This is a genomic window from Streptomyces sp. NPDC002130 (assembly GCF_040296465.1).
In the GTDB taxonomy this organism is placed as follows: Bacteria; Actinomycetota; Actinomycetes; order Streptomycetales; family Streptomycetaceae; genus Streptomyces.
In genome coordinates this window covers 1-43,027 of the sequence record NZ_JBEOXI010000044.1, presented here as the reverse complement: position 1 = coordinate 43,027, position 43,027 = coordinate 1, and the positions used below count along the sequence as shown (strand labels likewise).

Below are 43,027 nucleotides of genomic sequence, written 5' to 3'. Positions count from 1 at the left end.
GGCGATGTCGTGTCTGACATCCGCCGAGAACAGCTGATCATCCGGGTTCTGCAGAACCAACTGCACATTCTGACGGTGAGTACGCAGCCCTGCCCTGCCGTACTTGATAGGGGTGTGGTCAAGACTGACCGTCCCGCGCGAGGGCCGCAGCGATCCGGCCAGTATTCGGAGCAGCGTTGTCTTTCCCGATCCGTTGGCACCCAGCAGTGCCACGCGTGAGCGCGGTGCCATCTCGATATCGACGTCGATCAGCGTATCGCTCGCACCGTGATAGGCGAACGCCACATGTTCGGCGCTCAGCGATCTATGGCTCATGCCATCTCCCACGAAACTGTTAGTGCGACAACACCAATAAGAACGGATACCGAGCCGAAGATGAATTGTCGGCTCACCGGCTGCCGATACAGAACCGGCATACCGATACCCTGGTCGCGACCCGCCAATCCGGTCTCCAGCCGTTGTGCCTGAGTCCAAGACCGGATCAGCACGGCCGCGGTCAGGAGGCCCACTGAGTTGAGTGATCGTCGAAATACCGCATAGCCCAGTCGCGCGACCTGCGCCTGCCGGATCGTTGCCAGCGACTCCACCAGCACGAACACCATGCGATACATGATTCCGATGACGTCAACACAGGCCGCCGGGAGCCCCGCCCGCCGTAGCGCCGTCGTCAACGTGGTCATCGGTGTCGTGGAGGCAAAGACGAGCATCGCCAGTGATGCCGTCATCGCACGCAGTGCGAGTTCAGCTGCACCCAAAGCCGTGTGCGCAGTCATTGATATCGTCAGAGCGCCGAAATCGATCGATACCGCAGTCGACAGCGCCGCGATCGCAATAAATGCCGCAGGTCCTCGGGCGGTACGGAGCACGTGCGCAAACGGAACCCCGGCTCGTCGCGCGGCGATCAGGGTCACCACGATCAACAGTGGCGCCGCCGGAACCGGGGCAAGCACCACCGCACATCCGACGATCCCGCCGAAGAGAATGACCTTCTCTGCGACCGGCCGGCGGCGCCACGTCGACCTCCACGCAACGCTATCGATCGCGGCGGTGCCAGCACTCATGTCCGGTCACCCTCGCCAGCGCTCGCGGCCATAGCGTCGACGTCACCGGCCAGTGCGATCGCCTCACGTTCGGAGCGCCTACGCTGCCACATCGCCCCGAGCGCAAAGCCGAACACTCCCGCACCGAGCGCAGCCTGCAGCGCGAACAGTCCTGATTCGATCTCACCGGACCCGGGGGTGAAGACCGGCGAGAACCATGGCTTGTAGTCGGAATGGTTCTCCTCGATTCATCCGAACGGCTCTCCTCGAAGCCTGTGATGCCACCAGCTGCCACCTCTGCGTCGGGGATCACGCAACGCGAACGGATCTGGGAGGGTTCGGCGCCACAGCTCCGCGTCAAACGCAGCAAGAAGTGCCTCGAGTTCTCGGCGCGCCGGGAGGGGCAGTAATACCACCACCCGCTCCAGCAATTCCCTGGCCTCAGTCACGTCTTCCAGGCTGTCCGAAGGGCACGGACACACAGCGTAAGAGATCTCGAGATACCGGCCTGGCCGGGCGAGGAACCGCCGGCACCAGTACAGGGCCGTCTCAGTAGCGCCGGGCCATACTTCTTCAGCGTCTGTCTCCCGCTCAGCCCGGTGCACAGCAGCGGACGTCCGCGGCGACAACCGGTCGATCCGGTACGGCTGGTGCAATGCGTAGAGCTTGGGGTGAGGGGCACGCATGGCGCCCGGCCGCCTACGCGGCATGACCCTTTCGGGCAGCGATCGTCATACCGGCATCTTGCCACGGCGGGGCCTTCCGCTGCGCTTAAGGCCCAGGCGGGCCCCCTGCGCTCCCCCGCCCGGTGTCCTCGGTGCGTCCTTCGAAGTCTCGTCGTACCGCTGCACCTTGGTCTTCGATCAGCCCACCCTCATCAGGGAAGTCCAGGACCGTGCCGCAGTGACTGCACAGCTTCCCGTCTTCAGCCGGCGTGCCGCATGCCTTGCAGAACCGGTTGCCCTTCTCGCTTTCAGTCTCCTGCGTCATGACTCTCCCGGGAACGAAATGGACGTGTTGGCTTTGGATGCGGAGTACCCGTGGCATCGAAGTTGATTCACTCACGTTGGCTGCCTCATTTTGACTCTGCGATAGACTCTGGATTTAGATGGCTCCAGCGTTGTGAGATCTGTGCTGCTGCGACATAGCCTGTGCGTGTCTCGGATCACGGGCGTGTATCGCAGTCTCGGTCGAGCCACCCGAGGTCCAACGCCTGTCGTCTGCAGGCTGGTTGTTTAGGTGGCGTCGGAGAACGGTCGTCTAGCTCCCAGAAGAGAGTAGATCGGAATGGCTGTGCAGGAACTCCGTCCCCATCAGCGAGAAGCCATGGACGCCGTACTCCGGGCGCTCGAATTTCCTGCACGATCCACTGTGCCCGAGCCGGGTCTGCGCACTCAGGTGATCATGGCCACCGGGACCGGCAAGACCCTCGTCGCCGTACGCAGTGCCGAGGAGCTGCGTGCCGGCCGTGTGCTGGTCCTCGTGCCGTCGCTGGACCTGCTCGCCCAGACCGAAACCGCGTGGCGCGAGGGCGGCCGCACCGGCCCGACGGTCGGGGTCTCGTCTCTGCGCGGCGAGGAGGCTGCCTTCCCCAACACCACCGACGTGGACGAGCTGGTCGACTGGGTGCGGCCCCTCGACAAGATCACCGTGTTCGCCACCTACGCCTCCCTCGGCCTCGGCACGCTCGAGCGCGCACACCAGGCCGGCCTTCCGGGGTGGGACCTGATCGTGGTCGACGAGGCGCACCGGACCTCGGGGCGGTTGGGCAAGCCGTGGGCGGTCGTCCACGACAACACCCGCATCCCCGCCCTGCGCCGGCTGTACATGACCGCCACGCCCCGGCTGTGGCAGCTCGACGAGGACCAGGAGCAGCAGAGTGCGCCGGGTGAGCTGGTGGCCTCCATGGAGGACGATCCGGCCGGCGTGTTCGGGGCGCGCTGCTACACGCTGACGCTGTCGGAGGCCATCGACAGGGGAATCTGTGCCCCTTACCAGGTCGTGTGCGTGGACGTCACCGACACCGCGCTCCAGGCCGCGCAGCTCCTGGGCGTGGAGGGCCGCTCGGCAGAGGTGCGCGGGGCGCGGCTCGCCGCTCTGCAGACCGCCCTGCTCAAGGCGTCGTCGGAGGAAGGCTTCCGACGTACCCTCGTCTTCCACCACGTCGTCAAGGAGGCCGAGGCGTTCGCGGCCGGCCTGCCCGACGTCGCCGCACAGCTGCACGCTGCCGACCCGGAGCTGTACCCGCGCACGATCTGGGCGAACTGGCTGTGCGGCGAGCACAAGCCTGGCCACCGCCGGCGGGTCCTCGAGGAGTTCGCGGCTGGAATCGCCAGGGACGGCACGGTTGTGGAGAAGGGCTTTCTGGGCTCGGTGAAGGTCCTGGGCGAAGGCGTCGACACCAAGAACTGCGACTCCGTCTACTGGGCAGACGTGCGCGGCTCGATGCCCGACCTCGTCCAAGCCGTGGGCCGCGCGCTGCGCATGCAGCCAGGCGAGGGGAAGATCGCCTCGCTCGTGGTGCCGGTACTGCTCGGGCCGGGCGAGACAGCGGACAACATGCTCACCTCCCGGGCGTACGGCGGGTTGGCAAAGCTGCTGGAGGCCCTCAGGGCGCACGACGCCCGGGTGGTGGAGCAGCTCGCCGAGCAGCAGGCACGGAGCCGTGTCCGGGGCGTGCAGAGCCGCTCGGGCGGCGAGGAAGGCGAGGGAGCCGCGAGCGACCGAAGCAACCGACTGTCGGTACCGGCCCGGGAACTACTCAAGTTCAGCACCCCACGTGATCCGGCGCAGCTGGCCGCCTTCATCAAACTCCGCGTCCTCAACCCCGAACACGCCCACTTTCGACGCGGCATCGAGGCCGCCGCCATCTACCAGCGGCTGCACGGCGACCTGAAGGTCCCCTTCACGTACCGCGTGCCCGGCCGCGAAGACCAGGAGGCTGAAGCCGAGGCGTGGCCGGCCGCGCTCGCCGGGTTCCCACTGGGGCAGTGGATCGCCGACGCCAGGCGCTTCTACGCCTGCGGGGACATGGACGAGGACCGCGTCGCGCAGCTGGAGAGGCTGGGCATGGTCTGGTCGCACTTCGACGTCGCGTGGGAGGAAGGTCTCGCGGCGGCGCGCGGGTGGGCGGCCGAGGCGGGCCACCTCCTGGCGCCGCTGGGCGCCACCTACCAGGGCTACCGGGTGGGCATCTGGCTGAAGAACGCGCGGGCCGCCGCCCGCAAGGCTGCCGAGATCGAACAGCGGCGCGTCGAGGGCCTACCCGTGGGGTCTTCGGCCGGGGCGCTGTCGGACGAGCGGCGGGAGCAGCTGGAGGAGATCGATCCGTCGTGGTGCCCGGTCTGGCCCGTGGAATGGCAACGCGCCTTCCACCTCGTCCGGCTCCACCTGGACGCCGGCGGCGCGCTACCCATGTCACCGGGTGACGTCGTGCGCCAAGGCGAGGACCTGGGGCGGTGGGTGCGTGCCCAGCGGCTGGGGTGGGACAAGCTCACCACCGTCCAGCAGTGGATGAGCGAACACATCCTCGGCATCCAACCCGCCACCGAGGACGAGAAACCCAAGCCACGCACGAGCCAGGCCGACAAATGGGCCCTCAACTACACCGCCGCCAAACAGTACTACCAGCGCGAAGGACACCTACGCGTCCCCCGCAAACACACCGAACGCATCACCATCGGCGGCAACGGAGACAGCGACAGCGGCGAGGACCAAGAGGAGCGGGAGCTTCGGCTTGGGGCATGGATCGGGAATCAGCGCAGCCGGGCCGCGACGCTGACGCCGGAACGGATCGAGGCACTGTCCGCGATCGGCATGCGGTGGTCCTGATGGTGGGCGTCGTCGTCACCGCGGCCGCCGCGCTCGCGGCGGGCTATCTGCTCGGACGGCTGCGCCCGTGGCAGCGGCTGGGCGACTGGGCGGCCGATCGGGTCCGCTTCACCGGGACGGGGGCCCGGGGCGGCGCCGGGCGGCAGGGCTGGTGACCGTGCCAGTCGGTCTGTACTCCGCGACCGAGGACCAAACCGTCCACTTCCACCAGCTCCAGCGCGGCACTGCCGACCAGATCCGCAATCGCAGGGTGAACGAGCGGACCGGTGACGAGGTCGGCACGGCCCTGCCCGAGCCCATGCTCAGCACCCCCACCCCCCACCCCGACCTCCGGCCCGGCTGGGCCGCCGAAGTGAAGTGGGACGGCTTCCGGGCCCTGGTCTCCGCCGACGCAGGGAAGGTGGTGCTGCGCTCCCGGCGCGGCACCCGAGATGAGCCCCGCGTTCCCGGAGATCGTGGCCGGCGCGGTGCAGATGCCGGACGCGACCGCCCTGGACGGCGAACTCGTCGTGTGGGTGTCAGCAACGGCCGGCAGTTGCGCCGCCCGGTTTTCGGCCGGGCGATCTACAGGATCATGCAGGTGGTGGTGGCGTGGGCGATGAGTTTGCCCTGTTCGTCGAGGACCTTTCCCTCGGCGGTGGCGGTGCGGCGGCCGGTGTGGATGACGGTGCCTTCGGCGGTGAGGGTTTGGCCGTTGGTGCGGGCGGCGCGGATGTAGTTGACCTTGAGTTCGAGGGTGGTGTACCTGGTGCCCGCCGGGAGGGTTGTGTGGACGGCGCAGCCCATGGCGGAGTCGAGGAGGGTGGCGGCGATGCCGCCGTGGACGGTGCCGAGGGGGTTGGCGAAGTCGGGGCGGGTGTCGAGGGAGATGACGATGCGGCCGTGGTCGACCTCGTCGAAGCGCATGCCGAGCAGGCGGCCGATGGAGGGGCTGTCGGTGGGCCGTTCGGTCTGCACCCAGCGCATCAGTTCCAGGCCGGTCATGGCGGCGAAGTCGGTGGTCGTCACGGTCGTTCTCCTTGCATGGTGCTGGGGGTGCCGCCGCCGTGAGAGGCGGTGTGTTCGTCAGGTGGGGAGGGCTCGATGCGGGCGGGCACGTGCTTGTGCCAGGGGGTGCCGGCGATGGGGTCGCGCCAGGTGAGGTCGGTGAGGGTGTTCAGGGCGACGCCGGTGCGTTCGGTGTCGCCCTCCTCGGTGGGCAGGTCTAGGCCGAAGCCGTTGGGCAGGGCGGCGTGCCCTGGCTGCAGGCGGTCGTCGATCTCGACGACTGCCTGAGCGGTGCCGCGATTCGTGGTGATTCGGGCGAGGGCTCTGTCGGACAGCCCGAGTTGTTCGGCGTCGTGCGAGCTGACCCGCAGGGTGCCCTGTTGGTCGCGCTTGCGCCAGGTGTTGTCGCGGAAGATCGTGTTCGCGGTGAAGGCCCGGCGCTGGCCGGCGACCAGGACGATGGGGAAGTCCTCGGTGGTGTGGACGGCCGGGGTGGTGTCCAGGTCGGCGAGGAGGCCGAGGAGTTCGGGGATGGGCAGCGGGATGCGGTGGCCGGGATGGGGCACGTAGTTCCAGGCGTCGTCGTACTCGTCCTCGGTGAACGTAATTCCGGAGCGACCATCCAGCATGGCATCGAACAGTGTGTCGGCGTTTTGGTGTCCGGCCCGGCGCATGGCGGCGGGGTACTCCTTGGCGATGCGCTGCGCGAGCGCCCACAACACCGCGGCGGACCGGGCGCCTGCGGGCAGGGTAGGACCGAGGGTCTCGTACAGCAGGTACGGAGCCATGGCGAAGGTGCTTTTGTCGATGGCGGCCAGAGCGGCGAAGGCGACCTTGTATGCGGTGCGGCCCAGGTGGGCAGCCGTGCGCAGCGCGGTCAGCCTGCCGCCGGGGACGGCGTTCAGTTCGCGGATGAGGCGGGCGTAGATCTCGGGTTCGGGCAGAGTGGCGGGCAGCGGGTCGAGTACGGGGGCGCGCAGGTGGAAGGTGTTGTGGGGGAACTCGAAGGTGAAGAACGTCGCTTCCCACTTCTCGAACTGGGAGGCGGCTGGCAGCACGTAGTCGGCCTGGCGCCCGGTCTCGGTCAGGGCGATGTCGATGACGACGACCAGGTCGAGCGCTGCAAGTGCCTGGGCGAAGGCGGCGGAGTCGGCCAGGGAGTGCGCCGGGTTGGACGACTCGATGATGATCGCCCGGAACCGGTCGGGGTGGTCGGTGAGGATCTCCTCGGCGATGACGTTGCAGGGAACCAGGCCCCCGGGCATCCGCGCGCCGGTGACGGGGGTGCGGCGCGGGCTGGTGTTGTAGCGGGCCAGCGGAGCGATCCACGAGTGCGGCTGCATGGCGCCGGGCTTGGCGAAGTTCCCGGTCAGCAGCCAGGTCAGCTTGTTGAGGTAGGACACCAGCGTGCTGTTGGGTCCCTGCTGCACGCCCAGGTCTTCGTACGTCGCGACGCTGGAGGCGGTGCCGATCCTGCGTGCCGTCTGGCGCAGCAGGTCCTCGTCCACGCCGCAGGTCTGCGCGCAGCGGGCGACGTCCACCTCTTTGAGCTGCTTGATTACCGTGTCGGCGCCGGTGGTGCGGGTGGTGAGGAAGGCGTGGTCGAGGAGGTCTTCCTGGGCCAGGATGCCGAGGAGGCCGGCCAGACACCAGGCGTCAGTGCCGGGCCTCACCTGGAGGTGGATGTCGGCGAGGTCGGCGGTCTCGGTACGCACCGGGTCGATGACGATCATGGTGCGGGTGGGGTCCTTGGCAATGTCCTTGAGTACGGTGCGGGCGCGCGGGACGCCGTGGGACTGCCAGGGGTTCTTGCCAAGGAACAGGGAGACTTCGGCGTTCTGGAAGTCTCCGGTGGTGTGTCCGCCGGTGAGGTGGGCGTCGACGAAGCCCTCGCCGGTCTTCTCCTGGGCGAGCGGGTTGGAGCGGTAGCGGGCGCCGAGGGCGCGTAGCAGGGCGCCGCTGTAGGCGCCGCCGAGGTGGTTGCCCTGTCCTCCGCCGCCGTAGAAGAAGATCGATTCGCCGCCGTGGGTGTCGCGTACGGTCTTCAGGCGGGTAGCGATTTCGCGGATGGCGGTGTCCCAGTCGATGGGGGTGAAGGTGCCGTCCGCCTCCCGGCGCAGCGGGGTCGTCAGCCGGGTGCCGCCGTTTTGGTAGTGGTCCAGACGCAGGGCCTTGTTGCAGGTGTAGCCGGCGGTGGCGACGTGCTCTTTGTCGCCGCGGATCTTGGTGAAGCGGCGGCCGTCGGTCTGGATCTGGATGCCGCAGTTGTTCTCGCACAGGATGCACGCGCTCTTGTGCCAGGCGGTGTCGGCTGTCATCGGCCCTGTCTCCTCATGCGGTGGACGGCGGGTGCGGCCCGCGCCCCAGGGGGAAGCGCCCGGGGCGCGGCTTGGTGGGGATAGTGAGGCGCTGGCTCAGCCGAGCGGGTTGGTGGTGTCGCGCAGGGTGGCCAGGGCCGGGGCGTACATGCGGGCCTTGATGGTGCCGAGGGTGTCGCCGGCCTTGTTCACCTGTGCCTGGGCGATCTCGATGGCGGTGGAGCGCACGGCGTCCTCGGCGACGGCCTGGTCGACGATGCCGGCGGCCGCGGCGGCGGTGCCGCCGTAGCGGCGGGCGGTGAGCATGGCCTCGTGCGCGGTCTGCGGTGCCAGCCGGGACTGGATGAGTGCGGCCATGCCGGGGGTGAAGGGGATGTTGATGTCCGCTTCGGGCAGGCACCAGTAGCCGCGGTCGGCGCGCATGACCCGGAAGTCGTGGGCGAGGGAGAACATCGCACCGGCGGCGAAGGTGTGCCCCTGCAGCGCGGCCACGGTGATGACCGGCAGCGACAGCATCCGCGCGAACAGCTCATGGACGGAGACGACGTACTTCTGGTGCTGGTCGGCGTGGGCGAACAGCCAGTCCAGATCGAGCCCGTTGGAGTAGAACTTTCCGGTGGCGGCGGTGACCAGGGCGCGAGGGCCTTCCGCCTTCTCCACCTCGTCGAGGGCGGCGCTGACGGCGGTGAGCCAGTCGGGGTGGAAGCGGTTCTCACCGTCTCCGAGGTCGAGGACGAAGACGTTGTTCTGACGGTCGAGCGAGGGCATGGCGACTCCTTCGAGGCATGCAGGTGAAGCGGCTGGGCGGCTGCGGGCTATGGCCGGGGACCGGATCCGGCACCGGGGCGGTCGCGCAGGGCGTAGAGGAGCAGGTCATGGATCTCGGCGGCGGCGGCCTCGATCGGGGCGGTGCTCTGCTCGGCCCGGCACATGATCACCGCGCCTTCGACCGCGGCGATGATGAAGGCACCGAGCCGGCGGCTGCGTTCCTCGCCCAGGCCGTTTCTCAGGAGGAGGGCCGCAAGGGCCTCCTGCCAGCGGGCGAAGACCGCGGCGGCGGAACGGGCAAGCTGGGGCGCATCATCATTGGTCTCCACAGCCACCGCCACGATCGGGCAGCCGGCCCGAAAGCCGCTCTCCACGAGCCGGTCACGCCACAACAGGAAGAACGCGTCGACGGCCGCCACCGGATCATCCGCCTGCATGGCGGCGTCGATCAGCCCCGCGATGAAGTCCCCCGCCAGTGCCACCGCTTCGTCGATGAGCTGCGCCCGCCCGCCAGGGAAGTGGTGATACACCGAGCCCCGAGGAGCTCCGCTGTGAGCGAGCACCCGGTCGATGCTGGTTGCGCTCGCGCCGTACTCCCGCAGCAGAGCGGCAGCACTGAGGATCATCCGGTCACGGCTGTCACTCCTGCGCGGACTCACCTGCCCAGCACCTCCCCACGACGTCGCCCTTCCTCCACGAACGGATGGGCTACCTGTCGGTAACTTATGGGGTATGGCATAGAACATGCAAGGGGGGTGCGGGCGGTCATTGAATCTGCAGCGATGGCACCGCTTGAGATGCGCGCCAGCTAGGGCGGTGATCCATAAGACGCTCGGCTTAACACGCTGGACTGGACAGAGAATCCGCCGGGTGGGGCAGCAGGGAGACGCTGGACGTGACGCCGGTGGAACCGGAGCTGGTGGTGGAAGTCATTGTCGACGTCGCCCGCGACGCGTCCGGCCGGTGGCGACATCCCGCACGCCGGCACCGCGCCCGCACCGACCTCTCCCCCTCGACGTCCCCCACCCGACGTCGCCGCCGCACTGAGAGGAGTTGGGGGTGTCACCTACGTTGCCGGGTGTCCTGCTTGCGGAAGAAGCGGGGCGGGCGGTCACCCGGACAGGTGGCCGCCCAAGCGCGCTGTTACAAGCTGAGGTAGAAGCGCAGGGTCGTGCCGTCGTCGCCGGTGTGTACGCGCACCAGGTCGGTCACGTAGTGGACCAGCATCAGGCCCCGGCCGCCCAGTTGGTCGCGCTGCGGCGGGCGGCGGCCGGCCAGCGGATCGGTCAGCCGGCCCGCATCGCGGACCTCACACACCAGCTGCCCCTGCTCGGCCCAGATGGCGAGTGTCCCGCGGCCTCCGCCGTGGACCACGCTGTTGGTCGTCAGTTCCGCGACCGCCAGCTCCACATCCATCAGCCGGTCCCCGGGCAGGCCCAGCCGCGTCGCCTGAGCGAGAGCGAACTGGCGGACCGCCGGAAGGTCATCAGCACCGTAGGAGAAGGCCGCGGCGTCCGGTGCAGGCACAAGCGCCTGGTTGTACCGGTCGACGACCGCCTGCCAGTCGTAGGTGTCGCTGACCGACTCACGGCCCTCCCCGCTGATGAGGGTCGGGTGGGTAACCCGCGCATCGGCGATCACCTGCGGATCCAGCCGCACCTCGTCGTAGGGGCACAGGATCGTCACCGCCCGGCCCTCGAACGCAGCGTTGATCAGCGCCTCGTGCTGCGCGCACGCCGGGTACTCCACCACGCTGCGCCCGGCCCAGATCGGCTCGCCGATGATCCGCACACGCCCCATCGGGTGGGCGTCGGCGAATCCGCGCAGCACCTTGGGGATGATCCGCCCAGGGTTGCGGCCGGCCTCGGTCATGTCCAGGAACAGGATGCCCTCGGCGTCCCCGCCCAGACCCGCCTTGATCAGCTCCAGGTTGGGGCCGGGCACCGCCACGGCCATCGGCTCGCCGTTGGTCAGGCCCTCGCGCAGGAAGGCCACCGTCTGCCGCGTGTACTCCTGCTCGGTGCGGTAGAACAGGGCAGGGTGCACGAACGCCTCGTGGGTGGTCACCGTGCTCATCACAGAGCCACCTCGATCCGGTCCAGGCCCGGCCAGAACATCTCCAAAACCCGCGGCAGCTGCGGCGGGGGATTCTCGACCACAAATCTGCCGTCGGGCAGGTTCATGGCGGTGACCGCCAGCGCGGTCACCCCGGCCACGTCGACGAACGCCACATCCGACAGCTCCACGTACGACACGCCCGCATGCCGTCGGGCCAGCTTGGACAGGGCCTGCTCCCACGACGGACGCGTGAGGACGCTGATCTCACCACGGGCACGTATCCCAGGACGACCGCCGGGCAACGGGCTCACCTCCAACGCGGCACTCCCGGGCACCGCCGGGGGCCCGCCCGCCACATGTGGGGCATCCACGCTCGGACTCCTTCACATCAAGCCGCCTGCCGCCGTCCCGGCACGGGCAGAGGAAAAGTCCCGCCCGACGGGGCAGTGTATCCAGACGGCTGAACGCCGGGTTCTGTAAGTGGGAGCCGGCAACGTTCAATCGGCGGCGCTCGGGGACCGCGGATCCCGAAAATGTCGGTGAGAAACAGCACCGTTCCCGGGGTGACTGGACGCTGGCGTCGGCAGCAACCGGCCCCGGGTTTGAGCGTCACGGGTGAGGGGACGCGCGATCGATCGTTTCCTCAGGCAAGTGCTGGCTGATGCCTTCGACGGTGCGGTGCTGGCAGGCCGGGCAAAGCGTATGGTGCCCCGCGGAGGTGACGACGGTTCCCCACTCAGGAGAGATCGACAACGACACCAGCCAGAAACTCCGCCAGGCCCTGGACGCCACCGGAGCTCCCCGCCCCGCATCGTGGTCGATCTGAGCCGGGTCACCTTCATGGACTCCACCGGCATGAACATCTTCATCGCCGCCCACCGCACCCTCACCGAGGCCGGCGGCTGGATACGCCTGGCCGCACCCACCGAAGCCGTGATGCGCACCCTGCAGATCGTCGGCGTCGACGCCGTCATCGACTGCCGCGACACCCTCCGCCAAGCCCTCAGCAACTGACCTATCCCCCATACCGGCCGTGCGCTGCCCGACCGGCTCAACGCTGAGGGTGATCGCTCTTGGGCAGGTAGAGAGGACTGAGCCGGCGCCAGTATCCGTGCACGAGATTTTCGGCCTCCTGCACCGCCCCCTGAGCACATGGCCCGTCCGTCGGCAGACGTTGCTCGGCTTGGGCCACGGTGGATCCCCTCCGGGCCTCCCTCAGCGCCGTCCAGCGCGAGGCACGGCGGGAAACGGCAGCAGCGCGCGGCCTGCCGCTTCGGCCCGCCAAGCACCAACGCGCGAGCAATATCGCGGCCACCACCGACAATGCGCTCGCCGCATAAACCTCATGACCGGCCACTGGCTCCTCCTGCCGGACACCCGCATGGACCGTGCCGGGTTCAGGTGCCCCGGTATCGCATCGGCAACGTCACCGCTGGGCTAAGAAACCCTCACACGCCGTCACCAGGTGGTGGAGGTTTCAGCGGCACGCTCGCCGGCCTGCTCGCCCCCTGCATCCTGCGCCGCCCTCCCCCGACCTCTCCCCCTCCGACGTCCCCCCACCTGACGCGCGCTGACGGCGGCGCGGCGCGGCGGCCCCGGCCGACGCGCAACCGGCTGAGCGCGCCCCGATCCCCGTTGCGGCCGCGCCGCCCATCCCGCCCGTCCCTTACTCCTTCACTCCAGCCAAGGGACATGGGCAGAGCGGCCGCAACGGGGATGTCAGCGGGCCGACCACGGCGAAACCGCGTGGTGACCTGCACGGATGCGAGGACGCTCCTGCGGGGCGCGCAACAGTAGCGGCAACCCTTGACGCAACATACAGCGCAACCGACGGGCGCAACCCCTTGGCGCAACCTCGTGCTGCTGGTCGACCGGGGCGCGCCCGGTCACGCGGCCCGGACGGCTCCGTGGGCGCGGGCCGGCTGCCGCAGCTCGGACCGTGCCGCCGGCACCGAGGGGACGGTCTCCCAGTAGGGGTGCCACCACAGCCGTGCGGCCGTTACACCTCGTTGGGCCGTATCTCCCCCGGGTCGGGCCCCGGGCGCGTACGGCGATTCTCACCCGGGGCCCGCTGACGTCGGTGAGGCGGCCAGCCCACAACGGTCAAGTGCCGTCGATGTGCTCGAGCAGCGTTCGGGCTTCGACGGTGCGGCGGTGGTCTGGGCCGAAGGAGGCCAGGCAGGCATCATGAGCGGCTGCAGCCTGGCGACGGGCATGGGGAGCGCGTCGCAACCCCAACAGGGCCGTAGCGAAGACCAGTTCGACGGCGCCCGTATCTGGATGGCGCTGGTCATCGGGCAGAGCGCGGTACAGCTTGTCGGCCCGCTGCACCTCGGTGAGGGCCTCTTCGTAGCGGGCTTGGCCGTTGAGGCTGCGAGCCAGGCCGAGTCGCAGGACGAGGGACACCCGGTCACGTACGCGATGGGCGGCCAGGGCCTCGCGGGCGAGTGCTTCGGCCTCGTGGTGGCGCCCCTGCGCATTGAGGGCGAAGACCAGCCCATTGCGGGCGGCCGCTGCCAGGAATGACATTTCCGGGCCGGTACCGCGGCCCGCGGCCTCGGCGACGGCCGCACATTCTGCCTCGCACTCGGCGTACTGACCGAGCGAGATCATCTGCTGGGCGCGGTCCGAGCGCAGCTTCATGGTCAGCCAGTGATCGGCTCCAAATATCCTGCTGAAGGCAGGCAGCGCTTCGTCGTAGGTGGCGAGTGCCTCTGCGTTGCGGCCTTGGGCGCCCGTCGCGAGCGCGGCGATGTTCAGCGCCACAGCTGCGTACTCGTCGTCGCGTGGCCGCGATCGCGCCACGGCACGGGCTTCGGCCTCCGCCTCCGCGTAACGCCCCGCTTCGTAAAGGGCTTTGCCCTCCGCCACAGGCGTTCCCGTCATTCGATGCGCGTCGCTTCGGCCACGCCGCCGTAAAAATCTCATGACCGGGAGCATACGAATACTGCGCAGGCTGCTCGGCGACGATGCAGGGAGACGGTCGGCACCCTGGCGTCCTGGAGGTTCACGCGAGCCCGGCCACCGCGGCTGTCTCGCCGACGACGACCAGTGGTGGCTTTGTTCATGAGTTGGGGCTCGTACTTGTTGACGCCGACCACCCAAGGCGCGGGGACATCGGGCTCGCGCAGCGCATCGACCAGCCGGAGCACGGTGCTGCGGCTGACGGACACCCCGAGAACGCGGGCGGTGCGGGTTCCGGCCCGGCCCGCGAGGGCCAGGCCGACCGCGGCCAGCCTGGCGCGCAACCGCTCGGTCCGCTGACCGTACCTTCGTCAAGCCGAGTATCTGCTCGACGAAGGTACGGCGTGCGCAGCCCGAGTCCCCGCAGGTGAACCGGCGGGCCCTCAGGCTCGCTATGGGTCCCGTACCGGTTTCAGTCAGCGGTCAGGCTCGAGATCACGCCGTCGCGCGGCGCTCAGCCGGCAGCCGCTTGGGCTGGGGTGTCTCCAGCCGGACGGCTGGCAGGATCAGATCGCGGACGGGTGGTGCCAGCACCCCCGGCATCTCCAGGACCTGCCACTGGCAGTCAGGCACCAGCTCATCGAGCACTGTGTACATCTGGCGCATTCGGGAACGGTGATGCCGGCGTCAGTGGGACCCGGGTGGTGTGTGGGGTGGGCTTTGGTCACGCCGGGGCAGAAAGCCATGCGTGGGGAGCCGGGAAAGGCCGAGGCCGCCCCGTTTTGTGGTGCCGGTGCCGGGCCGTAGATGCCAGGAGCCACCCGGCGTGCCGCGCGGCGCCGCAAACAGCCGCAGCACCGCACGCAACAGGCGCCGACGGGCGGCTCGTCCCAAGCACCGCGGCATACCAACGATCACCGGAAATGCACCGCACGCAGTACAGATGACAGGACCTGATCATCCGGCCCGCTACCTGACAAACCTGCAGACCAGAACCCCGGCCCACGGCCAGCGCACAGACTCGCCACGGCTACCGAGGCACCAGCGACCGCCTGATCACAGCCACACACCAAACTGATCAGCCCGGGCCAGAACACCCACTCCTGATCAGAAACACTGCTCCTGGACAGCAACGTCGGCCACAGCGCGGGGAGGGCAGCCGGCATCCCCAAGACCTTCCTGCACCGCTACCTGAAGGGATAGCGGTGCAGGGAGCCGGGGTGACCGTCGTATACGCGCTATCGGTCCGTTCCCAGAGTCGTTGGGGCCCGAAGCCACCGTGCTCGCGGATGGCTCGATTCGGCTATGCGTCGCGCCTGTGCAGCAGCAGGCTGCCGACCAGTAGCGCGGCCGCGGTCCACATGGTGAGCACGCCCAGGCCGGCCCATGGGCCGATGGGCAGGTCGTGCAGATGGACGGTGGTTTGGATCGCGAGCCCGGCGGTCATGGGTGAGATCTGCTGGAGGTGGCGCTGCCACTCCGGGTTGTTGACCACCTGGGTGACGACCGGGAAGAGGTAGAGCAGCCCGAGCACGATCCCGATGGCGCTCGCCGCCTCCCGTACCGCCGTCGCCACGCCGAGGCCGATCAGGGCGATCAGGACGAGGTAGAGGACCGAGCCCACGGCCGCCCGCAGGGTCGGGCCGTCGGTCAGGGAGAGCGGGGCATAGTCGTGCGCCTCGGTGAATCCGTTGCCGGGCAGGATGTAGCGGCCGGCGAGGAGGGAGGCCAGGACGGCGGCCGTCCCGGAGGCGAGGACGACCGTGGTGAGGATCGTCGCCTTGGCGGTGAGGACGGTGATCCGGTTCGGCACTGCCATGAGCGTGGTGCGGATCATCCCGGTGCCGTACTCGCCGCTGACGGCCAGCACCGCGAAGACGGCGATGACCGCCTGCCCGACGGTGACGCCGGTCAGGGCGACCTTGACGGCGTCCTGGCCGCACCCCACGTCCGGGCACTTCACGGCCTTGGCTGTGCCGCAGCCGACGGCCACGGTCAGCGCGACGGCGAGCAGGAGCAACCTGCCTGTTTCCCCTGCGGTGCGCAGCTTTGTCCACTCCGCGCGCAGGGCGCGGCCGAAGTCCCCTCGCCACGCGCTGTCAGCCGTGTTCGTGAGGCGTGCACCGCTCGGGAGACTCATACGTCTCTCCCGCGCAGCCGCACCACGGCCAGACCGAAGGCGAGTGCGGCGTATCCGCACAGCACGGCGAGGCCGGCCCAGGGCGCCAGCGGGTAGTAGCCGGTCGACGGCTCGTAGACGCTGAGCACCTGTGTGTACTGCGGCAGGGTCTGCTGGATGGCGAAGCCCGCAGCCGGGGTCACCCGCAGCAGCCACTCCGAGGCGCCCGGGGGCAGTACGCCGGAGGTGGCGAGCAGGAAGGGCAGCACGATCGACGCGATGACCAGGGCGACCGCCGTGCCGCTGCGCCGCAGCAGGGCACCGACGCCGAGAGCGAGCACGGCGGCGGCTGCGCAGAGCAGGCCGGTGCCGATCATGACGCGCACTTCGGTCGCCGACGTGACGGGGAAGACATGGAAGCCTCTGCCGCGCGCGCTGCGTTCCCCGATGGGAAGGGTGATCGCGGCGGCGGCCAGGCCGATGGCGAACGCGAGGCCCCCGGCCACCAGCGCCTTGGCGCCAAGCACCCGGCCCCGCAAGGGAGTTGCCGCCATGGTCGTACGCAGCAGACCACGCCGGTACTCGCCGGTGATGAACACCGTGCCCACGGCGATCACCACGATCAGCCCGGCGAATGTGCCGACGAGGAAGTTCTCGACGGAGAAGCCGACGCCCATGGCGGGCCCGCCGACGACCGGTGCGATGTCGCCGGCCCCGGTCACGGTGAACCCGCCGCCGTCGGTCTGGGTGAAGCCGCCCTTGGTGGTGTTCGTGTAGCTGCCGGAGGTGCCCGCGTCGCCGCCCACCTGTGTGCCGCTCCACGCGCTCTGGGACCAGCCACCGGTGAGGCCGGGACGGCCGAAGGTGCCGGTGGCCACGGCGGGGCTGAAGCCCGTGCCCGCCGCAGTGTCCTGCTTCGCCTGCGGTGACGTGGCGAAGAGCCCGGCCCGCACAGTGCGCGCAAGCCCCGGCAGCTTGGCATGGCCGAGCTTGGTCCAGTGGGAGCCGTCGGTGGAGGTGTAACCGGTGAGGCTGTCGCCGGAGCGGACCAGGCGCAGCCAGCGCGGGGACTTTTGGGTGACCTTGCCGGAAGGGCCTGCCGTGTCGTGTGTGTAGTCGTACTGCATGCGCACGCCGTGGGCGCCGGTGGTCATGACCGCCGCGTAGGGGGATCCCTGGGTGAGGTTTTCCTTCACGATGATCCCTGCCTTCGCCCAGGGCTGGGCGCCCGGGGCCGTCTTGCCGGTCCCGGTGTCGGCCACACCGGTCAGGGACCGCAGGGCAACGGTGAGGGTGCCGTCGCCGGTGAGCGTCCTGTGGACGAAGTAGAAGCTGTCGTTGACGGCCTCGCCGCCGGGGCCCTTCGGATACGAGGCGGGGTCGGCGCCGCGACCGCCGGGGGCGGGGGCGGCCGTGCCGAGCAGGCCGACCACGATCGTCACCAGGAGCGCCCCCGCCAGGGCGAGGACCCAGCCGCGCACCGTACGGAACTTCGTCCACTCGGCGTGCAGCGTCCTGAGGAACCCGCTCCGCTCAGCGCGCCTCGTGGCCGGGGGGCGAGGGGTGAGGGTGGCTGTCATCGCGTGGCCTCCCCCGCCGGGATGCCTCGGTACTCCACCGCGTCCCGGGTGAGCTCCATGTACGCCTCTTCGAGCGTCGCCCGGTGTGCGGACACCTGGGAGAACGGCACCCCGTTCCGGGCGAGCAGGGCCACGATCTCCTCGTCGGGCAGGCCGGTGACGCCGAGGGTGTCGGGGCCGGTGGCGAGAACGGTGGCGCCCGCGCCGTGCAGGACCTGGGCGGCGCGCGGAGGCGCGGAGGTACGCAGGGTGACCCGGCGGCCGGACGCCTCGGCGAGCAGCTCGGACACGCTGGTGTCCGCGACGACCCGGCCGCGGCCGATCACCACGAGATGGTCCGCGGTGTCTTGGAGTTCACTCATCAGGTGACTGGAGACCAGGACGGCGCGGTCCTGCCGGGCCAGCTCCGTCAGGAAGCCGCGCATCCACACGATGCCGTCGGGGTCGAGGCCGTTGAACGGCTCGTCCAGCATGACGATCGGCGGGTCACCGAGCAGTGCTGCCGCGATCCCCAGGCGCTGGCGCATGCCCAGCGAGAAGCCTCCGGCCTTGCGCCGGGCCGCCGTGCCGAGGCCGGCCTGTTCGATGACCTCGTCCACGCGCCGGGGCGGCATGCCCTGTGAGTGGGCCAGCCACAGCAGGTGGTTGCGGGCGGTGCGGCTCGGCTGCAGCGCGGAGGCGTCGAGCAGTGCCCCCAGATGCCGAAGCGGGCGACGCAGGGTGCGGTAGGGCACCCCGCCGACCAGGGCCTTTCCCTGGTCAGCTGCGTCAAGGCCCAGGATCACGCGCATGGTGGTGGACTTGCCCGCGCCGTTCGGGCCGACGAAGCCGGTCACCCGTCCGGGCCGCACGGTGAACGTCATGCCGTCCAGAGCCGGCTGTGGCCCGAAGCGTTTACGCAGACCGATGACCTCGATCGTCGCCTTCGTACTCTCATCGCTCATGGCCCCACCCTGTGACGGAGGGAGTTACAGGGGCCGAACGGCCGCTGTCATCTCGCTGTTAGGCGCCTCGGCTTAGCCTGGCCTGGTACGTGTCCTGGTGCGGTGGCGAGAGGGGAGCATGCGGATGAAATGGGGTCCGCCCCGGCGGCTCGCGGGCCTGACTGTCCGGCTCGGCCTGCGCCGTGGCACTGCCCGCACCCGCTTCACCGCCTTGTACGTGACGCTGTTCCTGCTGTCGGGAACGGCGCTGCTCGCCATCGCGGCCGTGGTGGCGTCCGGCGGATCGCGCTCCAGCCGGACCGCCCCCGATGGGGGCACCGATCAGCCCGCCGCGGCGGCACAGGCCCAGGGCCGCATCGACGATCTGGAGCAGCAGCTGGCCCAGGCGCACGACACCCAGTCCCGGCAGATCCTGCTCGGCTCCGCCATCGCCCTCGGCGTCATGGCGGTGGTCTCGGTCGGCCTCGGCTGGTTCGTCGCCGGCCGGGTGCTGCGCCCGCTGCGCGTGATGACGGCGGCCACCCGCCGGATCACCGCCGACAGCCTGCACGAACGCCTGGCCATCGGCGGCCCGGGCGACGAGGTCAAGGACCTCGCCGACACCATCGACGACCTCCTCGGCCGCCTGGAGGGATCCTTCGACGCCCAGCGCCTCTTCGTCGCCAACGCCTCCCACGAGCTGCGCACCCCGCTCACCACGATGCGGGCCTCCCTGGACGTGGCCCTCGCCAAGCCGGGCCCGGTGCCCGAGGCCACGGCCACGCTGGCCGCCCGGATGCGCGCCGAACTCGACCAGGTGGACCGGCTGCTGGAGAGTTTCCTCGTCCTGGCTCGCACCCGGCACGGCGAGTTCACCGACTCGGCGCGCCTCGCCCTCGGCCAACTCGCGCTGACCGCCCTGACCGGACGGGCCAAGGACATCGCGGTCAAGGGCCTGACCGTGCGTGAAAACCGGATCGATGACTCCGCGTGGGTGCGGGGCAGCCGGACGCTGCTGCGCCGCGCGGTCGACAACGTGGTCGACAACGCGATCACGCACAACGCCCCCGGGGGCTGGATCAGTGTCGCGGTACGGGCCGAAGGAGACGACGCGGGTGCAGTGTCCCTCGTCGTCGAGTCCAGCGGACCGGTCCTCGACCAGCGGCGGGTGGCGGACCTCGCGCAGCCCTTCCGCCGTCTTGGCGCCGACCGGACCGGCACCGGCCAGGGCAGCGGCCTCGGCCTCTCCATCGTCGCGGCCATCACCCAGGCCCACCACGGCACCCTGGACCTGCGCGCCCGCCCCGACGGCGGCCTGCGCGTCACCATCAACCTCCCCCCTGCGGACGGCAGGGCGACGGCGGAAGCCCCCGACACAGAGACGAGCGTGGCGCGTTGAGAGTCCTGGTGGTCGAGGACGCCCGCCCCCTCGCCGAAGTCATTGCCGAGGGACTGCGCGACCAGGGCATGGCCGTGGACGTGGCCCACGACGGGCTCGACGCCGCGGCCAGGCTGGACGTCAACGCGTACGACGTCGTCGTGCTCGACCGCGACCTGCCAGGCATCCACGGCGACACCCTCTGCCAGATGATCACCGAGCGGGACGGCCGCGTGATGGTCCTGATGCTGACCGCCGCCGACTCACCCGGCGACCGCGTCAGCGGCCTGACCCTGGGTGCCGACGACTACCTCGCCAAGCCCTTCCACTTTCCCGAACTCATCCTGCGCATCCGCGCTCTGGCCCGCCGCCGCCCCGCTGCCCGGTCCCGCACCCTGAGCACGGCGGGCATCGAACTCGACCCGATGCGCCGTACCGCCAGCCGCGATGGCCACCGACTCGACCTTTCCGTCAAGGAGTTCGCGGTACTCGAAGCCCTCCTTGACGCGAGCCCCGCCTTCCTCAGCACGGAGAACCTCCTCGAACAGGTCTGGGACGAGCACGCCGACCCGTTCACCAACACCGTCACGGTGACCATCAGCCGCCTGCGCCGCAAACTCGGCGACCCCCCGGTCATCGCCACCACACCCGGCGTGGGGTATCGGGTCATCGACCCAGGCGCCCCACCCGACTGAGCAGCGAGCCGGGGTCGGCGGCCCGCGAGCGGAGGCCGTGCTCAGTGCACCCGACTCCAGAAAGTGTCGATGCGAACTGACACCGGTCAGGTACTTACGTCCTCGGTGGGGAACCGGGAGGAGGCGCTCTACCGGCGGATGGCCGAGATCAGTCCGCCAGGCCGCTCCTCGCGCTGCGGGGGGTGCTGATCGGGCGGTCGTAGGCGGCAGCGCACTCTCGCAGGGTGTGGCTGCCGGCCTCCCAGCCGTGCCCGGCCAGCCAGCCCACCGGGTCGTCGGGCATCTCCGAGACCCACATGGACGCCGCCGATCCCGGCACGGCGTCCGCGCCGAAGCGCTCGGTCACGCCGCGCGAGCCCAGCGTCAGCCCCATCCAACTGCCTGCCGCCGACTGCGCGCTGATTCGGGCCAGCCGCAGCTCCACCGCGTCCTCGGGCAGATGGATCAGCAGTCCTTCGGTGAGCCACACGGTCGGCACCGCCGGGTGGGGCCCTGCGGCGGCCAGCGCGCCCGGCCAGTCCTCACGCAAATCCACCGCGAGGGATTTGCTCACAGCGCGCGACGGCCCGCTGCTGGCGCAGCACCGAAGCCCTGAGCGACGCGAGGCGCCGCACACTGACGTCATGCAGATGTCTGAGCCCTTCGCCACCACCGTTGCCGCAGTAGCCCCTGGCGTGTGGCTTGTGGGTGCTGAATCGAGTATCACCAGGTCGCTAAGCGGGCGTTCGAGGCTTACAACGCGGGTGAAGTGTTACTGGCTCAGAAGCCGTTGCCATACCGATCATGGAGTGTGTCGATCGAACGGGAGTCTCGATCGGGTGATCGCGGGCCCTGCCCGGCATGAGAGCAGGGCCTGGCGGTATACGGGGAGCATTTCCAGGGGAGCGGGCGGCCGCGCGCTGCTACGGTCGGGCGCCATGAGCTGGCTTCCCGATGACTTCGTCCACCCCGTCCTGGTACCGCTGCCGGGCGGTGGCCATCACCTGCGGCCGATCCGGGAGGCGGACACCCCGCTCGACTATCCGGCTGTGATGGGTTCGCGCGAGCGGCTGTGGACCATCTTCGGACCGGCCTGGGGCTGGCCCGCGGCCACCATGACCTACGAGGCCGACCAGGCCGACCTGTTGCGGCACGAGAAGGAGATCGCCGCACACCAGTCCTTCAACTACGCGCTGTTCGACGCGGCGGAGACAGCTCTGCTCGGCTGTGTCTACATCGACCCACCGGAGAGGGCCGGCGCGGACGGCGAGATCTCCTGGTGGGTGGTGGACGAGCTGGTGGGCAGCAAGGTCGAGCAGGCCCTCGATGCGCTGGTGCCGCAGTGGATCGCCGCCGACTGGCCGTTCGAGCAGCCGCGCTTCCTCGGCCGCGAGATCTCCTGGTCGGACTGGCTCGCCCTGCCTGAGCATCCCGACACGTAAGTGGTTGTTGCCCGTACCGATCTCGAAGGCTGTCGATCGAACGGGAGTCTCGATCGGGTGACTGCGGCGGGTCTCCGCGCGTGAAAGCAGGGCCTCCAGGTAGCTCGGGGGTGCGATCCCGTTCCGAGTGGTTCCCGCAGGCCCTGTTGTCTTTGTTGTACGTGCCCGAGCCTGTTGACCTCAACTCGCCCGCCGTGTCGTGCGATTGCCTCGCGCGCGTGTACGGCAACGCGGCCGACCATCCGGACCGGGTGCGCCGGTATAGGTCGGACATGACGGACGCGGAGTGGGCGTCCGTCCGGCCGTTGCTGCCGGTGCCGGTCTGGTTCCAGGGGCGGGGTGGACGGCCCGGGGGTTACTGCCACCGGCAGCTGTTGGACGCGATCCGCTACCTGGTCGCGGGCGGGATCTCGTGGCGGGCGATGCCCGCGGACTTCCCCGCATGGGGCCGGGTCTACGCCTTCTTCCGCCGCTGGCGCGAGCACGGGCTGATCGCCGAGTTCCACGACCGGCTGCACGGGACGGTCCGTGGGCGCGAGGGCCGCGAGTCCGAGCCCACTGCGGGGATCATCGACGCGCAGTCGGTGCGGCCGCCGCGACGGTGCCGGCCGCCTCACGCGGCGACGACGGCGGGAAGAGGGTGCCGGGCCGAAAGCGGCACATCGTGACCGACACCCTCGGCCTGCTCCTGGCCGTCGCGGTCACGGCTGCGAACATCGGCGACCGGGACGCCGCCGGCCGGTGCCGGCCTGCACCGGTGAAGAACAGCGCTCCACACCGGCGGCCGCCTGCAAGCCCTGAGGGCGGGAGGGGAAGACCGGCTCCCTTACCGGTACTCGACTCGCTGGAGGACTTCGAAAGCGCAAGGCCCGGACCAGATGTCCGGGCCTTCGTCGTGCCCGGGATCTTTTTCCCGGCCACTGCTGTCCGGGTCCCGGCCTGCGGCCCTACAGGGTGAAGGAGCCGTGCCCGGACGAGACGCAAGCACCTGAGTCCTGTCACTGTCCCGCCCGCCATGTCGAATTCACGCCGGAGGCCCTACCGATGACCACCCGCCAGACACCCAGGGCAACACCCGTCCCGATCGCCGCTACGCTGAAACACGCCACCCTGGGCCAGGGCCGAGACCCCGCAAAGAGCAGCAGGACCGCCGACCGCGAGGCGCGCACCACCCCCACGCGGACGACACCACGACAGGTGTCCGCTGTCCTTGATTCCTCTGCTCAAGGGGGCAGCATCATGACCCGGGACAACCTGCCCGCGCCCGCCCCTTCGCCCGCTCGGCAGCAGCCCGCTGCCGGTGCCGGCCTGACCGCCGCGATAGTCCAGGGCGCCGCCCAGGGCGCCGCTCGGTCCTTCACGGCCCGCCTGGTGGACAAGTTCCTGGCCAACCCGCCCGACTGGCTCAGAGCCCTGTGGCACATGCTGCCGCGCCCATGGGAGCACTAGCCGCCGGGGCCGGGCGGGGCAGCCCTGCTGCTCATTGTCAGCGATGTCAGGTCTCGGTCACCCGGCGCGCTGGGTTGTCTCCCCGGCCTGAGCGGGTACGGCGGGCAGGGAGACGGTGCAGGAGGCGCAGCGTCGGGCCTGGGCGGGTACGGGGCTGAGGCATTCGGGGCAGTCCCGTTTGGGGGCCTGGACGTCGTGGTGCGGGGCGAGGCGTTCGTGGAGCTTGTTGATCGGGAGCACGACCAGGAAGTACAGGGCGCTGGCGAGGAGGAGGAAGCTGATCGCCGCGTTGATGAAGGCGCCGTAGGGGAACTCGGTGGCGCCTAGGGTGAAGGTCTTGCGGCTCATGTCGCCGGTGGCGCCGGTGGCCAGTCCGACGATTGGTGTCAGGAAGGCGCTGACGAAGCCGTTCACCACGGCGGTGAACGCTGCCCCGATGACGATGCCGACGGCCAGGTCGACCACGTTGCCGCGCAGGATGAAGCTGCGGAAGCCCTTCACCTTCTCACCCCTAAGAGGCTCTTGACGTCGACGGGCGGCACCGAAAGCGCGGTCAGCCCATCCCCTTCGCCTCGGATGCCCTGCCACCCGTCCTCCATGCCGGTTCCGCCGTGCGGCGCGGTGATGTACGTCAAGCACGCCATCGCGGCCTGAGAGGGTGCCTTCTCCACCGCGCGTGACCGGTGAGCGTGGGGGTCAGCCGCTGGCGAGTATCGGGCCGGCCGGGGCAGCGAGTGTCTGGTGAGCGTGGGGGCAGGGCGTGGCAGAAGTGGTTGTGGGAATGCGCATCCGGCGCAGGAGATCACGGGTGGTGCGTTTGCGCAGTGTGCTGCACCAGGTCAGTCCCGGGTGGCGGGATTGTAGGTGTGACAGCGCACGGGTGCCCAGGCCGGTGCTGTGGAAGCGCTCGTCGATGGCGACGGTGGTGATGACGCCCTGGGCGCAGTCAGTGCAGATCTGGTAGCGGATCTGGCCGACGACCTGGCGGGTGTGCACGAGGAGCAGGCATTCGTCGCCCGGGCCGGGGTCGTCCGGGATGTGCGTGGACAGGAAATCGATGGCCCGGTAGGCGAGGACGCGGCGGCGTAGGCGGCCGGTGCGCCGGCCTCGGCGTGAGTGCTTGGCGCCGTCGGGACCGGGCGGCGATGTCTCGGCTGTGGAGGCCTGGCCGATGAGGCTGCTGCTGGTGGGACGCGCATGTTGTCCGTGCATGACGTCTCGGGTGCCCGAACAGCCGACGGCTACCCGTTTCAGCGCGCCGGGCACCCCGCCCGGGCACCCAGCGCCGCGGTGTCCCCCGGAGAGCTACTGCCGGGGGACTCCCGGGTAGTGACGTGCTCAGGTCGAAGGCAACCGGGGCAGGCGTGTGGGGGTGCCCCGGTCCGCTGTCTTTCTCGGTGATCGCCATGTCCTCATCGGCCCGTCCCCATCCGCGGTCCACGCGTTCGTCGGCCGACGAACTAGCGGCGGAGCTGGAGGGGGTGCGGGCGGAGAACAGGCAACTGCAGCAGGCGCTCGCCTCGCATGCCGTCGTCGACCAGGCCGTCGGCGTCCTGACGGTCCTGGGGCAGATTCCCCCGGGCGACGGCTTCACGGTGCTGCGGGAGGTCTCCCAGCACACCAACGTCAAACTGGTCCAGGTCGCTGAAGAGGTCCTCGAGCACGGCCAGGGCGCGGCGCTGCTCGATGTCCTTGTCGGGGAAGTACACGCAGCGCTGGCCCGCCAGGCGGGGGCGGCCGCGTCGTTCTAGATGGGCCGGCGTCCGGTGACGGCTCCGCCGGGGTCGTCCAGGAGGGCGATGCGGGCGGTGATCCGTTTGCCGACCGGCTCGCGCTGCGCCTCGAAGCCCTGGGCGACGGCCATGACGATCTCCAGGCCGTGCTGTCCCACCCGCCCGGCATCCGCGGCCCGGGCCACCGGCAGCACCGGATCGCAGTCCCACACCACCACCTCGACCGCGTCGCCGGCGATGCGCAGATCCATCAGCACCGGTCCCGGCGCGTACTTGCGGGCGTTGGTGACCAGCTCGCTGACCACCAGCTGGGTGAGGTCCATGGCGCGCTGCGAGACGGGCAGGCCGTGCTCGGCCTGGACGCGGGTGAGGAAGTCCGCGGCGAGGTGGCGGGCGTGGGCGATGCACGTGCCGTCGCCTTCCAGGGCCACCGTGGTCTGTATGGCCTGCTCATCCGGGGCCGCGCTGTCCTCACCCACCGGCACTGGTTCCATCGCGGCCCGCCTCTGATACCCCGTTCACACCCCCGCGCGTACCCGCGCATGCGTGGTACACGCTTTACGCCCTCGATGGGAAGGCATTACCCGCACTGTGCAGGGCAGCACTGCAGGTGGAAGGTCTTGGTGTGCCAGTATCACCGACATGGCAGAAGGGCACATGACCGACCCCGAACGAGCTGAGCAGGCACCGCGGCCGGTCGGGCTGTCGGTTCTGTCCACCGCCACTGACGGCGTCCGCGTGCTGACCCTGGCCGGTGAGATCGACCGTGACACCGGCGATCGGCTCAGGCAGGCCCTGAACGTCTCCGACACCGCCCGGCGCCGCATCGTGGTGGACATGCGACAGGTCACCTTCATGGACTCCACCGGCATCAACATCCTCATCGCCGCCTACCAAGCCGTCACCGCGGCAGGCGGCTGGATACGCCTGGCCGGCCCCGCCGGATCAGTGATGCGCACCCTGCAGATCGTCGGCGTTGACGACGTCATCGACTGCCGAGCCGACCTGCGTGAGGCACTCGGACCCTGAAAACCGGGTAGTCAGTGCTGCATCCAGCGCCAGTCCGGCATCGGCGGCATGTGCGGCGTGGGGGGCATGTGCGGCGCCCGGCTCATGGCCCGCTGCCACATTCCCCGGGCCTGCTCCTCGGGGCGCTGCTGTTCTCCGTGCAGCGCATTGAGAATGAGCAGGCCGCCGGTCAGGGCCGGGACGGTCCACTGCAGGAAGCCGAGCTGCCGCTGAGCCTTCTCCGTGTCGACGGGGTGCTCCCGGGCCTTTTCGGTGTCTTCCGGGTCTCTGGAGGACACCAGCTCGATCTTCTTGCCCAGCACCCGGCTGTAGGCGGTGGCGGCCAGGGCGGCTCCGGTCAGAACCGTCTTGGCCACGGTGGAGGCGGCCACTCCCTGCTGGGTGGCAACCCGTGCCGCGTTCGCCCCGAGCAGGCCGCTGCTGCCGACCAGATGAGTTCCGATCGCCGCGGCGTTCACCGGCGCCCACTTCGCCCAGCCGGAGCTGGCGATCCGTGCGGTGCCTGTCTGCGTTCCGCCCTCGGCTCGTGCCGCGCCGTTGACGCCCACTGCGCCCATCAAGGAGCCGCCGAACCATGCGGCCAGTCCAAGGTCGTGCAGGCTGCGCAGGACGGTGTTGCGTTGCGACATCTCGGGGCTTCCCTTCGGTGGACGGCGAGACCAGCAGCGCATGGGCACTGCGTCCGTCCACTGTTGCCCGCCCCGTGACAGGCCGCACCTCGGGTGCTGACGAATGAAGCTGGGCAGCATCCTCGACGGTGGCGGCCCCTCCCTGGATTGTCGGCCGGATGTACAGGGGCGGCCGGGGGCGTAAGACCATGGCCGCGGGGTTACTCGGCCGGGTATGGCAAAGCTGCATCTTCCAGGGCGAAAAGACCACCACCGCAGTGACGGGGTGCTGGCGCCGGAGGAGGTTGGGCCGGGGCCTGAGGTCGAGCGGCGGGCACCGGACACGCCGACCAAGCTGCCCAAAGCATCGTGGGGCAAGGTCCTCAAAGGCACCCTGAAGGAGTTCAAGGACGACGAGCTGACCGACCGCGCCGCGGCCCTGACGTACTACGGGATCCTCTCGCTGTTCCCCGCGCTGCTGGCGCTGGTTTCCCTGCTGGGCCTCGCCGGTAAGTCCGCCACCGACACGGTGCTGAACAACCTCCAGCAGTTCGCCCCCGGCTCGGCCCGCAACATCATCACCGGGGCCGTTCAGCAGTTGCAGGGCAACGCCGGCATCGGCTCGATCATGGCGATCGTCGGCCTGGTGCTGGCGATCTGGTCGGCGTCCGGTTACGTGGCGGCGTTCATCCGCACCTCCAACGCCGTCTACGACATGCCCGAGGGCCGCCCGGTGTGGAAGGTCCTGCCCGTGCGGGTCGGGGTCACCATCGTGCTGATGGTGCTGGCCGTGATCAGCGCGCTGATCGTCGTCTTCACCGGCTCCCTGGCCCGCCAGGCCGGGCAGGCGCTCGGGATCGGGGACACCGCGCTGACGGTGTGGTCGATCGCCAAGTGGCCGGTGCTGGTGCTTTTGGTCACGGTCATGATCGCGATTCTGTACGGGGCGAGCCCCAACGCGAAGGTGAAGGGATTCAGGTGGGTCACGCCGGGCAGCTTCCTGGCCCTGCTGATCTGGATGATCGCCTCCGCCGGGTTCGCGTTCTACGTCGCCAACTTCGCCTCGTACAACAAGACCTACGGCACGATGGCCGGCGTCATCGTCTTCCTGGTCTGGCTGTGGATCACCAACCTGGCCATTCTGCTGGGCCTGGAGTTCGACGCGGAATCCGTACGGCAGCGGGCCATCGCCGGCGGACATCCGCCCGAGGCCGAGCCGTACACCCAGCCGCGCGACACCCGCAAATGGGACGAGGAAGACCGGCGCCGCCTGGACGAGACCTGACCGCGTCGCAGCGCCGCAGCGGCGTCTGGCATGGCCGGTGATCTTCCTACCCGCAGGCTATGAGCTTCCTGGCAGGGATCCGTGAGACAGACCGGAGTCTGACCAAGCGGCTCGCTGCCAGTGCCTCACCCGGCCTTCACCGGACGCTGTCAGCGGTGGAGGAGACGGCAGAGGGAACCAAGCTGTGGTGCGGCGCCGCGATGATGATGGTGTGGCTGGGCGGCTGGCGCGGCCGCAAGGCCGCCGCCGCGGGCCTGGCCGCGGTGGCCGTGGCGCAGCTGGTCTCCAACGGAGTGTGCAAGCAGCTGGCCGGCCGGCCCCGGCCCCCGAAGCAGTGGTTCCCGCACGACGAGGTCGAGGACCGTCCCGACTCCTCCTCCTTCCCCTCCGGGCACACCGCCGCCGCGGTCGCCTTCACCACCGCCATCACCCCCGCCTGGCCGCTGGCCGGTGCCGCGTGCGCGGTGCCGGCCGCCATGGTGGCCATCGAACGCGTGCAAAGCGGCGCCCACTACCCCAGTGACGTCGCCGCCGGCGCCGCCATCGGGCTGGCCAGCGCCTGGCTCACCCGCCGCGCCCCACAGCTGATCCTGCGCCATTGGCCCTAGCGGTTCCTTCGGGGCACTCTCGTGCACACCGTGCGGCCTGCGGACAATGACCGGTCGATGGCCGCGGCCTGCCGGGCGTGGGGATCTGGCACACGGCCAGGCGAAGGCGCGTGCGTCAGCATGCACGGATGACGGTGCAGTCCTGCCTGTTGAGGCAGGTCACCAGTAGTGGCGGCGGCCGGCGACCGCGTGTCCCATGGAACCCATGATCCACAGCACGGCGCCGATGACCGCGAGGATGATCCCGATCGTCCACAGGATCGATATGCCGGTGATGAATCCGACGACCAGCAGGATGATGCCGAGGAGGAGCATGACCGCCTCCGGTGCGAAGTAGTGCTGCTTTCACTGTGGACCCCGGGGATGCGCTGGGGAAGTGCCGGTGTTCACGTATTCCAGGCTCGCAGGCGTGATCGTGGCACCTGCGTGCCATGGGCGGGATCAATACGGCAGCGGCCGCATTTGCGTGACCAGCAGCCCCGGCATGCGGAAGCGGGCCAGCAGGCCGAACAGCTGCGCCTCATCGATGACGGTGCCGTAGAAGACCGTCTTGTCCGCCAGCATCACGGAGTCCAGCTCGGGGAGCGTCTCCGCAGCGTTCTCCGGGACCGGTCCGCGGACCCGGAACTCGTACTGCATGGGCTCCTCCGCTTCAGGCATGCCCCATGGTGATGCCCCGCCCGGACTTCCTGATCGGCGGACGGCTGCGCTCGCTGCTTGCTCCGCGACTCTTCGGGTACAGCGATTAGATGAGCGGGATACCCGCTGCGCGGCAGTTACTGAAAGAGACACGTTCGTGACCCACCCCGGCGGCCCCGGCGATGATGATGCGGCGGGACCGTGTGATGGCCCTGAAGCCGTCGCACGGGCGATCGCTGATGCGGTGGAGAGCCTGACGAGTCTTTGGTCGCTGGCTGCTCAGGGAGCAGCGGTGCGGTTGTCGTTGCATCAGTTGCGGGCGTTGCGTGCCGTGGAGACGGCGCCGGATCTGAATCTCACTGCTTTGGCCGAGCGCCTGGAGGTAGGGCTTCCCACTGCCAGCCGTCTGTGTGATCGGCTGGAGGCGGCAGGCCTGCTGGAACGGGCTTTGCACCCTCACAGTCGCCGGGAGGTGCGGCTGACCGTCACCACGCAGGGCCGGCACGTCCTGGACGATGTGGCAGCGCGGCGCTCACAGGCCCTTGCGGTGGCTCTGGCGGCGATGGAACCCGCTGAGCTGATGCTTCTCAGTAAGGGGATGAGAGCGTTCCTCGCTGGTCAGGATCCTGTACGGCGCAGTGGCTCCTGGCGGGGATCACCACCTGCATGAGGCGAGACGTTCCAGCCCGTTTCGTGGGCCTCCGAGATTGAGGCGTGGTGGCGTTCATGCTTCGGGGCTGGGGTGGTGTGCGGCCTTGATGCCGCGGCCCTTCCAGTCGAGGCAGACGACGGCGGCGTCGGCGGTGAGGTCTTTGCTGCCGAAGTGTGTGATCAGTGCGGAGACCACGGAGCGTGCGGCTTCGTGCGGGGGTGCCAGTCGTGTGGCGCTGAGGGTTTGCCGCAGGGCGCGTTCTCCGAAGAGTCCGCCGTCCGCGGAGCGGGCGCCGTGCACGCCGGTGCTGACCACGATGAGGCGGTCGCCGGGCTCGATCCGGAACGTCTGCTCCTCGTAGGGGGTCTCTTCGAACATGCCGAGCGGGAGCTGGGCTTCCAGTTCGATCTGCTCGATGGTGGAGCCGCGCTGGCGGTAGAGCTGGGGAGATCCGGCGTCGACGGCGTGGACGGTGCCGGTGTCGAGGGCGAAGTGCAGGAGCAGGGTGGAGGCGTAGACCTTGCCGCCGTACTGGGCGTAGATGGCCTGGTCGGCCAGGCATGCCTGGTCGGTGAGGCTGATGCCGGCCCGGCGGGCGTTGCGCAGGGCGCCGACGGCCAGGCTCGTGAGCAAGGAGGCGTCGATGCCTTGGCCCATGCCGTCGGTGACGGTGATCGTGAGGTGGTCGGCGCTGGTGGACCAGTCGAAGTTGTCTCCTCCGATGGCGTAGGCGGGCTCGAGGTGGGCTCCGACGGTGTACTCCTGGCGGGCGCAGCCGCGGCCCGGGAGCAGTTGCCACTGCATCTCGGCGGCGAGGGTGAGACGGCGGGTACGGCGGGCCCGCAGGTACAGGTCGGTGTCGCGGCCGGCGGTGGCGACTTCGTGGGCGAGCGCGGTGGCGAAGTCGCCGAGTCGGAGCACCATGGTGGGGTCTACGGCGTTGGTGGGCATGCGGACGCAGAGCACTCCCAGCCGGTCGCCTCGCACGGTCAGGGGCAGGTGCACCACCTGGGAGGTTGGATCGCGGGTGACCTCGACGACCGGCATCTGGCTGACGAAGGCGCGCCCGGCGGGACCGTCGTGGGCGGGGACGGGTTCGCCGGTGTTGGGCAGGTGGGTGACCGGCTGCAGGACGGCCAGCCCGTAGTCGGCCAGCAGCAGCGTCACTTCCTGGGCTCCGACCCCGTCTGTCAGCAGACGGTGGGCTGTGGCGACCAGGAGGTGGGGCGGAGCGGCGCGCAGCAGGCTTTCTGCGGACGCGGCCGGTTCAGAGGTGTTCATGGCTTCCGCCTCTCCGCTGGTGGTTCCACGCTATCGCGGTTCGCCCCTGCGGTAGATCGATCGAAGTGCACAAAAGGACGGCTGCCGACGGGTCTGCCTGGACGGCTGCCGACGGGTCTGTCTGGTAGCTGTCGATGGGGCGGCAGGCGTCAGGTTCGGCCGCACAGCAGCAGGCAGACGTCGTCGTCGCGTTCGGAGTCGTGGAGCAAGGGTTTCAGTAGAGACTCGGCCGCCGCGTTCAGATCGTTTTCCGCTTCGGCTGTGCTCAGCGCGGCCATGGCCTGGCTGAGCCGGTGGATGCCGGGGTCGATGCCCTGTGCGCGGCGTTCGACCAGCCCGTCGGTGTACAGGGCGAGGGTCGAGCCGGGCGGGAGGACGACGGTGTGGTCCTGGTACTCGCAGGGCAGGGGAACGCCCAGCATGACCCCTGGCTTGTCATCCAGGATCCGGACGCTGCCCGCGGGGTCGCGCACGAGGGCGGGAGGGTGCCCGGCAGCGGCCCACAGGACGGTCGGGTCGCCGGGGCGGAAGCAGGCGATCACGGCGGTCGCGTACAGCTCGTGTTGCTGGTCGCGGACCAGGCGGTGCAGGCGGGTGAGGATGCCGGCCGGGGTGTCGCTTTCGATGGCGTAGGCGCGCAGCGCGGTGCGCAGTTGTCCCATCATGACGGCCGCGCGCAGGCCGTGGCCGGTGACGTCGCCGACGGCGGCAAGCAGGCTGCCGTCGGGCTGGACGAAGGCGTCGTACCAGTCGCCGCCGATGTTGAGGCCGTGTGTGGCGGGCAGGTATCGGGCTGCCAGGCGCACATCGGGGGTGGTGGGCAGCTCGGTGAGCTGGGCGCGTTGGAGGGTTTCGGCTGTGTCCCGGTGCTGTGCGTAGCGGCGGGCGTTGTCCAGGGCGATGCCGGTGCGGCGGGCCAGCTCGATGAGCATGATCGCTTCGTCTGGATCGAATCGGGTGCCGGTGGCGGTGAGGGTGAGTACGCCCAGGAGGTCGCGGCCAAGGAGCGGAACACTCAGCAGGGGATGTTCGCGTTCCAGGACTGAGGGGGGCAGGTCGTCGACGCCGGGCAGGTGGCCGGGGTGGGCTGCGGCGTGCTGAGGCCGGCCGGTGCGGGCGGCGGCCACGGCGGCGGCCGGCCGGTGAGCGTGGTGCGTGGTGGGGTCGTCGTCGAACAGCCAGACATCCACATGGCGGGCGTAGCGGGGGATGAGGAGTTCGGGCAGTCGGCGCAGGATGTCCTCGTGGTGCAGGGATGCGGTGACGGCGTCGCTGGCGTCGGCGAGGAAGGTCAGCAGGCGCCGCGCGTTCTCCGCCTGTGCCCGTGCGGCCTGTTCGGCCGCCAGCAGGTCGCGTTGGCTGCGGTCGGCGGCGTCCAGTTCGGCGTGGAGAGCCAGGACGCCTTGGTTGGTGTGGTGGAGTTCGTCGCGGTGGGAGCAAACCAGTGCTTCTTGTGCGTCCAGGCGGTCAAGGAGCTCGGCGGTGTCTTCGTCTGCGGCCAGAAGCGCCTCGGCGATCTTTGCGGGGTCTGGCTGTGCCGGGGCGGTGGTGTCCGCCTGTGGGGGGTGGGGGCAGGCGATCGAGAGCCGCCAGGTTCGAGGGTCGCGCGGTGCGGGGTGGGCCGGGCGAATGATGGCTTCGATTCGGCCGTGCCCGTCGGTGCTGGTGTCTGTGCGGAGGCTGAGTTCCCAGGTTCCGCCGTGCTTGAGGCACTGGCGTAGTTTCCCGGCGACCGCCGTCAGGAAGCGGGCGCGATCGATCAGGGGCACACCGGCTGCGGTGGTGAGCCGGGCCGCTGCCGTGCGTGCGTGGGCTGCGTCGGTGGTTGTGGTGATCGTCCAGTGGTCAGGGACGGTGTTCATGGGTGCCTGTCCAGCGGTCGGGGGCCGGTACGGCCACGCTGGTGTCATCACGCAGCGGGCGGGCTGCGCTGCCGGCGTCGCGCACGGTGGCCGCGGCCCTCACCGCAGGATCGCGACGAAGGAGTCCGGTGTCCTGTGGCGGCGTCCAGCGGCCGGGTGGGCCGTCGCTGTGCGCGGCCTCGGCCGCCACGCGGACATCTCGCACGCGTGTGGAGTCGTGCACCGGTATGTTCCCCGCTCTGCTCATCCGTGCTCCGCCCGGGGATGGGGCATGGCGGTGGCCCAGGCGGTGATGGTGATGGTGGTGCCCTGGCCGGGGTGGCTGTCGATATGGAAGTCCTGGACCAGGCGTTTGGCCCCGCTCAGGCCCAGCCCCAGGCCGTTGCCGGTGGTGAAGCCGTCGGTCATCGCTTGCTCGATGTCGCGGATGCCGGGGCCGGAGTCGGTGAAGGTCAGGCGCAGCCCGTGCTGCAGCGTGGTCATCTCGAGTTGGCCGCCGCCTCCGTGGATGAGAGTGTTGCGGGCCAGTTCGCTGGCCGCGGTGATCAGCTTGGTCTGCTGCACCAGGGTGAAGCCGCCTTCGGCCGCCATCTGCCGCACCTTTTGCCGCGCCCACGCCAGATCGATGTCCGAGCCGATCGGCAACCTCGTTGTGCCCGTGTCAGAGGAGGTCTGCATGCTGCGCCCTCCGGATAGGCGGCGGGTCGGTGGAGGGGCTGTGGTCGAGCAGGGCCAGAGCCCGCTCGACGTTCAGGGCGGTGACCAGGCCGGGCAGGGCGAGGCCCAGCTCGACCAGTGTGATCGCGACTGCGGGGCGCATGCCGGCCAGGACGGTCCGGGCTGCCATCAACCGGGCGCTGGAAGCGATCTCGGCCAGTACGCGCCCCAGGAACGAGTCGACGATGTCCACGCCGGAGATGTCGATCACGACCCCCGTCACCGGGCTGTGGGCGATACGGGCGGTGATGTCGTACTGGAGCTGCTCGGCCGTGCCGTCGCGCAGCTCCCCCTGAAGGGTGACCAGAAGGGTCTTGCCGAGGACCAGCACAGGCACCCGGGAGGTGTGGCCCTGCCCCAAGCCGGTCACGGCAGGCTCACGGCCGGCGTTCCGGGAGCCACCGCGATGCCCTGCTGGCGCAACGCGTGCGCCAGGGCGTCGGCCAGCGAGGATCGGGTCACCACGGTCCCGAGGTCGATGCCGAGATGGACGATGGTCTGCGCGATCGCAGGCCGGATGCCGGAGACGATGCACTCGGCGCCCATCAGCCGCGCCGCCGCCACCGTCTTCATCAGGTGCTGGGCGACCAGCGAGTCGACCGTGGGCACGCCGGTGATGTCGAGGATGGCGTACCGGGCGCGCTCGGCGACGATCGCGTCCAGCAGGCTCTCCATGACCACCTGGCTGCGCGCGCTGTCCAATGTGCCGATCAGCGGCACGGCGACGATGCCCTCCCAGAGCTTGATGACCGGGGTGGCCACTTCCAGCAGTTGCTGGCGTTGCCGTTCGATGAGCTCCTGGCCCTGGCTGAGCATGGTCTCCATCACCACCAGGCGCAGCGTGCCCATCAGCAAGGTGAGAGCCAGCACGCATTTTTGTGCTTGGTCGTCGTCCGGATCGTCGAACTCTTCCTGGAGAAGCGTTACGGCAGGCCGGCGCAGCTCTGCGACCTCGCCTGCCACCTGCGACGGAGTGGAACCGGTGCGGGCCCGGGAGGCCGCCATCCGGCCCAGTTGCTCGCGCACCGTCTGGAAGCCGGGGGCCGTGATGTCGTCCGGCCGGCCGGAGGTGGCCACCTCGGCAAGGGCCTCGATCACGGCCTTGCACGCCTCCACCACCTCGTCCCGGGACACGGTGAACACGGTGCGGAAGAGGGCTGCGTCGGCCCAGCGCTGGGCGATCTGCTCCTGCCTGAGCTGGAGGAACTCGCTCACCTTGCGCGCTGCCAGCTCCGAGGCCGCGTCGTGCTCCGACACCTGCATCTTCTCCTTGTACAACCCTTGGGCCCGCCGGACGGCCGGCCATCAGGCAATTGTTGTCATATGGCAAACATTAGCGCTGGAGATGCGGCGCAAACAATGGCCGATCGCACGGCAGCGGCCCGGCGGGACGTTTTCACCGGCCGCGCCAGTCCAGGCACATCACCAGGGCGTCGTCATCCGGGGCGGGCTGGCCGCGGTGGCCGGTCAGTTCGCGCAGGATGGCCCTGGGCACCTCGGCCGCCGGCAGCAGCCGGGTCGACTGGATCGCCCGGCTCAGGGCGGCGTCCCCGTAGGCCTCGCCGCGCGGTGAGGCGACGGCGTACACCCCGTCGCTGACGAAGACCAGCCGGTCCCCGGGTTCGACGTGGAAGTCCTGGGCCACGTAGTCGGTCTCCTCGAACATCCCCAGCGGCAGCTGGGCCTCGAAGGTGATCCGCTCCACGGTGCCGCCGCGCAGGCGCAGCAGCTGCGGCGAGCCGGCGTCCACCACCCGGGCGTTCCCGGTGGCCAGGTCGAAGTCGAACATCAAAACCGACAGGTAGCAGCGGCCCTGGTAGTGCGCGAACACGGCCTGGTCGGCCAGGGCGGCCTGGTCGTCGATGGAGATGCCCGCGCGCCGGGCGTTGCGCAGGGCGTTGATGGCCAGGTTGGTCAGCAGGGAGGCCTCTATGCCCTCGCCCATGCCGTTGGTGACGTAGAGCATGAGCCGGTCCGATGTCGCCGACCAGTCGAAGTTGTCGCCGAAGATCGCGTAGGCCGGTTCCAGCTGCGCGCCCAGCTCGTACTCGGGGCTGGCGCAGGAGCGGCCGGGCAGCAGCTGCCACTGCATCTCGGCGGCCAGGGTGAGCCGGTCCTTGCGCCGGGCCTGGAGGTAGAGGTCGGTGTCCCGCTCGGCCACGGTCACCTCGTGCCCCAGCACCTCGGCGATGTCGGCCAGCTCCGCCAGGCAGTCCTCGACCTGGTCGCAGGCCAGCGTCACCGACAGCACCCCCAGACGGTCGCCCCGCACGCTGACGGGCAGGTGGGCCCGCGCAAGAGGACTGCCCGAAGCGGGTTCGACGAAGGGTTCCTGGGCGGCGAACGCCCGGCCGGCCGGGCTGTTGTGGATCGACACCGGTTCCATGGTGTGCGGGAGCACGGACACCGGCTGCAGCACCGTCAGTCCGTAGTCGGCCATGAACAGCTCGACGGTTTCGGCCGTGTACTGCTCGGCGAGAACGCCGCGCACAGCGGTGAGCAATTCGTGGGGAGCCGCTGTACGCAGTGCACGCTCAGCGGCCACATATCTGTTCACGATGGTCGATACACCAATCTATCGCCGGACGGCCACGGACGCCGCCCACATGACGGAGCCGCCCGATCGGCCGTGCCGGTATCCCAAGTCATCTCTGGTCCCAGCGTGCGCCGAGTACGCTGACAGTCTTCCCAGTGCCTGCGAGAGTGTGACCGTGACTGCCTTCCGCCCCCGCCTAGAGCCGAACGAGGTCGCCCGCGTGACTGCCACGGCCGCGGAGCTGCTGGAAGTCCTGTGGGGCCGGGCCTCGACGGCGCCGGCCTCCGCGTCGCAGATGCGCGTGCTGTTCATCCTCGAACACCACGAGCGGATCAACCTGCGCACCCTCGCTTCCCTCCTCGCCTCCACCCCGCCCTCGACCAGCCGGCTGTGCGACCGGCTCCAGGCCGCCGGTCTGATCGAGCGCGACGTCAGCCGGACGGACAGACGCGAGGTGCGCCTGCGCCTCAGCAGCCGGGGCAGGGCCCTCCTTGCGGGTTTGCGGGTCCGCAGGGAAAAGACGCTCCAGGATGTCCTCGACCAGATGTCCCCAGCCGACCGACTCGCACTGATGCACGGGCTGGAGGCGTTCTGCGCGGTGGCGACGGCACAGATACACGACGACGACGCCGAAACCGGCAGCCAGACCGCCTGAACAGCGCGGCACGACGCCGACCTCCGAGAAACCAATCCCTGCCACTCGCGCACGGAGCGGCCTCCGCACACATTGCCGTCCCTTCCCGCGCACGTCTGACACGGCTACTTTGTTGCCTCATGGCCATAGTTGTCAAACGACAACTGTTGATCCGTGTGTGACCCGAACTCGCCTGAGCTGCGACTACCGCCAATCGCCCACCCTCGAAGAGCCACCGGCCCAAACCGACGACCACCACCTCCACAACGCGAAGGCACGAGGGCACAAGGGGCACACCACACACCGCACCATGACGCCTGCCACGCCGTTACACCCACCGCTCCACAGCACCAGAGAGTGAGCAAGCGCGCGAGCCCGCCGCCGCCTCCCACGACACACGGCCGCCCACACGGCAGCCGAACACGACAACGGCGCAGCCCACCAGCGGCCGCTCACATCCCCGGACCAGCCACGCAACAGCCTCCCCAAGAGAGACCCCCCGCAACTCACGGCCTCAAGCAACTAGGGCCTGTTGCCAAAGTCTCGGCATCGCCTGCGGCTGTAGGCCACGGCCACGGCCACGGCCACGGCCACGGCCACGGCCACAGGGAGTGTCTCCGTCTCCTATTGCGGTCTCATGAGGTCCAGGTCCTCGCCCCATGCATCCAGTACCTCGCTGTGTCCGGCCTCTCGGGCCGCCGCCTCGACAAGGGCGAACAGATGCCGCTGCAGGGATGGGTCGCCTGTTGCCGAGATATGGTCCACGGCACGGAGCAACACGTCGGTGTCCCAGCCCGGCAGCGGATGTCGGGCAAGCTCCCACTCCAGGTACTTGTTGTAGGGGCGGGGGCGGCGGTCGATGGCGAAGAGCAGCTCGAGCAGGAACCCGATGCTGTCGGCGGCGTCCAGGCGAGCGGCCAGGGCCTGGCCGTCCCGGTGGTTTTTGATGGAGCGGTAGAGCGAGTTGGCGTAGGCGTCGAGCCAGCCACTGGCGTTTTGGAATGCTTCATCCGCATCCAGGCGTGCCTTGTCGGCGAGGATCCGGGCGATGCCTCCATCGAGCCGGTCGAGCACGACGTGGGCTCGGGCGAGGGCGTAGCGTTCAAAGCCGGGCATTCCGGTTGTGCGGAACTCGGTGAGGGAGATGATGACGAGGTCCAGCTCGGTGGTGCGGTGGCCGGCGAATCGGGTGAGATCGGTCGTGGCGTCGTCGGCCAGGACCACGTACAGATCGTGGTCGGAGTGCCGAGTGATCATGCCGTCGTGGGCTCGGGAGCCTTTGAGGACGAGGCCGACGACGGCTGGGTCGGCGGCGGCGAGTTCGACGAGTGCGTCGTAGGTGAGAGGCTGCTGAGCAGTCATGGCGTAGATCTCCGCTGGAGTGATGACGGGTATGCCTGCTGGGGCGGCCCCTTGTTCGAGAGGCGCCCTGCACCGTCTGCGGCTGCACAGTGCCGCCGCCCGGGAGATCAACGCACATCCGGACCCTACCTCCGGCCGGGCCGTGGGGCAGGGCATTCGGGGAGACTTCAGCACGCCGGCCCCCTTGGTCACAGCCACTCGTTGAGGACTGCGACCAGCACGGTCGCCTCGTATCGGACTGCGAGCTTGTCGTACCTCGTGCCCACAGCCCGGTGACGCTTAAGGCGATTGATCCCACACTCGACAGCATGCCGCTCGCGGTAGTCGGTGTTGTCGAACTTCGGAGGCCGACCGCCCCGGGAGCCGAGCTTGTGGCGGTTGCGGACCCGGTCTGCCGGGACCGGTATGGTCGCTTTGATCCCGCGTCTGCGCAGGTAAGCCCGGTTGCTGCGGGAGTCGTACGCCTTATCGGCCCGCACCCGGTCCGGTCGCCGACGAGGCCGTCCAGGGCCGAGTCGGGGCACCCGGATCGCGTCTAGGACCGGCTCGAATTGCGGGGAATCGCCCCGCTGACCGGCCGTGATCACGATCGACAGCGGCTTCTGTCCCTGCTCGACGGAGAGGTGGATCTTTGTGGTTAGCCCACCCCGGGAGCGTCCGAGACCATGGTCCGCCGGTTCGACGGCGATGCCGCCGGGCGGCTCCTTCTGCAGGTCCCGTTTTTCGACGCCCCGGCGGCGTGCTGGTGAGCCCGGCAGACGGTGGAGTCGACGTTCACCTCCCACGTGATCAGACCCGTCGCGTCGGCCTGGGCTTGGAGTTGGGTAACGATCCGCGTCCACGTACCGTCCCGCTGCCACCGCCGGAACAAGTCGTACACCCGGTCCCAGGGCCCATAACGTTCTGGCACATCACGCCAAGGGGCGCCGGTCCGGGTCCGCCACCGTATGCCGTCTATCAGCTGCCGCCGCGTCCACAGCGGCGGACGGCCCGGCTTGATGCCCTTCGGCAGCCACGGCTCCAGCCGGGCCCACTGATCGTTCGTCAGATCACCACGTCCCACAGGCCGTGATCATTAACGACTAAGATCCACTTTCGCAACAGACCCTAGTCGCCCTGCCCACCGACATCGTCAACACCCGGCGGTTCCTCACCCGCCAGGGGCGGCTGAAAAGGCTAACTGTTGAACTCCCATGTGCCCCAGGCAGCACTGACCAGCGGCGGGCCGGTCCGACTTCGATGGCGACGACATCGCCGAACCGGCGCGGCCGCCGTTGAGCGCGGTCGCAGGCCCGGGAGATGAGGGGCGGGCTGCGCGAGACGTGATGTCCGGCGCTCCGTGGCGGTGCTTCGCCGTCCGGGTACGCGACGTGCAAGCCACCCGTGTCTGGACACCCCTCGGTCACCTGAGCTGGGAGGCGTACTGTGACGCGGAGTTCGGCATCAGCCGCGCGCAGGCGTACCGGCTCCTTGTCGCCCGCGCCTTGGCCGCGATTCACGGTGCCGTCGACGCCGGCACCGAGACGTCTCGCACGCGAGGCACCTGCCCGGCCGCGCTCGACTACGGCCTGTCCCAGCGCGCCCTCATCGCCGTCTCCGGCCGAACTGGCGATGTCGCGAAGCTCTGATCTACCCGCCGATTCGCCACGCTCGCCCACATCGGCCTCCTGGGGGCCGATGAGCCGGCGGTGCGCGCGGTGGTCCGCCAGGCCGTCCGTGACGTCTGCACCGCCCCCTGGCCGGTGGGCGGGGGTTGAGTGTTCGAGTCGTACAACCATCTGAACGGCCGGCCTGTCACACAGCCGGAATCGGGCGGATCCGCCGTCCGTGCTCGCGGAGCTCGGAATGTACAAGAAGGTGGCACATAGGTGCGTCGTCATACAACGCGGGGTCTAGGGCAGCGGCTTCTGACGATGGGGAGCGGACTGGCGATGGCAGCTGCTTTGCTCATCGCTCCTTCGTCAGCAGCCGCGGCCGCGGCCTCAGACGCGGACGGGAAGACCCCACGTCCTGTCTGGTCGTCGGTCCATTCGCCCAAGGCGCAGTCCGGTCCGCGGAACCTCATCAAGCGGCTTGCGGACACGTACGTCAGCAGCACTCACCAGACAGACCATTCGCAGGGAGCATTCCTGCACGTCGGTACGCCGGACAACGGCGCCACGAAGTACCGCAGCTTCCTGCGCTTCGACACCTCCAAACTGACCGGGGCGAAGATCTCCAAGGCGTATCTCCGGGTGTACAACGCGTTCGTCTCTGACTGCAACGCGCAGGCCTGGATGGGCGTGTACCGGGTCACCGAACCCTGGGACCAGAGCACGATCAACTGGTCCAACCAGCCGACTGTGGCAACCCAGGGGGCCGTCGGCACGTGGTTCGGCAAGTTCGGGCACCCAAGCTGTGAGGACCAGCCGAACGACCGTCTGCCGCACCTTTCCGACGGCATCGAGTACATCGACGTCACGGAGATGGTGCAGGACTGGGTCCGACCGGACACGACCACGCCCAACTACGGGATCCGGCTCAGCGCCGCCGAGACCGGCACCTCGGGGTACAAGGACTTCTGCTCCATGAACCCGAAGGCGGCCGGTGCGGACCGGGCCTGTGACCGGGCGTACTTCACACCGACCCTCGAGGTCGAGTTCAACGCGGGCGCCACTCCGCTCATCGCCGGGACCGAGTATGGCCCGCCATATGCGAGCGGCTACCCGGCGGCCGAGGAAGCACTGGAGTTCCTCGACTCGAAGTCCCCCTCGGTGTGGCCGGCGTCGAAGCCGTATCAGCGGTGGCTGCCGGATGCCTACCACGGGGTGAATGACGCGAGCCTGAAGGGCGGGGCGTGGAAGGGCGGCACCTCGCACAAGCTCCGGCCGGGCGGCGTGTACGGAGACCAGGTGCTGGTGACGGGCGATGGTGGCAGTGGCTTCATCGGGGTGATCCCGTACCCGCAGTTGTCGGGCTACCACTGGGCGATCAACGTCAACTCGCCCTGGCCGGACGGAACGGACCAGGTGACGGGCGATCTGCACGGCGTGGAGTTGCTGCCCGACGGCAATGTCGCGGCGGCCTTCGCCAACCGCAAGGGCGGTTACATCGCGCTCTACACCAGGGCTCAGGGCACGGCCACGGGCAGTTGGAGCAACAGCCCCAAGCAGCGAATTCTGCTCGGGCAGGCCCACGAACTGACGTACGACCCCGACGGCGGCTATCTGTGGGCGCTCGGCGGCAAGGAGCTTCGCAGGTACACCTACGTGAACGGCGCGCTCGACACCCGCGCCGGCAACGTGAAGGTGTTCCCCCTCCCCAAGCAGGAGCCGTCGGGCGACGCGTGGGGGCACGACCTCACCCCGGTGTACGGCAACTCCGACCGGCTGTGGGTCGCCGCGAACGGCGGTATCGCCCAGTTCTCCAAGAGCGGGCAGGCCGTGTGCAACCTGGGGACAGCCAGTGGCCGCTGGCCCACCCTGGCCCGGGCGAACGAGATCGAGAACGGGACGAAGCACTGGTGCACGGACTATCCGCACGAGGACAGGATCAACGTGCAGCCGATGGTCAAGAGCATCGGCAACGACCCGGTGACCGGCAAGGTGGCCACCACGTGCGCGGACTCCTGCGAGCTGGCCAACACCCACTACGAGAAAGACGCGAACGGCAATGAGGTGCTGAAGCGGGACTATCACACCTCATGGATCGAGATCGTCGGATCAGACGGCGTCCGGAGCGCGTTCCGGTGGTCTGAGCACAGCAAGCATTACAAGGCCACGTGGGGGGCGCCGGCGTACCGGTGAGGCAAGGGACGGGGATGCCTCGGGAAGGGCCGGTTCCGGTCACGGCCTGTCAGCGCCGAACCCGCGGCATCCCCAGTCCTGTCCAGGAGACCTCTCGCTGGATCTTGGCCAGAAGAAGTAGGCACAGCCGCTGACACTCAACCCGAACGAAACTCGATCCCGCAACAGGGGCTCTGGTCCAATTCGTGTGGCGCGGTCACTGCTCGTGACCAATCGGTCCCAGGGCTTCCGCGATCCGTTGGACTTCGTGGCGCCACTGAGCGGCGTCGGCACTGTCCACCCAGCCGGTCAGCAGTTCCGATCCGTCTTGGAGTACACATCGCAGAGCGAGCACGGCTGACGAGCGGAGAGCCAGCGGAAGCTGCGGCAGAGGTTCTCTGGGTCCGTCATCAGGGTCGATCACAATCCCGCTGCCCGGGATTGTGCTGGCAACGAGAGCCGCGGCGGCCACCGCTTCGGTGCCGGTGCCGCCGTCCACGCGTGCTCCGGAATCCGTGACTCGCTGGAATGCTCGCTCGAGCACTTCGATGACCTTCTGAGAAGTCAGTCCCTCGAGTTCATCGACGAAGTCGGCAGCGAGATCGCTGTCGAATGGGCCTGTTCCCCACGTTCCCATGCACGGCTCCTGGTATCGCTCTCGCGGACGAAGCCAGCATTCCAGCAGACACTACTGAGCTTTTTCAGCGTGGCCACTGATCGGGTGAGGGGATCGGTCCCCACAACGGACAAGGCTCCCGTGCCGTTGGAGGAGGTGTTCTACGTCTCAACCCACCGGCGCGGGAGCCTCGTTGGTTGCCTATCCTGCCGCACTCGACCTGCCTCACG

General features: G+C 69.4%; 46 protein-coding genes and 3 pseudogenes. 18 read left to right on the top strand and 31 right to left on the bottom strand.

Going from position 1 to position 43,027, the window contains the following annotated elements; all coding sequences use genetic code 11:
* The 3 genes from ABT116_RS11395 to ABT116_RS11385 all read right to left on the bottom strand — a co-directional run.
* A partial coding sequence (locus tag ABT116_RS11395; RefSeq protein WP_351631015.1) for an ATP-binding cassette domain-containing protein occupies positions 1–315 on the bottom strand: 315 nt, incomplete at its 3' end.
* Complete coding sequence (gene cbiQ, locus ABT116_RS11390) at positions 312–1,061, bottom strand: cobalt ECF transporter T component CbiQ (protein ID WP_351631012.1); 750 nt, start codon at positions 1,059–1,061, stop codon at positions 312–314. The genes ABT116_RS11395 and cbiQ, both read right to left, overlap by 4 nt.
* Positions 1,058–1,288 carry an energy-coupling factor ABC transporter substrate-binding protein gene (locus ABT116_RS11385; RefSeq protein WP_351631019.1) on the bottom strand — a complete coding sequence of 77 codons (231 nt, stop codon included), beginning with the start codon at positions 1,286–1,288 and terminating at the stop codon, positions 1,058–1,060. Before ABT116_RS11385 ends, cbiQ begins: the two co-directional genes overlap by 4 nt.
* A gap of 1,039 nt (positions 1,289–2,327) precedes the next feature.
* On the opposite strand from ABT116_RS11385, the gene ABT116_RS11380 reads away from it, so the two are divergent.
* The 3 genes and pseudogenes from ABT116_RS11380 to ABT116_RS50860 form a co-directional block, all read left to right on the top strand.
* Positions 2,328–4,871: a DEAD/DEAH box helicase gene (locus tag ABT116_RS11380; RefSeq protein ID WP_351631010.1), complete on the top strand. Its 2,544-nt coding sequence runs from the start codon at positions 2,328–2,330 to the stop codon at positions 4,869–4,871.
* Complete coding sequence (locus tag ABT116_RS11375; RefSeq protein ID WP_351631007.1) at positions 4,871–5,026, top strand: hypothetical protein; 156 nt, start codon at positions 4,871–4,873, stop codon at positions 5,024–5,026. Before ABT116_RS11380 ends, ABT116_RS11375 begins: the two co-directional genes overlap by 1 nt.
* Positions 5,023–5,091 (top strand): annotated as a pseudogene (locus tag ABT116_RS50860) (hypothetical protein); the annotation flags it as partial. The gene ABT116_RS11375 and the pseudogene ABT116_RS50860, both read left to right, overlap by 4 nt.
* Positions 5,092–5,435: 344 nt before the next feature.
* Here ABT116_RS50860 and ABT116_RS11365 read toward each other — a convergent pair.
* From ABT116_RS11365 to ABT116_RS11340, 6 genes are all read right to left on the bottom strand, one after another.
* On the bottom strand, positions 5,436–5,879 hold the full coding sequence (locus tag ABT116_RS11365; RefSeq protein WP_351631005.1) for a PaaI family thioesterase: 444 nt from the start codon (positions 5,877–5,879) through the stop codon (positions 5,436–5,438).
* The gene (locus ABT116_RS11360) at positions 5,876–8,176 is read right to left on the bottom strand and encodes a molybdopterin-dependent oxidoreductase (protein WP_351631004.1); all 2,301 of its coding nucleotides are present in this window, start codon (positions 8,174–8,176) and stop codon (positions 5,876–5,878) included. The genes ABT116_RS11365 and ABT116_RS11360 overlap by 4 nt, the downstream gene beginning before the upstream one ends.
* Before the next feature lie 96 nt (positions 8,177–8,272).
* Positions 8,273–8,944, bottom strand: coding sequence for an enoyl-CoA hydratase-related protein (locus ABT116_RS11355; RefSeq protein ID WP_351631003.1), 672 nt, complete (start codon positions 8,942–8,944; stop codon positions 8,273–8,275).
* Positions 8,945–8,991: 47 nt separating this feature from the next.
* Positions 8,992–9,570, bottom strand: a complete 579-nt coding sequence (locus ABT116_RS11350; RefSeq protein WP_351631017.1) for a TetR/AcrR family transcriptional regulator — start codon at positions 9,568–9,570, stop codon at positions 8,992–8,994.
* A 517-nt stretch (positions 9,571–10,087) separates the two neighbouring features.
* The gene (locus tag ABT116_RS11345) at positions 10,088–11,020 is read right to left on the bottom strand and encodes an anti-sigma factor RsbA family regulatory protein (RefSeq protein ID WP_351631001.1); all 933 of its coding nucleotides are present in this window, start codon (positions 11,018–11,020) and stop codon (positions 10,088–10,090) included.
* Positions 11,020–11,373: an STAS domain-containing protein gene (locus tag ABT116_RS11340; RefSeq protein ID WP_351630998.1), complete on the bottom strand. Its 354-nt coding sequence runs from the start codon at positions 11,371–11,373 to the stop codon at positions 11,020–11,022. Before ABT116_RS11340 ends, ABT116_RS11345 begins: the two co-directional genes overlap by 1 nt.
* A 442-nt stretch (positions 11,374–11,815) precedes the next feature.
* Here ABT116_RS11340 and ABT116_RS11335 point away from each other — a divergent pair, with 442 nt between their 5' ends.
* Positions 11,816–12,016, top strand: coding sequence for an STAS domain-containing protein (locus ABT116_RS11335; RefSeq protein ID WP_351630996.1), 201 nt, complete (start codon positions 11,816–11,818; stop codon positions 12,014–12,016).
* An 872-nt stretch (positions 12,017–12,888) separates the two neighbouring features.
* Here ABT116_RS11335 and ABT116_RS50855 read toward each other — a convergent pair.
* From ABT116_RS50855 to ABT116_RS11310, 6 genes are all read right to left on the bottom strand, one after another.
* Positions 12,889–12,990: a DUF8825 domain-containing protein gene (locus ABT116_RS50855; protein WP_502983855.1), complete on the bottom strand. Its 102-nt coding sequence runs from the start codon at positions 12,988–12,990 to the stop codon at positions 12,889–12,891.
* Positions 12,991–13,105: 115 nt separating this feature from the next.
* Entirely contained in the window at positions 13,106–13,888 is a 783-nt protein-coding gene (locus ABT116_RS11330; RefSeq protein WP_351630993.1) for a tetratricopeptide repeat protein, read from the bottom strand.
* A 513-nt stretch (positions 13,889–14,401) separates the two neighbouring features.
* Entirely contained in the window at positions 14,402–14,572 is a 171-nt protein-coding gene (locus ABT116_RS11325; RefSeq protein ID WP_351630991.1) for a hypothetical protein, read from the bottom strand.
* 637 nt (positions 14,573–15,209) lie between these two features.
* The gene (locus tag ABT116_RS11320) at positions 15,210–16,046 is read right to left on the bottom strand and encodes an ABC-2 transporter permease (RefSeq protein ID WP_351630988.1); all 837 of its coding nucleotides are present in this window, start codon (positions 16,044–16,046) and stop codon (positions 15,210–15,212) included.
* Entirely contained in the window at positions 16,043–17,605 is a 1,563-nt protein-coding gene (locus ABT116_RS11315) for a DUF1349 domain-containing protein (protein ID WP_351630985.1), read from the bottom strand. The genes ABT116_RS11320 and ABT116_RS11315 overlap by 4 nt, the downstream gene beginning before the upstream one ends.
* A complete protein-coding gene (locus tag ABT116_RS11310; RefSeq protein ID WP_351630982.1) occupies positions 17,602–18,549 on the bottom strand; it encodes an ABC transporter ATP-binding protein in 948 nt (315 codons plus the stop codon). Before ABT116_RS11310 ends, ABT116_RS11315 begins: the two co-directional genes overlap by 4 nt.
* 124 nt (positions 18,550–18,673) lie before the next feature.
* Here ABT116_RS11310 and ABT116_RS11305 point away from each other — a divergent pair, with 124 nt between their 5' ends.
* Positions 18,674–19,927, top strand: a complete 1,254-nt coding sequence (locus ABT116_RS11305) for a sensor histidine kinase (protein ID WP_351630979.1) — start codon at positions 18,674–18,676, stop codon at positions 19,925–19,927.
* On the top strand, positions 19,924–20,601 hold the full coding sequence (locus tag ABT116_RS11300; protein ID WP_351630977.1) for a response regulator transcription factor: 678 nt from the start codon (positions 19,924–19,926) through the stop codon (positions 20,599–20,601). Before ABT116_RS11305 ends, ABT116_RS11300 begins: the two co-directional genes overlap by 4 nt.
* 128 nt (positions 20,602–20,729) lie before the next feature.
* Here ABT116_RS11300 and ABT116_RS11295 read toward each other — a convergent pair.
* Positions 20,730–21,245: pseudogene (locus ABT116_RS11295) on the bottom strand (SAM-dependent methyltransferase); the annotation flags it as partial.
* A gap of 273 nt (positions 21,246–21,518) precedes the next feature.
* Between ABT116_RS11295 and ABT116_RS11290 the strand changes: the two are divergent.
* The 4 genes and pseudogenes from ABT116_RS11290 (at position 21,519) to ABT116_RS11275 (ending at position 23,471) form a co-directional block, all read left to right on the top strand.
* The gene (locus ABT116_RS11290) at positions 21,519–22,022 is read left to right on the top strand and encodes a GNAT family N-acetyltransferase (RefSeq protein ID WP_073492597.1); all 504 of its coding nucleotides are present in this window, start codon (positions 21,519–21,521) and stop codon (positions 22,020–22,022) included.
* A 272-nt stretch (positions 22,023–22,294) separates the two neighbouring features.
* Positions 22,295–22,690 carry a transposase gene (locus ABT116_RS11285; RefSeq protein ID WP_502983854.1) on the top strand — a complete coding sequence of 132 codons (396 nt, stop codon included), beginning with the start codon at positions 22,295–22,297 and terminating at the stop codon, positions 22,688–22,690.
* Positions 22,642–22,758: pseudogene (locus ABT116_RS50850) on the top strand (transposase); the annotation flags it as partial. The gene ABT116_RS11285 and the pseudogene ABT116_RS50850, both read left to right, overlap by 49 nt.
* 503 nt (positions 22,759–23,261) lie before the next feature.
* Positions 23,262–23,471, top strand: coding sequence for a hypothetical protein (locus ABT116_RS11275; protein ID WP_351630968.1), 210 nt, complete (start codon positions 23,262–23,264; stop codon positions 23,469–23,471).
* Between the two features lie 57 nt (positions 23,472–23,528).
* On the opposite strand, the gene mscL is transcribed toward ABT116_RS11275, so the two are convergent.
* Together mscL and ABT116_RS11265 are read right to left on the bottom strand one after the other, a co-directional pair.
* Positions 23,529–23,972 carry a large conductance mechanosensitive channel protein MscL gene (mscL, locus tag ABT116_RS11270; RefSeq protein ID WP_351630965.1) on the bottom strand — a complete coding sequence of 148 codons (444 nt, stop codon included), beginning with the start codon at positions 23,970–23,972 and terminating at the stop codon, positions 23,529–23,531.
* 195 nt (positions 23,973–24,167) lie between these two features.
* A complete protein-coding gene (locus tag ABT116_RS11265) occupies positions 24,168–24,683 on the bottom strand; it encodes a hypothetical protein (protein ID WP_351630964.1) in 516 nt (171 codons plus the stop codon).
* A 194-nt stretch (positions 24,684–24,877) separates the two neighbouring features.
* Here ABT116_RS11265 and ABT116_RS11260 point away from each other — a divergent pair, with 194 nt between their 5' ends.
* Positions 24,878–25,222, top strand: coding sequence for an ANTAR domain-containing protein (locus ABT116_RS11260; RefSeq protein WP_351630961.1), 345 nt, complete (start codon positions 24,878–24,880; stop codon positions 25,220–25,222).
* On the opposite strand, the gene ABT116_RS11255 is transcribed toward ABT116_RS11260, so the two are convergent.
* Positions 25,219–25,698, bottom strand: a complete 480-nt coding sequence (locus ABT116_RS11255; RefSeq protein ID WP_351630958.1) for an ATP-binding protein — start codon at positions 25,696–25,698, stop codon at positions 25,219–25,221. The genes ABT116_RS11260 and ABT116_RS11255 overlap by 4 nt on opposite strands.
* A 148-nt stretch (positions 25,699–25,846) precedes the next feature.
* Here ABT116_RS11255 and ABT116_RS11250 point away from each other — a divergent pair, with 148 nt between their 5' ends.
* Entirely contained in the window at positions 25,847–26,233 is a 387-nt protein-coding gene (locus ABT116_RS11250; protein WP_351630956.1) for an STAS domain-containing protein, read from the top strand.
* Between the two features lie 11 nt (positions 26,234–26,244).
* Here the strand turns inward: ABT116_RS11250 and ABT116_RS11245 are convergent, their stop codons facing one another.
* Positions 26,245–26,862 (bottom strand): hypothetical protein, encoded by a 618-nt coding sequence (locus ABT116_RS11245; protein WP_351630953.1) that lies wholly within the window; start codon positions 26,860–26,862, stop codon positions 26,245–26,247.
* 214 nt (positions 26,863–27,076) lie between these two features.
* On the opposite strand from ABT116_RS11245, the gene ABT116_RS11240 reads away from it, so the two are divergent.
* Positions 27,077–28,126, top strand: coding sequence for a YihY/virulence factor BrkB family protein (locus ABT116_RS11240; RefSeq protein ID WP_351630951.1), 1,050 nt, complete (start codon positions 27,077–27,079; stop codon positions 28,124–28,126).
* 155 nt (positions 28,127–28,281) lie between these two features.
* Positions 28,282–28,734 carry a phosphatase PAP2 family protein gene (locus tag ABT116_RS11235; protein WP_351630948.1) on the top strand — a complete coding sequence of 151 codons (453 nt, stop codon included), beginning with the start codon at positions 28,282–28,284 and terminating at the stop codon, positions 28,732–28,734.
* Positions 28,735–28,893: 159 nt separating this feature from the next.
* On the opposite strand, the gene ABT116_RS11230 is transcribed toward ABT116_RS11235, so the two are convergent.
* Positions 28,894–29,049, bottom strand: a complete 156-nt coding sequence (locus ABT116_RS11230) for a DUF6131 family protein (protein WP_279542761.1) — start codon at positions 29,047–29,049, stop codon at positions 28,894–28,896.
* Positions 29,050–29,175: 126 nt separating this feature from the next.
* Positions 29,176–29,394, bottom strand: coding sequence for a DUF8691 family protein (locus tag ABT116_RS11225; protein ID WP_351630945.1), 219 nt, complete (start codon positions 29,392–29,394; stop codon positions 29,176–29,178).
* A 136-nt stretch (positions 29,395–29,530) separates the two neighbouring features.
* On the opposite strand from ABT116_RS11225, the gene ABT116_RS11220 reads away from it, so the two are divergent.
* A complete protein-coding gene (locus ABT116_RS11220) occupies positions 29,531–30,043 on the top strand; it encodes a MarR family winged helix-turn-helix transcriptional regulator (RefSeq protein ID WP_351630943.1) in 513 nt (170 codons plus the stop codon).
* A 54-nt stretch (positions 30,044–30,097) separates the two neighbouring features.
* Here ABT116_RS11220 and ABT116_RS11215 read toward each other — a convergent pair whose 3' ends face one another.
* From ABT116_RS11215 to ABT116_RS11190, 6 genes are all read right to left on the bottom strand, one after another.
* Entirely contained in the window at positions 30,098–31,306 is a 1,209-nt protein-coding gene (locus ABT116_RS11215; RefSeq protein WP_351630941.1) for a PP2C family protein-serine/threonine phosphatase, read from the bottom strand.
* A 149-nt stretch (positions 31,307–31,455) separates the two neighbouring features.
* Positions 31,456–33,168: a PP2C family protein-serine/threonine phosphatase gene (locus tag ABT116_RS11210; RefSeq protein WP_351630939.1), complete on the bottom strand. Its 1,713-nt coding sequence runs from the start codon at positions 33,166–33,168 to the stop codon at positions 31,456–31,458.
* Between the two features lie 243 nt (positions 33,169–33,411).
* Positions 33,412–33,846: an anti-sigma regulatory factor gene (locus tag ABT116_RS11205; RefSeq protein ID WP_351630938.1), complete on the bottom strand. Its 435-nt coding sequence runs from the start codon at positions 33,844–33,846 to the stop codon at positions 33,412–33,414.
* On the bottom strand, positions 33,830–34,255 hold the full coding sequence (locus ABT116_RS11200) for an STAS domain-containing protein (protein WP_351630935.1): 426 nt from the start codon (positions 34,253–34,255) through the stop codon (positions 33,830–33,832). The genes ABT116_RS11205 and ABT116_RS11200 overlap by 17 nt, the downstream gene beginning before the upstream one ends.
* A complete protein-coding gene (locus ABT116_RS11195) occupies positions 34,252–35,148 on the bottom strand; it encodes an STAS domain-containing protein (RefSeq protein WP_351630933.1) in 897 nt (298 codons plus the stop codon). The genes ABT116_RS11200 and ABT116_RS11195 overlap by 4 nt, the downstream gene beginning before the upstream one ends.
* A gap of 133 nt (positions 35,149–35,281) precedes the next feature.
* Positions 35,282–36,430, bottom strand: a complete 1,149-nt coding sequence (locus ABT116_RS11190; protein WP_351630930.1) for a PP2C family protein-serine/threonine phosphatase — start codon at positions 36,428–36,430, stop codon at positions 35,282–35,284.
* Positions 36,431–36,590: 160 nt separating this feature from the next.
* On the opposite strand from ABT116_RS11190, the gene ABT116_RS11185 reads away from it, so the two are divergent.
* Positions 36,591–37,076, top strand: a complete 486-nt coding sequence (locus tag ABT116_RS11185) for a MarR family transcriptional regulator (RefSeq protein ID WP_351630927.1) — start codon at positions 36,591–36,593, stop codon at positions 37,074–37,076.
* Positions 37,077–37,679: 603 nt separating this feature from the next.
* On the opposite strand, the gene ABT116_RS11180 is transcribed toward ABT116_RS11185, so the two are convergent.
* Complete coding sequence (locus ABT116_RS11180) at positions 37,680–38,417, bottom strand: hypothetical protein (protein WP_351630924.1); 738 nt, start codon at positions 38,415–38,417, stop codon at positions 37,680–37,682.
* Between the two features lie 188 nt (positions 38,418–38,605).
* Positions 38,606–39,480, bottom strand: a protein-coding gene (locus ABT116_RS11175) for an IS5 family transposase (protein WP_502983853.1) whose coding sequence is annotated in 2 segments (ribosomal slippage) — positions 38,606–39,123 and positions 39,123–39,480 — 876 coding nt in all. Because the reading frame shifts where the segments join, the coding sequence is not laid out codon by codon here.
* 307 nt (positions 39,481–39,787) lie between these two features.
* Here ABT116_RS11175 and ABT116_RS11170 point away from each other — a divergent pair.
* Entirely contained in the window at positions 39,788–40,045 is a 258-nt protein-coding gene (locus ABT116_RS11170; RefSeq protein ID WP_351630920.1) for a hypothetical protein, read from the top strand.
* Between the two features lie 303 nt (positions 40,046–40,348).
* Positions 40,349–42,202: a DUF6528 family protein gene (locus tag ABT116_RS11165; protein ID WP_351630917.1), complete on the top strand. Its 1,854-nt coding sequence runs from the start codon at positions 40,349–40,351 to the stop codon at positions 42,200–42,202.
* Positions 42,203–42,398: 196 nt separating this feature from the next.
* On the opposite strand, the gene ABT116_RS11160 is transcribed toward ABT116_RS11165, so the two are convergent.
* Entirely contained in the window at positions 42,399–42,818 is a 420-nt protein-coding gene (locus ABT116_RS11160) for a DUF4259 domain-containing protein (protein ID WP_351630914.1), read from the bottom strand.
* Between the last annotated feature and the right edge of the window lie 209 nt (positions 42,819–43,027).

Bases quoted from the DNA above. Each gene is read 5' to 3' on its own strand.
- ABT116_RS11160 (WP_351630914.1), bottom strand. From the start codon at position 42,818: ATGGGAACGTGGGGAACAGGCCCATTCGACAGCGATCTCGCTGCCGAC.
- ABT116_RS11315 (WP_351630985.1), bottom strand. From the start codon at position 17,605: ATGACAGCCACCCTCACCCCTCGCCCCCCGGCCACGAGGCGCGCTGAG.
- ABT116_RS11210 (WP_351630939.1), bottom strand. From the start codon at position 33,168: ATGAACACCGTCCCTGACCACTGGACGATCACCACAACCACCGACGCA.
- ABT116_RS11375 (WP_351631007.1), top strand. From the start codon at position 4,871: ATGGTGGGCGTCGTCGTCACCGCGGCCGCCGCGCTCGCGGCGGGCTAT.
- ABT116_RS11215 (WP_351630941.1), bottom strand. From the start codon at position 31,306: ATGAACACCTCTGAACCGGCCGCGTCCGCAGAAAGCCTGCTGCGCGCC.
- ABT116_RS11225 (WP_351630945.1), bottom strand. From the start codon at position 29,394: ATGCCTGAAGCGGAGGAGCCCATGCAGTACGAGTTCCGGGTCCGCGGA.
- ABT116_RS11240 (WP_351630951.1), top strand. From the start codon at position 27,077: ATGGCAAAGCTGCATCTTCCAGGGCGAAAAGACCACCACCGCAGTGAC.
- ABT116_RS11255 (WP_351630958.1), bottom strand. From the start codon at position 25,698: ATGGAACCAGTGCCGGTGGGTGAGGACAGCGCGGCCCCGGATGAGCAG.
- ABT116_RS11350 (WP_351631017.1), bottom strand. From the start codon at position 9,570: ATGATCCTCAGTGCTGCCGCTCTGCTGCGGGAGTACGGCGCGAGCGCA.
- ABT116_RS11355 (WP_351631003.1), bottom strand. From the start codon at position 8,944: ATGCCCTCGCTCGACCGTCAGAACAACGTCTTCGTCCTCGACCTCGGA.
- ABT116_RS11230 (WP_279542761.1), bottom strand. From the start codon at position 29,049: ATGCTCCTCCTCGGCATCATCCTGCTGGTCGTCGGATTCATCACCGGC.
- ABT116_RS11260 (WP_351630961.1), top strand. From the start codon at position 24,878: ATGTCCTCATCGGCCCGTCCCCATCCGCGGTCCACGCGTTCGTCGGCC.
- ABT116_RS11360 (WP_351631004.1), bottom strand. From the start codon at position 8,176: ATGACAGCCGACACCGCCTGGCACAAGAGCGCGTGCATCCTGTGCGAG.
- ABT116_RS11330 (WP_351630993.1), bottom strand. From the start codon at position 13,888: ATGACGGGAACGCCTGTGGCGGAGGGCAAAGCCCTTTACGAAGCGGGG.
- ABT116_RS11165 (WP_351630917.1), top strand. From the start codon at position 40,349: ATGGCAGCTGCTTTGCTCATCGCTCCTTCGTCAGCAGCCGCGGCCGCG.
- ABT116_RS11275 (WP_351630968.1), top strand. From the start codon at position 23,262: ATGACCCGGGACAACCTGCCCGCGCCCGCCCCTTCGCCCGCTCGGCAG.
- ABT116_RS11325 (WP_351630991.1), bottom strand. From the start codon at position 14,572: ATGCGCCAGATGTACACAGTGCTCGATGAGCTGGTGCCTGACTGCCAG.
- ABT116_RS11195 (WP_351630933.1), bottom strand. From the start codon at position 35,148: ATGCAGGTGTCGGAGCACGACGCGGCCTCGGAGCTGGCAGCGCGCAAG.
- ABT116_RS11250 (WP_351630956.1), top strand. From the start codon at position 25,847: ATGGCAGAAGGGCACATGACCGACCCCGAACGAGCTGAGCAGGCACCG.
- ABT116_RS11245 (WP_351630953.1), bottom strand. From the start codon at position 26,862: ATGTCGCAACGCAACACCGTCCTGCGCAGCCTGCACGACCTTGGACTG.
- ABT116_RS11380 (WP_351631010.1), top strand. From the start codon at position 2,328: ATGGCTGTGCAGGAACTCCGTCCCCATCAGCGAGAAGCCATGGACGCC.
- ABT116_RS11320 (WP_351630988.1), bottom strand. From the start codon at position 16,046: ATGAGTCTCCCGAGCGGTGCACGCCTCACGAACACGGCTGACAGCGCG.
- ABT116_RS11180 (WP_351630924.1), bottom strand. From the start codon at position 38,417: ATGACTGCTCAGCAGCCTCTCACCTACGACGCACTCGTCGAACTCGCC.
- ABT116_RS11285 (WP_502983854.1), top strand. From the start codon at position 22,295: ATGACGGACGCGGAGTGGGCGTCCGTCCGGCCGTTGCTGCCGGTGCCG.
- ABT116_RS11305 (WP_351630979.1), top strand. From the start codon at position 18,674: ATGAAATGGGGTCCGCCCCGGCGGCTCGCGGGCCTGACTGTCCGGCTC.
- ABT116_RS11290 (WP_073492597.1), top strand. From the start codon at position 21,519: ATGAGCTGGCTTCCCGATGACTTCGTCCACCCCGTCCTGGTACCGCTG.
- ABT116_RS11310 (WP_351630982.1), bottom strand. From the start codon at position 18,549: ATGAGCGATGAGAGTACGAAGGCGACGATCGAGGTCATCGGTCTGCGT.
- ABT116_RS11345 (WP_351631001.1), bottom strand. From the start codon at position 11,020: ATGAGCACGGTGACCACCCACGAGGCGTTCGTGCACCCTGCCCTGTTC.
- ABT116_RS11265 (WP_351630964.1), bottom strand. From the start codon at position 24,683: ATGCACGGACAACATGCGCGTCCCACCAGCAGCAGCCTCATCGGCCAG.
- cbiQ (WP_351631012.1), bottom strand. From the start codon at position 1,061: ATGAGTGCTGGCACCGCCGCGATCGATAGCGTTGCGTGGAGGTCGACG.
- ABT116_RS11205 (WP_351630938.1), bottom strand. From the start codon at position 33,846: ATGCAGACCTCCTCTGACACGGGCACAACGAGGTTGCCGATCGGCTCG.